The organism is Streptomyces mobaraensis NBRC 13819 = DSM 40847, from assembly GCF_017916255.1.
In the GTDB taxonomy this organism is placed as follows: domain Bacteria; phylum Actinomycetota; class Actinomycetes; order Streptomycetales; family Streptomycetaceae; genus Streptomyces; species Streptomyces mobaraensis.
Window position 1 is genome coordinate 1,880,165 of the sequence record NZ_CP072827.1, and the last position, 57,671, is coordinate 1,937,835.

General features: G+C 72.2%; 48 protein-coding genes and 1 tRNA gene (2 of these 49 running past the window's edge). 26 read left to right on the forward strand and 23 right to left on the reverse strand.

Annotated elements, in window-relative coordinates:
- On the reverse strand, positions 1-324 hold the beginning of the coding sequence (gene uvrB / locus J7W19_RS07615; protein ID WP_004948063.1) for an excinuclease ABC subunit UvrB. The gene continues 1,809 nt to the left of window position 1, outside the view; the window shows 324 of its 2,133 coding nt (coding positions 1-324); the start codon lies at positions 322-324; the stop codon falls past the left edge of the window.
- Between the two features lie 229 nt (positions 325-553).
- Between uvrB and J7W19_RS07620 the strand changes: the two genes are divergently transcribed.
- The 3 genes from J7W19_RS07620 (at position 554) to J7W19_RS07630 (ending at position 3,458) form a co-directional block, all read left to right on the forward strand.
- On the forward strand, positions 554-1,516 hold the full coding sequence (locus tag J7W19_RS07620) for a glycerophosphodiester phosphodiesterase (protein ID WP_004948066.1): 963 nt from the start codon (positions 554-556) through the stop codon (positions 1,514-1,516).
- 115 nt (positions 1,517-1,631) lie between these two features.
- Positions 1,632-3,086, forward strand: coding sequence for a WGR domain-containing protein (locus tag J7W19_RS07625; RefSeq protein ID WP_004948067.1), 1,455 nt, complete (start codon positions 1,632-1,634; stop codon positions 3,084-3,086).
- An 87-nt stretch (positions 3,087-3,173) separates the two neighbouring features.
- Positions 3,174-3,458, forward strand: a complete 285-nt coding sequence (locus J7W19_RS07630; RefSeq protein WP_004948069.1) for a DUF6343 family protein — start codon at positions 3,174-3,176, stop codon at positions 3,456-3,458.
- Positions 3,459-3,473: 15 nt separating this feature from the next.
- Here J7W19_RS07630 and J7W19_RS07635 read toward each other — a convergent pair whose 3' ends face one another.
- From J7W19_RS07635 to rpsA, 4 genes are all read right to left on the reverse strand, one after another.
- Positions 3,474-3,842: a tetratricopeptide repeat protein gene (locus J7W19_RS07635; protein ID WP_040890781.1), complete on the reverse strand. Its 369-nt coding sequence runs from the start codon at positions 3,840-3,842 to the stop codon at positions 3,474-3,476.
- Positions 3,843-3,939: 97 nt separating this feature from the next.
- Complete coding sequence (gene coaE, locus J7W19_RS07640; RefSeq protein ID WP_004948071.1) at positions 3,940-4,554, reverse strand: dephospho-CoA kinase; 615 nt, start codon at positions 4,552-4,554, stop codon at positions 3,940-3,942.
- 25 nt (positions 4,555-4,579) lie between these two features.
- Entirely contained in the window at positions 4,580-5,524 is a 945-nt protein-coding gene (locus J7W19_RS07645) for a proteasome assembly chaperone family protein (RefSeq protein ID WP_004948072.1), read from the reverse strand.
- A 160-nt stretch (positions 5,525-5,684) separates the two neighbouring features.
- Positions 5,685-7,190 (reverse strand): 30S ribosomal protein S1, encoded by a 1,506-nt coding sequence (gene rpsA, locus J7W19_RS07650; protein ID WP_004948073.1) that lies wholly within the window; start codon positions 7,188-7,190, stop codon positions 5,685-5,687.
- Between the two features lie 372 nt (positions 7,191-7,562).
- On the opposite strand from rpsA, the gene J7W19_RS07655 reads away from it, so the two are divergent.
- Positions 7,563-8,414: a class I SAM-dependent methyltransferase gene (locus J7W19_RS07655; protein ID WP_004948074.1), complete on the forward strand. Its 852-nt coding sequence runs from the start codon at positions 7,563-7,565 to the stop codon at positions 8,412-8,414.
- A 52-nt stretch (positions 8,415-8,466) separates the two neighbouring features.
- On the opposite strand, the gene J7W19_RS07660 is transcribed toward J7W19_RS07655, so the two are convergent.
- Positions 8,467-10,002 carry an L-lactate permease gene (locus tag J7W19_RS07660; RefSeq protein ID WP_210455307.1) on the reverse strand — a complete coding sequence of 512 codons (1,536 nt, stop codon included), beginning with the start codon at positions 10,000-10,002 and terminating at the stop codon, positions 8,467-8,469.
- 222 nt (positions 10,003-10,224) lie between these two features.
- On the opposite strand from J7W19_RS07660, the gene hrpB reads away from it, so the two are divergent.
- The gene (gene hrpB / locus J7W19_RS07665) at positions 10,225-12,753 is read left to right on the forward strand and encodes an ATP-dependent helicase HrpB (protein WP_040892196.1); all 2,529 of its coding nucleotides are present in this window, start codon (positions 10,225-10,227) and stop codon (positions 12,751-12,753) included.
- 19 nt (positions 12,754-12,772) lie between these two features.
- Here hrpB and J7W19_RS07670 read toward each other — a convergent pair whose 3' ends face one another.
- Positions 12,773-12,964, reverse strand: coding sequence for a hypothetical protein (locus tag J7W19_RS07670; RefSeq protein ID WP_004953055.1), 192 nt, complete (start codon positions 12,962-12,964; stop codon positions 12,773-12,775).
- 227 nt (positions 12,965-13,191) lie between these two features.
- A complete protein-coding gene (gene polA / locus J7W19_RS07675) occupies positions 13,192-15,930 on the reverse strand; it encodes a DNA polymerase I (RefSeq protein ID WP_004953058.1) in 2,739 nt (912 codons plus the stop codon).
- Between the two features lie 244 nt (positions 15,931-16,174).
- Here polA and J7W19_RS07680 point away from each other — a divergent pair, with 244 nt between their 5' ends.
- The 8 genes from J7W19_RS07680 (at position 16,175) to J7W19_RS07715 (ending at position 26,749) form a co-directional block, all read left to right on the forward strand.
- Positions 16,175-18,469 carry an FdhF/YdeP family oxidoreductase gene (locus tag J7W19_RS07680; protein WP_004953061.1) on the forward strand — a complete coding sequence of 765 codons (2,295 nt, stop codon included), beginning with the start codon at positions 16,175-16,177 and terminating at the stop codon, positions 18,467-18,469.
- A gap of 93 nt (positions 18,470-18,562) precedes the next feature.
- Positions 18,563-19,030 carry a PaaI family thioesterase gene (locus J7W19_RS07685; protein ID WP_004953064.1) on the forward strand — a complete coding sequence of 156 codons (468 nt, stop codon included), beginning with the start codon at positions 18,563-18,565 and terminating at the stop codon, positions 19,028-19,030.
- A gap of 299 nt (positions 19,031-19,329) precedes the next feature.
- A complete protein-coding gene (locus J7W19_RS07690; RefSeq protein WP_004953067.1) occupies positions 19,330-20,553 on the forward strand; it encodes a branched-chain amino acid ABC transporter substrate-binding protein in 1,224 nt (407 codons plus the stop codon).
- Positions 20,554-20,716: 163 nt separating this feature from the next.
- Positions 20,717-21,646, forward strand: a complete 930-nt coding sequence (locus J7W19_RS07695; RefSeq protein WP_004953070.1) for a branched-chain amino acid ABC transporter permease — start codon at positions 20,717-20,719, stop codon at positions 21,644-21,646.
- Entirely contained in the window at positions 21,646-23,691 is a 2,046-nt protein-coding gene (locus J7W19_RS07700) for a branched-chain amino acid ABC transporter permease (RefSeq protein ID WP_004953073.1), read from the forward strand. Before J7W19_RS07695 ends, J7W19_RS07700 begins: the two co-directional genes overlap by 1 nt.
- 14 nt (positions 23,692-23,705) lie before the next feature.
- Positions 23,706-24,710 (forward strand): ABC transporter ATP-binding protein, encoded by a 1,005-nt coding sequence (locus J7W19_RS07705; RefSeq protein WP_078588243.1) that lies wholly within the window; start codon positions 23,706-23,708, stop codon positions 24,708-24,710.
- Positions 24,707-25,423 (forward strand): ABC transporter ATP-binding protein, encoded by a 717-nt coding sequence (locus J7W19_RS07710; protein ID WP_004953079.1) that lies wholly within the window; start codon positions 24,707-24,709, stop codon positions 25,421-25,423. Before J7W19_RS07705 ends, J7W19_RS07710 begins: the two co-directional genes overlap by 4 nt.
- 234 nt (positions 25,424-25,657) lie before the next feature.
- Positions 25,658-26,749, forward strand: coding sequence for an IS110 family RNA-guided transposase (locus J7W19_RS07715; RefSeq protein ID WP_040892933.1), 1,092 nt, complete (start codon positions 25,658-25,660; stop codon positions 26,747-26,749).
- A 94-nt stretch (positions 26,750-26,843) separates the two neighbouring features.
- On the opposite strand, the gene J7W19_RS07720 is transcribed toward J7W19_RS07715, so the two are convergent.
- Positions 26,844-27,506 (reverse strand): ANTAR domain-containing response regulator, encoded by a 663-nt coding sequence (locus J7W19_RS07720; protein ID WP_004952893.1) that lies wholly within the window; start codon positions 27,504-27,506, stop codon positions 26,844-26,846.
- Between the two features lie 96 nt (positions 27,507-27,602).
- Between J7W19_RS07720 and J7W19_RS07725 the strand changes: the two genes are divergently transcribed.
- Both J7W19_RS07725 and J7W19_RS07730 read left to right on the forward strand, forming a co-directional pair.
- A tRNA-Leu gene (locus J7W19_RS07725) sits at positions 27,603-27,677 on the forward strand.
- A 118-nt stretch (positions 27,678-27,795) separates the two neighbouring features.
- Positions 27,796-28,569, forward strand: coding sequence for a helix-turn-helix domain-containing protein (locus tag J7W19_RS07730; protein WP_004952896.1), 774 nt, complete (start codon positions 27,796-27,798; stop codon positions 28,567-28,569).
- Between the two features lie 14 nt (positions 28,570-28,583).
- On the opposite strand, the gene pyk is transcribed toward J7W19_RS07730, so the two are convergent.
- A complete protein-coding gene (gene pyk, locus J7W19_RS07735; protein WP_004952899.1) occupies positions 28,584-30,020 on the reverse strand; it encodes a pyruvate kinase in 1,437 nt (478 codons plus the stop codon).
- 155 nt (positions 30,021-30,175) lie between these two features.
- A complete protein-coding gene (locus tag J7W19_RS07740; RefSeq protein WP_004952902.1) occupies positions 30,176-30,868 on the reverse strand; it encodes an SIMPL domain-containing protein in 693 nt (230 codons plus the stop codon).
- A gap of 223 nt (positions 30,869-31,091) precedes the next feature.
- On the opposite strand from J7W19_RS07740, the gene J7W19_RS07745 reads away from it, so the two are divergent.
- Positions 31,092-32,924, forward strand: a complete 1,833-nt coding sequence (locus J7W19_RS07745; protein ID WP_004952906.1) for a bifunctional metallophosphatase/5'-nucleotidase — start codon at positions 31,092-31,094, stop codon at positions 32,922-32,924.
- Here J7W19_RS07745 and J7W19_RS07750 read toward each other — a convergent pair.
- Positions 32,880-34,310 (reverse strand): lysine N(6)-hydroxylase/L-ornithine N(5)-oxygenase family protein, encoded by a 1,431-nt coding sequence (locus J7W19_RS07750; RefSeq protein ID WP_004952908.1) that lies wholly within the window; start codon positions 34,308-34,310, stop codon positions 32,880-32,882. The two genes, J7W19_RS07745 and J7W19_RS07750, sit on opposite strands and share 45 nt — an antisense overlap.
- Before the next feature lie 252 nt (positions 34,311-34,562).
- Between J7W19_RS07750 and J7W19_RS07755 the strand changes: the two genes are divergently transcribed.
- On the forward strand, positions 34,563-35,117 hold the full coding sequence (locus J7W19_RS07755; protein ID WP_004952911.1) for a F0F1 ATP synthase subunit B: 555 nt from the start codon (positions 34,563-34,565) through the stop codon (positions 35,115-35,117).
- Between the two features lie 107 nt (positions 35,118-35,224).
- Here the strand turns inward: J7W19_RS07755 and pepN are convergent, their stop codons facing one another.
- The 3 genes from pepN to J7W19_RS07770 form a co-directional block, all read right to left on the reverse strand.
- Positions 35,225-37,741: an aminopeptidase N gene (gene pepN / locus J7W19_RS07760; protein ID WP_004952914.1), complete on the reverse strand. Its 2,517-nt coding sequence runs from the start codon at positions 37,739-37,741 to the stop codon at positions 35,225-35,227.
- A 165-nt stretch (positions 37,742-37,906) separates the two neighbouring features.
- Positions 37,907-38,836: a fused MFS transporter/spermidine synthase family protein gene (locus J7W19_RS07765; RefSeq protein WP_004952917.1), complete on the reverse strand. Its 930-nt coding sequence runs from the start codon at positions 38,834-38,836 to the stop codon at positions 37,907-37,909.
- Between the two features lie 83 nt (positions 38,837-38,919).
- Positions 38,920-39,318, reverse strand: coding sequence for a chorismate mutase (locus tag J7W19_RS07770; RefSeq protein WP_004952920.1), 399 nt, complete (start codon positions 39,316-39,318; stop codon positions 38,920-38,922).
- A gap of 272 nt (positions 39,319-39,590) precedes the next feature.
- Here J7W19_RS07770 and J7W19_RS07775 point away from each other — a divergent pair, with 272 nt between their 5' ends.
- The gene (locus J7W19_RS07775; protein ID WP_004952923.1) at positions 39,591-41,345 is read left to right on the forward strand and encodes a glycoside hydrolase family 35 protein; all 1,755 of its coding nucleotides are present in this window, start codon (positions 39,591-39,593) and stop codon (positions 41,343-41,345) included.
- Positions 41,346-41,713: 368 nt separating this feature from the next.
- The gene (locus tag J7W19_RS07780) at positions 41,714-42,088 is read left to right on the forward strand and encodes a VOC family protein (protein ID WP_004952925.1); all 375 of its coding nucleotides are present in this window, start codon (positions 41,714-41,716) and stop codon (positions 42,086-42,088) included.
- A gap of 7 nt (positions 42,089-42,095) precedes the next feature.
- Here J7W19_RS07780 and J7W19_RS07785 read toward each other — a convergent pair whose 3' ends face one another.
- Positions 42,096-43,169 carry a LysR family transcriptional regulator gene (locus tag J7W19_RS07785; RefSeq protein WP_004952928.1) on the reverse strand — a complete coding sequence of 358 codons (1,074 nt, stop codon included), beginning with the start codon at positions 43,167-43,169 and terminating at the stop codon, positions 42,096-42,098.
- A gap of 89 nt (positions 43,170-43,258) precedes the next feature.
- Between J7W19_RS07785 and J7W19_RS07790 the strand changes: the two genes are divergently transcribed.
- The gene (locus J7W19_RS07790) at positions 43,259-44,005 is read left to right on the forward strand and encodes a ClpP family protease (protein ID WP_004952930.1); all 747 of its coding nucleotides are present in this window, start codon (positions 43,259-43,261) and stop codon (positions 44,003-44,005) included.
- Between the two features lie 212 nt (positions 44,006-44,217).
- On the opposite strand, the gene J7W19_RS07795 is transcribed toward J7W19_RS07790, so the two are convergent.
- The 4 genes from J7W19_RS07795 to J7W19_RS07810 form a co-directional block, all read right to left on the reverse strand.
- Positions 44,218-45,372, reverse strand: a complete 1,155-nt coding sequence (locus J7W19_RS07795) for a sensor histidine kinase (protein WP_004956050.1) — start codon at positions 45,370-45,372, stop codon at positions 44,218-44,220.
- A complete protein-coding gene (locus J7W19_RS07800) occupies positions 45,369-46,055 on the reverse strand; it encodes a response regulator (RefSeq protein ID WP_004956047.1) in 687 nt (228 codons plus the stop codon). Before J7W19_RS07800 ends, J7W19_RS07795 begins: the two co-directional genes overlap by 4 nt.
- 198 nt (positions 46,056-46,253) lie before the next feature.
- The gene (locus J7W19_RS07805) at positions 46,254-46,889 is read right to left on the reverse strand and encodes a hypothetical protein (RefSeq protein ID WP_004956045.1); all 636 of its coding nucleotides are present in this window, start codon (positions 46,887-46,889) and stop codon (positions 46,254-46,256) included.
- A gap of 286 nt (positions 46,890-47,175) precedes the next feature.
- Entirely contained in the window at positions 47,176-47,952 is a 777-nt protein-coding gene (locus J7W19_RS07810) for a serine protease (RefSeq protein ID WP_004956043.1), read from the reverse strand.
- 247 nt (positions 47,953-48,199) lie between these two features.
- On the opposite strand from J7W19_RS07810, the gene J7W19_RS07815 reads away from it, so the two are divergent.
- Complete coding sequence (locus tag J7W19_RS07815; protein ID WP_152264299.1) at positions 48,200-49,087, forward strand: hypothetical protein; 888 nt, start codon at positions 48,200-48,202, stop codon at positions 49,085-49,087.
- 40 nt (positions 49,088-49,127) lie between these two features.
- On the opposite strand, the gene J7W19_RS07820 is transcribed toward J7W19_RS07815, so the two are convergent.
- Both J7W19_RS07820 and J7W19_RS33425 read right to left on the reverse strand, forming a co-directional pair.
- Positions 49,128-50,210 (reverse strand): glycoside hydrolase family 113, encoded by a 1,083-nt coding sequence (locus J7W19_RS07820; RefSeq protein WP_004949750.1) that lies wholly within the window; start codon positions 50,208-50,210, stop codon positions 49,128-49,130.
- Positions 50,207-52,126 (reverse strand): DUF2334 domain-containing protein, encoded by a 1,920-nt coding sequence (locus tag J7W19_RS33425; RefSeq protein ID WP_004949749.1) that lies wholly within the window; start codon positions 52,124-52,126, stop codon positions 50,207-50,209. Before J7W19_RS33425 ends, J7W19_RS07820 begins: the two co-directional genes overlap by 4 nt.
- Before the next feature lie 479 nt (positions 52,127-52,605).
- On the opposite strand from J7W19_RS33425, the gene J7W19_RS07830 reads away from it, so the two are divergent.
- The 4 genes from J7W19_RS07830 (at position 52,606) to J7W19_RS07845 (ending at position 56,404) form a co-directional block, all read left to right on the forward strand.
- Positions 52,606-52,806, forward strand: a complete 201-nt coding sequence (locus J7W19_RS07830) for a hypothetical protein (RefSeq protein ID WP_158688807.1) — start codon at positions 52,606-52,608, stop codon at positions 52,804-52,806.
- The gene (locus tag J7W19_RS07835; protein WP_004949746.1) at positions 52,803-54,140 is read left to right on the forward strand and encodes a glycosyltransferase; all 1,338 of its coding nucleotides are present in this window, start codon (positions 52,803-52,805) and stop codon (positions 54,138-54,140) included. Before J7W19_RS07830 ends, J7W19_RS07835 begins: the two co-directional genes overlap by 4 nt.
- A gap of 372 nt (positions 54,141-54,512) precedes the next feature.
- Positions 54,513-55,739 carry a non-hydrolyzing UDP-N-acetylglucosamine 2-epimerase gene (wecB, locus tag J7W19_RS07840; RefSeq protein ID WP_004949744.1) on the forward strand — a complete coding sequence of 409 codons (1,227 nt, stop codon included), beginning with the start codon at positions 54,513-54,515 and terminating at the stop codon, positions 55,737-55,739.
- Positions 55,736-56,404, forward strand: coding sequence for a hypothetical protein (locus J7W19_RS07845; protein ID WP_004949742.1), 669 nt, complete (start codon positions 55,736-55,738; stop codon positions 56,402-56,404). Before wecB ends, J7W19_RS07845 begins: the two co-directional genes overlap by 4 nt.
- Before the next feature lie 21 nt (positions 56,405-56,425).
- On the opposite strand, the gene J7W19_RS07850 is transcribed toward J7W19_RS07845, so the two are convergent.
- Positions 56,426-56,947, reverse strand: a complete 522-nt coding sequence (locus tag J7W19_RS07850) for a hypothetical protein (protein WP_004949740.1) — start codon at positions 56,945-56,947, stop codon at positions 56,426-56,428.
- Positions 56,948-57,096: 149 nt separating this feature from the next.
- On the opposite strand from J7W19_RS07850, the gene J7W19_RS07855 reads away from it, so the two are divergent.
- A protein-coding gene (locus tag J7W19_RS07855; RefSeq protein WP_004949738.1) for a DUF7691 family protein crosses the window boundary here: on the forward strand, positions 57,097-57,671 show its 5' portion. 82 nt of this gene lie beyond the right edge of the window; 575 of the gene's 657 nt are visible here — the first part of the coding sequence; the start codon lies at positions 57,097-57,099; the stop codon falls past the right edge of the window.

The window sequence follows — 57,671 nt, forward strand, 5'->3', positions numbered from 1 at the left end:
CTCGGGCTGGTAGTAGTCGTAGTACGAGACGAAGTACTCGACCGCGTTGTTGGGCAGGAGCTCGCGGAACTCGTTGGCGAGCTGGGCCGCGAGCGTCTTGTTGGGCGCCATGACGAGCGTCGGCCGCTGAAGCTTCTCGATCATCCACGCCGTGGTCGCCGACTTGCCGGTACCGGTCGCGCCGAGCAGGACGACGTCCTTCTCACCCGCGCGGATGCGCTTCTCCAGCTCGGCGATGGCAGCCGGCTGGTCACCGCTGGGCTGGTAGGGGCTGACGACCTCGAAAGGCGCCACTTTGCGTTCGATCTGGGAAACGGGCCGCATGGAACCACCGTACGACCTGCCACTGACAACGGCCGGTGCGACGGCCCTCACCTGCGGTTTTCCCAGATGGACCGGAGGTGAGGATCCGGTGGACGATCCACTGCCCGGCCGCCCTTCCTGCTGCGCGGGGGCCGGGGTTTCCGGTACGACTGTCTTCGTACGCCCGTCTCCGTACGCCATGGACCGGTCGCCGGCGCGCCCGGCACCCCGGACGCCTCGAGGAGTCCCGATGCGCATCCGCCCCGCCTCCCCCGTGACCCGCACCCTCCTGGGCCTGGCCGTGACCGCCCCGGTCGCGCTGGGCCTCGTCGCACCGGCCGCCGAGGCCGCGCCGGACACCGCTGCCACGGCACGCGCCCGGGTTCCGCTCACGATCGGGCACCGCGGGGTGCCGGTCCAGGCCCCCGAGAACACCCTGGCCTCCATCGACAGAGCCGCCCGGCTGGGCGTCCGCTGGGTCGAGAACGACGTCCAGCGCACCAAGGACGGCAAGCTGGTCGTCATCCACGACACCACCCTCACCCGGACCACCGACGTCAAGAAGCGCTTCCCGGACCGGGCGCCCTGGAAGGTCGGCGACTTCACCCTGGCCGAGATCCGCAAGCTGGACGCGGGCAGCTGGTTCGACCGCCGCTTCGCCGGCGAGCGCGTCCCCACCCTGGACAGCTACCTCCGGCGCGTCGACCACAACCGCCAGAAGCTGCTCCTGGAGGTCAAGGCGCCCGAGCTGTACCCCGGCATCGAGCGCCAGCTCGTGGCGGAGCTCCGCAGGACCGGCTGGCTCGACCGGCGGCACGTCGGCGGCCGACTGGTCGTCCAGAGCTTCAACGCCGCCTCGCTCCGCGCCTTCCACGGCCTCCGCCCCGAAGTGAAGACCGGCTTCCTCGGCGCGCCGAAGCCCGCCGAACTCCGCGACTACGCCAAGTTCGCCGACCAGATCAACCCCGACCACACCAAGGTCGACGCGGCCTGGGTGCGGTCGGTGCACGGCGTCAAGGGTCCGCACGGCCGGCGGCTGGAGATCTCCGCCTGGACCGTGGACGACCCGGACCGCGCGGTCGCCCTGGCCCGCCTCGGCGTGGACGCGATCATCACCAACGCCCCGCACGTCATCGCGGACGCGCTGGAGGAGGCCGACGAGGACACGGCCGGCCGCCCGCTCACCCTCGCCGACCTTCCCGACGCGGCCTGACCGTTCGCTCCGCACCCCCGCCGACCTGCGGAAACGGCCCGTTGTCAGTGGCACCCCCTAACGTGCCGGGCAGTGAAGGGCGGCCTGCCGAGGCCGCCGGGGAAGGGGGCCTGCCATGTCCGTCACACCGTCCGCGTCCGCCGCGTCCGAGCGCACCTACCTGGAGCTGTCGCAAGAGGGCGCCGGCGCGCACAAGTTCTACGGGGTGACGGTGGACGGCACGACCGTCACCGTCCGCTACGGCCGGATCGGAGCGGCGGGCCAGGTGCAGACCTCGTCCTTCGCCACCGAGGACAAGGCCCGGGCCGCCGCCGCGAAGAAGGTCGGGGAGAAGGTCCGCAAGGGCTACGCGCCGGCCGTCCCGGGCGGCCGGGCCGCCCGCCCGGTGACGCGCCGCCAGGTGTCGTCGGCGCCCTCGACCGCCCGCGCGGTCGCCCCGGTGCTGTGGCGCTTCCGCACGGGCGCCGCGGCCTTCGGCATCCACGTCGACGAGGAGCGCTGCTGGGTCGGCAACCAGGCCGGCGACGTCTTCACCCTCGGTCACGGCGGCGAGGTCCTCGCCCGCTACAAGCTGCCGGACGGCGTCAAGTGCCTGGTGGCGGACGACTTCTGGATCTACGCCGGGTGCGACGACGGCACCGTCTACGACCTGTCGTCCAAGCTGCCCTTCGCGGCCTACGAGGTCACCCCCTCCGTCGACATCTTCTGGCTGGACATCCACGAGGGCGTGCTCAACGTGGCCGACCGGGACGGCGGTCTGACCGTCATCGACCACGAGGACGAGCACCAGTGGTCGCGCCGCAGCGACGGCACCTACGCGTGGATGGTCCGCCGGGACGCGCACGCCGTCTACCACGGCCACTCCGCGGGCGTGACCGCCTACGCCCCCGACGGCGGCGGCCGGCTCTGGCACAGCCCGACCGACGGCCCGGTCCTCTTCGGCTGGCAGGAGGACCGCTCCGTCTACGCGGGCACCGCCCGGCGCAGCGTGCAGCGGCTGTCGAAGGCGACGGGCCGCGTGGAGGCGACCTACCGGTGCGACGCGGTCGTCTACTCCTGCGCCACCGCCCCCGGCGGCCGCTACGTCTTCGCGGGCGACAACTCCTCGTCCGTCTACTGCTTCGACGCCGACGGCACCCGGCTGTGGAAGCTCGGCACCGGCAGCGGCTCGGCGCTGTCCATGCAGTACCTGGACGAGCGGCTGTACATGGTCACCACCGACGGCTCCCTGGTGTGCGTGGACGCCTCGGACACCGCGGTCGCCGCGGCCCGCTCCGGCACCGTCCCGGTGCCGCGCGACATCAAGTCGGCCGCCGCCCTGCCCACCTACACCCCGGCGACCACGGTGGCCACGGTCGACGCCGTCCCCGCGTCGGGCGTCGTGGTCGAGTGCGTCCAGGAGGGCGGACGGCTCCGCGTGCACGTGGTCTCCGAGGGCTACGAGCCGGCCTGGAACGTCCAGTTCCCGCGCCACATCCGCCGGGCGGGCGCCCGCTACGTCGTCGACGCGCTGGCACCGGCCTCCGGAGGCTTCTACCGCGTCCGCGGCGAGATACGGCAGCTCGTCTGACCCGGGAGCGGTCGCGCGACGCGGCCACCGGTCCGGGTTCTCCCCGTCCCGGTGGCGGGTGGATGCTGGGAGGAGGAGGTGGCGCCCATGCGTACGGGAAACGAGCCCCTCACGGCCCGCAGCCCGCTGCGGCTGCGCTGCGGGCTGGCCGTTCTCGGCCTGGTGTTCTCCGGCGCGGGAGCCGCGCTGTTCGCCCTCACCCGGCATCCCGGCTGGGCGGCTGCCTTCGCGGCCCTGGCGCTGGTGACCATCGCCGACCTGTCGGTGGTGATCCACCACATCCGCCAGGGCGCGCACTACCAGCCCGGCCGCGACGTGCCGCCCTACGAGCCGCTCGAGGACGACAGACCGCCGCCGGGTCCACGACCCTGACCGCGCCGGGCGGCCTCAGCCCTTCTCGTCGAAGCGGGCCGCCGCCACGAAGTCCGGCCGGGGGTCGAGCGCCGCGGCGAGCCGGAAGTGCCGTACGGCTTCCTCGGGCCGCCCCGAGCGTACGAGCGTCCGCCCGAGGGCGAAGTGGGCGAAGGCGTTGTCCGGTTCGCGCTCCAGCACGTGCTGGAACTCGCGCTCGGCCGGCCGGAGCCGGGCGGCGGCGAAGTAGGCGCGGGCCCGCAGCAGGCGGGCCGCGGTGTTCTCCGGATGGGAGGCGATGACCGAGTCCAGCAGCTTGACCGCGCCGCGCGGATCGCGGGCGTCCAGCAGCCGCTCGGCGGAGCGGAAGTCGATGACGTGGGTCTCGGGTGTCGGCTCGGCCACGGGCACGGTCCCTTCCCTCTCGATAACCCCGAAGGATGCGGCCCGCACAACACCGGGGCGTCAAGCCCTATTCCCGGCCGCGCCCCGCAGGGCGCCCTCAGGTCTCCCGCCGCCCCTCCGCCGCACGCGCGCACAGCCCCGCCCACACCTCGTCCACCCGGGCCTCCAGCTCGGCCACCGGACCGTCGTTGGGGATCACGATGTCGGCCGCCGCGAGCCGCTGTTCCCGGGTGGCCTGGGCGGCCATCCGGGCGCGCGCCTCCTCCGGCGCCATGCCCCGCAGCCGCACCAGCCGGTCCAGCCGTGTCTCCTCCCGGGCGTCGACCACGACGACCAGGTCGTACAGCGGGGCCAGGCCGTTCTCGACCAGGAGCGGCACATCGTGCACGACGACCGCGTCCGGCGCCGCCGCGGCCTCCAGCTCGGCCGACCGGGCCCGGACCAGCGGATGGACGATGGCGTTCAGCGCGGCCAGCCGCCCGGCGTCGGCGAAGACGACGGAGCCGAGGCGGGGGCGGTCCAGGGAGCCGTCCGGAGCCAGCACCTCCGGCCCGAACTCCGCGACGACCGCGGCCAGTCCGGCCGTCCCCGGCTCCACCACCTCCCGCGCGATCCGGTCCGAGTCGACGATCACCGCTCCGTGCGCGGCCAGCCGCCGCGACACCTCGCTCTTGCCCGCGCCGATACCGCCCGTGAGACCCACCTTCAGCATGGGCCCCACGCTATCGGCCGCCGGTTCACCGGCCGCCCTCGCCCTCCCGGTCGGCGAGGAACCGCTCGAACTCCGCCCCGAGTTCGTCCGCGGAGGGCAGTTCCAGCGGCTCGGCGACGAGGTTCCCGCGGGTCTCGGCACCCGCCATCGCGTCGTACTGGTGCTCCAGCCCGCGGACGAGCGCCACCAGCTCCTCGTCCCCCTCGGCCACCTGCCGCTCGATCTCCTCCTGGGTGCGCAGCGCCTGACTGCGCAGCGCGTGCGCGGCGTTGGGCAGCACCAGGCCGGTGGCCGAGGTGATCGCCTCCAGCGTGACCAGCGCGGCGTCCGGGTAGGGCGAGCGGGCGACGTAGTGCGGGACGTGCGCGGCGATGCCCAGGACGTCGTGGCCCGCCTCCGTCAGCCGGTACTCGATCAGCGCCTCGGCGCTGCCGGGCACCTGTGCCTCGTCGAAGTGGCCGCGGTGGCCCGGGACCAGCTCCGCGCGGTTGCCGTGCGGGGTGATGCCGACGGGGCGGGTGTGCGGCACGCCCATCGGGATGCCGTGGAAGTTGACCGAAAGGCGTACGTTCAGCCGCTCGACCAACTGCCGTACGGCGGCGGCGAACCGCTCCCACTCGACGTCCGGCTCCGGCCCGGACAGCAGGAGGAACGGCGCGCCGGTGGCGTCCTGGACCAGCCGCAGCTCGATCTTCGGCGTCTCGTAGGCGCTCCAGCGGTCCCGCTGGAAGGTCAGCAGTGGCCGGCGCGCCCGGTAGTCGACGAGCCTGTCGTGGTCGAAGCGGGCCACGACCTGGTTCGGCAGTTGGTCGAGCAGCCGCTCGACGATCTGCTCACCGGTCGCTCCGGCGTCGATGTAGCCCTCGAAGTGGTAGAGCATGACCAGGCCGGCGGTTTCCTGAGCCAGGGCCAGGTCGGCCACGGCGAGCCCCTTGGGCTCCCATTCGTACAAACCCTGCGGATCCAACACGGTGACCGTTCCTCCTCATGTTCCTTGGGAGGGAACGCCCTTGACCGCCGCCGCCATTCCCGGGGGCGGCGCGCACGCCCCGGAACGCGCGTGAGGCCCGCTCCCCCGAAGGGGGACGGGCCTCACGTCAGCCTGCGGTCACCCGCGGCCGGTCAGAGCCTCAGCTCTGGCCGCCGGCGAGCTTCTCGCGGAGGGCGGCCAGCGCCTCGTCCGACGCCAGGGCGCCGGAGCTGTCGGCCGACTCCGAGGAGTACGAACCGCCGGAGACGTTGCCGGCACCGGAGGCGGCGGCCGGAGCGGCAGCACCCTCGGCAGCGGCCTGCTCGTCGGCCTCGCGGGACTTGATGACCTGCGCCTGGTGCTGCTCGAAGCGCTGCTGCGCCTCGGCGTACTGGCGCTCCCACTCCTCGCGCTGCTTCTCGTAGCCCGGCAGCCAGTCGTTGGCCTCGGGGTCGAAGCCCTCGGGGTAGATGTAGTTGCCCTGGTCGTCGTAGGACGCGGCCATGCCGTACAGGGTCGGGTCGAACTCGACCACGGACGGGTCGGCACCGAAGGACTCGTTCGCCTGCTTCAGCGAGAGGCTGATGCGGCGGCGCTCGAGGTCGATGTCGATGACCTTGACGAAGATCTCGTCGTTGACCTGGACGACCTGCTCCGGGATCTCCACGTGGCGCTCGGCCAGCTCGGAGATGTGGACCAGGCCCTCGATGCCCTCGTCGACGCGGACGAACGCACCGAACGGAACGAGCTTGGTGACCTTACCCGGGACGACCTGACCGATCTGGTGGGTCCGGGCGAACTGCTGCCACGGGTCTTCCTGGGTGGCCTTGAGCGACAGGGAGACGCGCTCGCGGTCCATGTCGACGTCCAGGACCTCGACCGTGACCTCCTGGCCGACCTCGACGACCTCGGACGGGTGGTCGATGTGCTTCCAGGACAGCTCGGAGACGTGGACGAGACCGTCGACGCCGCCCAGGTCCACGAAGGCACCGAAGTTGACGATGGAGGAGACGACGCCGGAGCGCACCTGACCCTTCTGGAGGGTGGTGAGGAAGGTCTGGCGGACCTCGCTCTGGGTCTGCTCCAGCCAGGCGCGGCGGGACAGGACCACGTTGTTGCGGTTCTTGTCCAGCTCGATGATCTTCGCCTCGAGCTCCTTGCCCACGTAGGGCTGGAGGTCGCGGACGCGACGCATCTCGACCAGGGAGGCCGGGAGGAAGCCGCGGAGGCCGATGTCGAGGATGAGACCACCCTTGACGACCTCGATGACGGTACCGGTGACGATCCCGTCCTCTTCCTTGATCTTCTCGATGGTGCCCCAGGCACGCTCGTACTGGGCGCGCTTCTTCGAGAGGATCAGGCGGCCTTCCTTGTCCTCCTTCTGGAGAACGAGGGCCTCGACCTGGTCACCGACGCTGACGACCTCATTGGGGTCGACGTCGTGCTTGATCGAGAGCTCGCGGGAAGGGATGACGCCTTCGGTCTTGTAACCGATGTCGAGCAGGACCTCGTCCCGGTCGACCTTCACGATGACGCCGTCGACGATGTCGCCGTCGTTGAAGTACTTGATCGTCTCGTCGATCGCGGCGAGGAAGGCTTCCTCGTTACCGATGTCGTTGACCGCAACCTGCGGGGTGGTGGCGGTGGTCTCGGTGCTGCTCGTCATGTGGGAAAGGGCTCCGGTACGGACATTGAGTCGTAGGTACTGCTACGCCATGAGCCCGTGTATCGCACCGCCGAAGCCGGACAGCTTAGAAGCGCACTATCCGGATGACTCCGGAAGCGCCTCGACAACCGAGGGGACATACAACAAGTACGAAAGCGGCCTGCTCGGTCCGAGGCGCGCAGGCTCGCAGCGCAACTTGTAGCATACGGGGGCAGCCGGACACGGTCAATGCGCGAAGGCGCACACCAGGGACAAAATGCCCCGAATCCGGCACAACTCACCTTGCGGGAGCCGTTCGAGACCTCCCGGCGGCCGAATACCTTACCCGCAAGCTTCCCTCACCCCCATCACCCCGGGATCGCGACCACCCAGATGACGCCAGACACGTACGAGCCGCGGCAGGACCTCCAGGACGACCGGCAACCCGAGGCGGGCGAACCGGAGGCGACCAGGCGAAACGCCGGCGAGACCGAGAGCAGCCGGGCCAGCCGTGGCTGGTGGGACGGCAACGCGGACGAGTACCAGCGGGAGCACGGGGAATTCCTCGGCGACGACCGTTTCGTCTGGGGCCCGGAAGGGCTCGACGAGGCGGACGCCGGCCTGCTCGGCCCGGCCGCCGCTCTGGCCGGACGGGACGTCCTGGAGATCGGCGCCGGGGCCGCCCAGTGCTCGCGCTGGCTCGCCGCCCAGGGGGCCCGGCCGGTGGCGCTGGACCTCTCGCACCGGCAGCTCCAGCACGCGCTGCGGATCGGCGGAGGCGTCCCGCTGGTGGAGGCGGACGCCGGCGCGCTGCCGTTCGCGGACGGCTCCTTCGACCTGGCGTGCTCGGCCTACGGCGCGGTGCCGTTCGTGGCCGACCCGGTGCGGGTGATGCGTGAGGTGCGCCGGGTGCTGCGGCCCGGCGGCCGGTGGGTCTTCTCCGTCACCCACCCGATCCGCTGGGCCTTCCCGGACGAGCCGGGCCCCGAGGGCCTGTCCGTCGCCGCCTCCTACTTCGACCGCACCCCTTATGTGGAGCAGGACGAGACGGGACGTGCCGTCTACGTTGAGCACCACCGGACCCTCGGCGACCGGGTGCGGGACGTGGTGACGGCCGGGTTCCGGCTGGTCGACCTCGTCGAGCCGGAGTGGCCGGAATGGAACACCCAGGAGTGGGGCGGCTGGTCCCCGCTGCGCGGACATCTGATCCCTGGGACGGCGATCTTCGTCTGCGAACGGGACTGAGCCCGGGAACGCGCGCCGGGCCGCACCGCCGCACGCGGGTCCGTGCGGCGGCTCAGCCCCACAGGACGCCGATCACCCCGGTCGTCAGGAACACCAGCGCGTGCACGCCCAGGACCGTGCGCAGCACCCAGCGGGTGTCCACCGGTGTGTCGGCGGGCGCCTGCACGACCGCCGGGGCCGCGGTCAGCTCCCGTGTGGCGGTCCCGCCGGCCCCCGGCGCGCCCGCCGGAACGGGCTCGGCCCCGGGGCGTACGGAAGCGGGACCCGGCGCGTTCTCCGCCAGCTGCGCCGCCAGGGCGACGCGCGCCGCGGCGGCGCCGGAGGCCAGCGCGGCGCTGACGTTCTGCACCGCGACGAGGTGTGCCGCGGAGTGGCCGAGCGCCCGGGCGGTCTCGGCCTGGCCGGCGGCGAACATCGCGTTCGCCCCGGTGTTGGAGCCGGCCAGGAACCCGCCGACCGCGCCGATCCAGGGCGCGAGGAAGAGGTACGAGGAGCCGAGCGAGGCGCAGGCCCCGGCGATCTCCCGGCTCATGCCGGTCACGGTCAGCAGGGTGCCCAGGGCGAGGAAGACGACGGTCGTCAGGGCCACCTGCCACCAGCGGCCGAACGCGGCGCGGGCGGCCCCCGCCAGTACCGGCTCGCCGGCGCCCAGCAGGCGCGGGGCCAGGACGGCGGTCAGCGGCAGCCAGCCGGCGGGACCGGCGGCGACCGTCCACCAGCCCTCGGTGATCCCGGCCGCCGCCGGCGCCGCACGGCTCAGCAGCAGGCCGGCGACCAGGAACCCGTAGGGCGACAGGGCGCGGCCGACGGGCTCGCCGCCCCCGCCGCTCCGCTCCCGCAGCCGGGAGACGAGCAGCAGGACGGCCATCGTGACGAGCCCGCCCAGCACCCCGGCCGGCGGCACGCCGACGTAGGCGTCGACGGCCCAGACGGTGGCCCAGAGCGCGGTCACGGCGATGGCGAGGTCGCCCGCGGCGGCCAGGGCGCGGCGGACGCCGAGGCCGACGGCCAGGGCGGCGGCGCCGCAGATGAGGAAGACGGGCGCGGACAGCAGGGCGGAGTCGACGCCGAGCCGCCGGAAGCCGACGTCGCCCAGTTCGGCCGCGACCAGGCTGCCCGGCGCCAGCGAACCCCAGGGCACCGTCACCAGCCCGAGCAGGCCCGCCGCCGCGGCGCGCGCCGGGGGCAGGCCCAGCCGGCGCAGCAGCGGGATGGCGACGATCACGCCGATGCCGAAGCCGGTCAGCGACTCGGCGAACGGAGTGACTCCCAGCGTCACCAGGAGCACCGCGCGCCCCGGTGAGCTGCAAGCGCCGCCGAGCCACTCCCCCATGCGCGCCTGGGCGCCGGTGCGGGCCATCAGTTCGCTGAGCAGGATGCCGCCGAAGAGGATCGCCGCGAGTTCCACGACGGTGGGCAGCATGCGCAGGTGGGCGTCGCCGAGTTCCCCCAGCGGGGTGCGGAAGGCCGTGGCGGTGAGGACCGCGGCGGTCGTCAGGGCCGCCAGGGCGGCGTACAGCGCGCGCACGCCCAGGGCGAGGAGCACCAGGGTGACGAGGACGGGCAGGGTGGCGAGAGCGGCGTTCACACGTGACCTCTGCGGTCCGGTTGCCACCGGACCGGTACTGAGCTGCGGAGACGCGGTGGCGGCCGGCCGTCCTCGCTGTTCCGCGCGGGCAGGGGTGAGCAGCATGCGCCGCACCCGGCGGAACGCTCAACGGCGGTCCGGATAGTCGGTCACCTCGTGGCCGGAACGGCGCGGCCGGGGTGCGGAACCGTCCGTTTCCGCGGGTCGGCGACACTGGTGCGCGTGATCCGTACCGACGTCCTCGACCGGCTTCCCGTCCGCGGTGCGCTGCCCGCGCTCGTCTCCGCCCTCGACGGGCACGGCACCGCCGTGCTCTGCGCGCCGCCCGGCACGGGCAAGACGACGCTGGTGCCGCTGGTCCTGGCCGGTCTGGTGGGGGCGCCGGGTCCGGTCCGGCGGGTCCTGGTGGCCGAGCCGCGGCGGATCGCCGCCCGCGCGGCGGCGCGGCGCATGGCGTGGCTGCTGGGCGAGGAGACCGGGGGCCGGGTGGGTTTCACGGTGCGCGGCGAGCGCAGGGTGGGGCCCGGGACCGTCGTCGAGGTGGTGACGACGGGTGTGCTGCTGCAGCGGCTCCAGCGCGACCAGGAGCTCTCCGGGGTCGACGTGGTGGTGCTCGACGAGTGCCACGAGCGGCATCTGGACGCCGACACGGCGGCGGCGTTCCTGCTGGACGTGCGGGCCGCGCTGCGGCCGGAGCTGCGGCTGGTCGCCGCGTCGGCGACGACCGACGCCGAGGGGTGGGCGCGGCTGCTCGGCGACGCGCCGGTGGTCGCCGCCGAGGGCGTGTCGCACCCGGTGGAGACGGTGTGGGCGCCGCCGGAGCGGCCGGTGCGCCCGCCGCACGGGACGCGCGTGGACCCGGTGCTGCTGGAGCACGTGGCCGGCGTGGTGCGGCGGGCGCTGCGGGAGCGGGCGGGGGACGTGCTGTGCTTCCTGCCCGGTGTCGGCGAGATCGCCCGGGTCGCGGGGCTGCTGGGCGGCCCCGCCGAACTGGGGGCGGAGGTCCTCCAGGTGCACGGCCGGGCTCCGGCGGCCGTGCAGGAGGCGGTGCTGGCGGGCGGGTCGGGGACGCGGCGGGTGGTGCTGGCCACGGCGGTGGCCGAGTCGAGCCTGACCGTGCCGGGCGTCCGCGTGGTGGTGGATTCCGGGCTGGCCCGGGAGCCGCGTACGGACCACGCGCGCGGGCTGAGCGCGCTGGCCACCGTCCGGGCGTCGCGGGCCGCCGGCCGGCAGCGGGCGGGCCGCGCGGGGCGTGAGGCGCCGGGGACCGTCTACCGCTGCTGGGCGGAGGCCGACGAGGCGCGGCTGCCCGCCTTCCCCGCGCCGGAGATCCTGGTCGCCGATCTGGCGGGGTTCGCACTGCAAGCGGCCTGCTGGGGCGATCCGGACGCGAGCGGGCTGGCGCTGCTGGACCCGCCGCCGGCCGGCGCGCTGGCCGCCGCGCGCGCCGTGCTGACGGCCACGGGCGCCGTGGACGCGGACGGGCGCCCCACCGCGCGCGGCCACCGGATGGCCCGGCTGGGCGTGCATCCGCGGCTGGCCCGGGCCCTGCTCGACGGCGCCGCCGAGGTGGGGGCGCGGCGCACGGCGGAGATCGTGGCGCTGCTGAGCGAGGAACCGCCGCGCGAGTACGGCGACGATCTGGCCGCCGCCTGGCGGGCCGCGCGCCGGGGTGGTGACGCGTATGCCGCGCGCTGGCGGGCGGAGGCCCGGCGGCTGGAGTCGGCGCTGCGCGGCGTCTCCGAGAGAACGTCCGGGGACGCGCTCACCGATGACGCCGCCGCGGGCCTGGTCGCCGCGCTGGCGTTCCCCGAGCGGGTGGCGCGGGCGCGCGGTGAGGGCGCGTTCCTGATGGTGTCGGGGACGGGTGCCGTCCTGGGCGACGGTTCACGGCTGCGCAGCGCGCCGTGGCTGGCGGTGGCCGTGGCGGACCGTCCTGTCGCCTCGGCGTCGGCCCGGGTGCGGCTGGGCGCGGTGATCGACGAGGACACGGCCCGGGCGACCGCCGGGGCGCTGTTCGCCGAGGCGGAGGAGGTGTGCTGGTCGGCGGAGCGCGGTGACGTGGTGGCCCGGCGCGTGGCCCGCCTGGGCGCCGTCGAGCTGTCCTCGCGGCCGCTCGCCTCCCCCGACCGCGTCCTGCTCCGCGCGGCCCTGGTGGAGGGGTTGCGGGCCGAGGGGCCGGGGCTGCTGCGCTGGACTCCGGAGGCGACCGGGCTGCGGGAGCGGCTCGCGTTCCTGCACCGGGAGCTGGGCGCGCCCTGGCCGGACGTCTCCGACGAGGCACTGCTGGCGGACCCCGAGGCGTGGCTCGGTCCGGAACTGGACGCGGCGCGGCGCCGCGCCGATCTGGAGCGGGTGGACGCCCGGGCCGCCCTGGAGCGGCTGCTGCCGTGGGCGGGCGGGGAGGCGGCCCGGCTGGCCGAGCTGGCCCCGGAGCGGATCGAGGTGCCCAGCGGGTCGCGGATCCGGGTGGACTACGGGAGCGGACGGCCGGTACTGGCCGTCAAGTTGCAGGAGTTGTTCGGTCTGGAGCGGACCCCGACCGTGGCCGGCGGGCGGGTGCCCGTCCTCGTCCACCTGCTGTCACCGGCCGGGCGGCCGGCGGCGGTGACGGCGGACCTGGCCTCGTTCTGGCGCGACGGCTACCGGGCGGTCCGGGCCGAGCTGCGGGGCCGCTATCCGCGGCACCCCTGGCCGGAGGACCCGTCGACGGCGGAGCCCACGCGGCGGGCGAACGCCCGGCGCCGGTGAGGGCGCCGGGCGGGGCCGGTCAGGGCAGATAGCGTTCCAGCGCCGCCGCGCCCTTCTCCTCGATGTGCCGCCGGGCGGCCTCCACCCGTTCCGGAGTGACGTCGTGCCCCGAGGCCATGACCAGGTCCTCGGGGTCGAAGGGTCGCTCACTCCCGGTGTAGAGCCGCTGCGGCGCTGATGCCGTGGACGCGTCCTCGGGACTCTCCTTCACGGCGAGCCTCCTCTGCTCCGCGGTCCCCCTCCCCGGGGGACCGGCCGTTCGGGTTTCCCTCCATCGTGTGACACGGATCGGGCGTGCGCACACCGATCTCCCCGGAAAAACTTCCGTCTCCCCCGAAACACCGGCCCGGTGCGCCTCCGGAAACGCGCGCACCCGCCGACGGCCGGTACGTGGTCGGTACCGGGTCGGCGGGTGCGGCTCGGGCGGCCTCAGTGGGCTCAGTGAGCGGCGGACTCCCAGTCGCCGCCGACGCCGACCGACACGTCGAGCGGGGCCCGCAGGCTCACGGCCCCGGCCATCTCCCGGCGCACCAGCTCCTCGACCTTCTCCCGCTCGCCGGGGGCCACCTCCAGCACGATTTCGTCGTGCACCTGGAGCAGCATCCGGGTGGCCAGCTTCTCCTTCTCCAGCGCCTCGGCCACCCGCAGCATGGCGACCTTGACGATGTCGGCGGCGGTGCCCTGGATGGGCGCGTTGAGCGCCATGCGCTCCGCCATCTCCCGCCGCTGGCGGTTGTCGCTGTTGAGGTCGGGCAGGTAGCGGCGGCGGCCGAGCATCGTCTCGGTGTAGCCGGTGGCGCGGGCCTCCTCGACCACCCGGCGCAGGTAGTCGCGCACTCCGCCGAACCGCTCGAAGTAGGTGTCCATCAGGCCGCCCGCCTCGCCCGGGGAGATCCCGAGCTGCTGCGAGAGACCGAACGCGGACAGCCCGTAGGCGAGCCCGTACGACATGGCCTTGATCTTGCGCCGCATCTCCGGGTCGACCTCGGTCTTGGCCACGCCGAAGACCTGGGAGGCGACCGTGGTGTGCAGGTCCTCGCCGGAGGTGAACGCCTCGATGAGGCCCTCGTCCTCCGACAGGTGGGCCATGACGCGCAGTTCGATCTGGCTGTAGTCGGCCGTCATCAGCGACTCGAAGCCCTCGCCGACCACGAAGCAGCGGCGGATGCGGCTGCCGTCGCCGGTGCGCACCGGAATGTTCTGCAGGTTGGGGTCGGTGGAGGACAGCCGGCCGGTGGCGGCCACCATCTGGTTGAAGGTGGTGTGGATCCGGCCGTCCGCCGCCAGGTTGTTGATCAGGCCGTCGACGGTCGTCTTGAGCTTGGCGCGGTCGCGGTGGCGCAGCAGGACGACCGGCAGCTCGTTCTCCGTCTGGGCGGCGAGCCAGGCCAGCGCGTCGGCGTCGGTGGTGTAACCGGTCTTGATCTTCTTGGTCTTGGGCAGGCCGAGCTCCTCGAAGAGGATCTCCTGGAGCTGCTTGGGCGAGGAGAGGTTGAACTCGCGGCCGGCGGCGCGGTGCGCCTCGGCGACGGCCTGCTCGATCTCGCCCAGGTACTCCTCGGACAGCCGCTCCAGGCGGGCCCGGTCGACGGCGATGCCCTCGCGCTCCATGGCGACGAGCAGGTCGCCGACCGGGAGCTCCAGGTCGCGCATCAGCTCCAGCGCGCCCGTGCCGGCGAGCTTCCGCTCGTAGAAGACGCCCAGGTCGAGGACCGCGCGGGCCTCGATCATCAGCTTCTCGGCGGCTTCCTTGTCGGCCGTGCCGTCGAAGTCGAACGCCTGCTGGCCGGCCTCGGCCTTGTCGGGGTCGACGCGCGGGAGGGACCGGCCGAGCTTGTCCTCGACCAGCACCTCCAGCTCGGTGAGCTGGCGCTTGCCCTTGTTGATACGGACCTTGCCGGCCCGCTTCTGCCGGTGGCGGTTGAGCGGGTCCGTCTCGAACGGCCGGGAGCCCGGCTCGTCCAGGTAGGCGGCGACGGCGGTGTCCATGGTGACGCCCTCGACCCGCCAGCCGCGCTCGGCGAAGACGCGGACCACGCGCTTGCCCATGTGCAGCACCTTGGGGCGGTCCGCGTCGGCCAGCCAGGCGGCGAACGCCCGGTCGTCGTCCTCGGACAGCTCCTGCGGGACGAACCAGCAGGCCCGGTCGTCCGGCAGGGCCAGCGCCACCTCGTGGACGTCGCCCGAGCCGAGCTTCCAGTCGTAACCGGCGACCACGGCGGCCGGCACGTCCGCCGGGATGTCGGCCAGCCAGCCGGCCAGCTCGCCCTGGCCCAGCATCCGGCCGTCCAGTTCGATCTCCAGCTCCTCGGCCGCCTCCTCGACGACCGCGGCCGGGTCCGTGCCCCACAGCCGGTCGCGCAGGCTCCGGTTGCGGATCTCCAGGCGGTCCAGCAGCCCGCCGAGCGCGGTGAGGTCGTACGCCTCCCGGACCAGCCCCTCCGGGCCCGTCGACAGCTCGACGTCCCGCACCATCTCGGTGAGGCGGCGGTTGAGCTTGACCGCCTCCAAGTGCTCCCGCAGGTTCTGCCCGGCCTTGCCCTTGACCTCGTCGGCCCGCTCCACCAGCTCCGCGAACGAACCGAACTGGTTGATCCACTTCGCGGCGGTCTTCTCGCCGACGCCCGGGATGCCCGGCAGGTTGTCCGACGGGTCGCCGCGCAGCGCCGCGAAGTCCGGGTACTGGGCGGGCGAGAGGCCGTACTTCTCCTGGACCTTCTCCGGCGTGAAGCGGGTCAGCTCCGAGACGCCCTTCGTCGGGTAGAGCACCGTGACTGCGTCGCTGACGAGCTGGAACGAATCCCGGTCGCCGGTGACGATCGACACCTCGAAGCCCTGGGCCTCGGCCTGGACCGCCAGGGTGGCGATCACGTCGTCCGCCTCGTACCCGTCGACGGCGAAGCGCGGCACCCGCATGTGGTCCAGCAGCTCGCCGATCAGCTCCACCTGCCCCTTGAACTCGTCGGGGGTCTTGGACCGGGTCGCCTTGTACTCCGCGTACTCCTCGGAACGCCACGTCTTGCGCGACACGTCGAACGCCACCGCGAAGTGCGTGGGGCTCTCGTCACGCAGGGTGTTCGCGAGCATCGACGCGAAGCCGTACACCGCGTTCGTCGGCTGGCCGCCGGAGGTCGTGAAGTTCTCCGCGGGCAGCGCGAAGAAGGCCCGGTAGGCCATGGAATGCCCGTCCATCAGGAGCAGGCGGGGACGGCCTCCCGTACCTCCCCCCGCGGCCTCGGGGCCGGTCGGCTCGGTCGCGTCGGACGGTGATTTCGATGCCTTTGCTGCCACGCCCCCGATCCTGCCACGACCCACTGACAATCCCCGCCACACCGCCGCCGCCCCGACTGTCCGACCCCCGTGACAGGATCGTCACCGGCAGCACTTCCACGCGACCGCCTCACCGGCCAGGGGGAACGACATGGCAGGCAAACCACCGACCGGCGACCCCGTCCAGGACGCCCCCGAGGTCACCGCGCCGCAGCACGCCGCGGCGGGCCTCACCGCCATCGGGCACTCGTTGCGCGCCGCCCAGCGGCAGATGGGCGTCCGGCGCACCGCGCTCACCCTGCTCAGGGTCAACCAGAAGGACGGCTTCGACTGCCCGGGCTGCGCCTGGCCCGAGCCGGACAAGCGGCACACCGCGGAGTTCTGCGAGAACGGCGCCAAGGCCGTCGCCGAGGAGGCGACGCTCCGCCGGATCACCCCCGCCTTCTTCGCCGTCCACTCGGTCGCGGATCTCGCCGGCCGCAGCGGCTACTGGCTCGGCCAGCAGGGCCGCCTCACCCGCCCCATGTACCTCGCGGAGGGCGCGGACCACTACAAGCCGGTGAGCTGGGAGCGGGCCTTCGGCATCATCGCCGACGAGCTGCGCGCCCTGGAGTCGCCCGACGAGGCCGTCTTCTACACCTCGGGGCGCACCAGCAACGAGGCAGCGTTCCTGTACCAGTTGTTCGCCCGCGAGTTCGGCACCAACAACCTGCCCGACTGCTCGAACATGTGCCACGAGTCCTCGGGCTCGGCCCTCACCGACACCCTCGGCGTCGGCAAGGGCAGCGTCCTGCTGGAGGACCTCTACAAGGCCGACCTGATCATCGTCGCCGGGCAGAACCCGGGCACCAACCACCCCCGGATGCTCTCCGCCCTGGAGAAGGCCAAGCGCGGTGGCACGAGGATCATGACCGTCAACCCGCTGCCCGAGGCGGGCCTCGAACGGTTCAAGAACCCGCAGAACGCGCGCGGCCTCGCCGGCTCCGGCACCCCCCTCACCGACCTCTTCCTCAAGATCCGGCTCGGCGGCGACCAGGCCCTCTTCCGCCTCCTCAACCGGCTGGTCCTGGAGACCGAGGGCGCCGTCGACGAGGGATTCGTCCGCGAGCACACCCACGGCTACGAGGAGTTCGCCGCCCTCGCCCGCGGCGCCGACTGGGACGAGACCCTGCGCGCCACCGGCCTGGCCCGGGAGGAGATCCTGGCCGCCCTGCGCATGATCCTCGACTCCGAACGCACCGTCGTCTGCTGGGCCATGGGCCTCACCCAGCACAAGCACGCCGTCGTCACCATCAAGGAGATCGTCAACCTCCTGCTGCTGCGCGGCGCGATCGGCCGCCCCGGCGCCGGCGTCTGCCCCGTCCGCGGCCACAGCAACGTCCAGGGCGACCGCACCATGGGCATCTTCGAACGCCCCGCCCCCGCCTTCCTCGACGCCCTGGAGAAGGAGTTCGGCTTCGCCCCGCCCCGCGAGCACGGCCTCGACGTGGTCCGCGCCATCCGGGCGCTCCGCGACGGACAGGCCAAGGTCTTCCTCGCCATGGGCGGCAACTTCGTCTCCGCCACCCCCGACACCGACGTCACGGAAGCGGCCGTCCGGCGCGCACGTCTCACGGTCCACGTCTCCACCAAGCTCAACCGCTCGCACGTGATCACCGGAGCGCGGGCGCTCATCCTGCCCACCCTCGGCCGCACCGAACGCGACCGGCAGCGCGGCGGCGACCAGTTCGTCACCGTCGAGGACTCCATGGGCATGGTCCACGCCTCCCGCGGCCGGCTCGACCCCGCGAGCCCCCACCTGCTCTCCGAGCCCGCCATCGTCTGCCGTCTGGCCCGCGCCGTCCTCGGCACCGCCTCCACCACCCCCTGGGAGCGCTTCGAGGAGGACTACGGCACCATCCGCGACCGCATCGCCCGCGTGATCCCCGGCTTCGAGGACTTCAACGCCCGCGTCTCCCGCCCCGGCGGCTTCACCCTGCCCCACGCGCCCCGCGACAGCCGCACTTTCCCCACCACCACGGGGAAGGCCAACTTCACCGCGGCGCCCATGGAGTACCCGCACGTCCCGGAAGGCCGCCTGCTCCTCCAGACCATCCGCTCCCACGACCAGTACAACACCACCATCTACGGCCTCGACGACCGCTACCGCGGCATCAAGAACGGCCGCCGCGTCGTCCTCCTCCACCCCGACGACGCCCGCGACCACGGCCTCGCCGACGGCGCGTACGCCGACCTCGTCAGCGAGTGGACGGACGGCACCGAACGGCGCGCCCCCGGCTTCCGCGTCGTCCACTACCCGACGGCACGCGGCTGCGCCGCCGCGTACTACCCGGAGACCAACGTCCTGGTGCCGCTGGACCACACCGCGGATCAGAGCAACACCCCCGCGAGCAAGTCCGTCATCATCCGACTCGAACCCACCGAGCGTCCCGCGAGCACCACCTGATAACAAACGTCTACGCATTGACTTCGGATGCTTCGCGCACCTGAAGTAACGCGCACCTCACGTACGCCACGAGCACCAGGGGAGCCGAGAAGCATGGGCGAACAGAGCCGGACCGTCTTTCCGCAGGAGATCCTCGACGCCTGGGCCGGCAGCGGCCTGGACCTGCCCGCCCTCTTCTCCGCGGGCCACCTCGGCGAGCGCATGGGCGTCCGCGTCGTCGAGGCGTCCCCCGACCGCGTCGTCGGCACCATGCCGGTCGAGGGCAACACCCAGCCGTACGGGCTGCTCCACGGCGGCGCCTCCGCCGTGCTCGCCGAGACGCTCGGATCCGTCGGCGCCATGCTGCACGGCGGACCCACGCGGATCGCCGTCGGCGTCGACCTCAACTGCACCCACCACCGCGGGCTCCGCTCCGGCCTCGTCACCGGCGTCGCCACCCCCGTGCACCGCGGGCGCACCAGCGCCACGTACGAGATCGCCGTCACCGACGAGCAGGGCAAGCGCGTCTGCTCCGCCCGCCTCACCTGCGTCATCCGCGACAACCCGCAGGCATCCGCCTGACAACTCCCCGGCCGTGGAGGGCGGTTGCCACATCCACGGCCACCGGGTGAATCTCCCGGCGGCGGGGCGGGATCCACCGATGCGGAATGTGATCTGCGTCATAACAAGACAGTCACATCCTGGACGGCACCTCTGCCCCGCGCCGTCACCCTGCCCTTACAGTCACGGCCATCCGCCACCCCGCCGGGCGGCCCCGCACCCGTTCCCTCCTCCGTCCTTGCCCCCGGCGAGCGACACGGCACCCGCACCACAGCGAAGCCGCCGCGCCAGGGAAAGGACTCACCGTGCGACACCGTCCCTTGCTCCTGCTCACCACCGCACTCACCGCCGGGGCCCTCACCCTGAGCGCCTGCGGCTCCCGCGACGACGACAAAGGGGGCGACAACGGCGACAAGGGTGGCAGGAAGACCACCGTGGTGATCGGCCTCGACGCCCCCTTGACCGGCGACCTCTCCGCCCTGGGCCAGGGCATCAAGAACTCCGCCCACCTCGCCGTCACCAACGCCAACAAGAGCAACGAAGTCCCCGGCGTCACCTTCGAACTGTCCGCGCTGGACGACCAGGCCCAGCCCACCTCCGGACAGCAGAACGCCACCAAACTCGCCGGCGACAAGAAGGTCGTCGGCATCGTCGGCCCGCTGAACTCCAGCGTCGCCCAGTCCATGCAACAGGTGGCCCAGTCCAACACGGTCGCCCTCATCTCCCCGGCCAACACCACCCCCGACCTCACCCAGGGCAAGGACTGGAAACAGGACCGGCGGAAGCGGCAGTTCAGCACCTATTTCCGTACCGCCACCACCGACGAGGTCCAGGGCGCCTTCGGCGGAAAATACGCCCACGATCAGATCAAGGCCAAGACCGCCTACGTCATCGACGATCAGAAGACCTACGGCGTCGGCCTCGCGGCCGCCTTCTCCACCCAGTTCACCGCACTCGGCGGAAAGATCGCCGGTACCGAGCACGTCAACCCCGAGGACCGCGACTTCAAGGCCATCGTCTCCAAGGCCAAGAGCTCCGGAGCCGACCTCGTCTTCTACGGCGGCGAATACCCGGCCGCCGCACCCCTGAGCCAGCAGCTCAAGGAGAGCGGCGTCAAGGCTCCCCTCATGGGCGGCGACGGCATGTACAGCGCCGACTACATCAAACTCAACAAGAAATCCGCCGGCGACTACGCCACCTCCGTCGGCAAACCCGTCGAACAACTCGACTCCGCCAAGAAGTTCATCGAGGACTACAAGGCCGCGGGCTACAAGGACCGCTACGAGGCGTACGGCGGCTCCACCTACGACGCCACCTGGGCCATCATCCAGGCCGTCAAAGCCGTCGTCGCCGACAACGGCGGCAAACTGCCCGACGGCGCCCGCGCCAAGGTCGTCGAGGCCCTCAACAAGGTCAAGTTCGACGGGGTCACCGGAACCGTCTCCTTCGACAAGTACGGCGACACCACCAACACCATGATCACCGCTTACCAGGTCGAGGGGGACACCTGGAAGGCCCGCCACAGCGCCGAGTTCAAACGCTGACCCGGCCCGGCCGGCCGAACGGACAGCGGCGGCCCCGGGCACGCCGAAACGATTCCTCCCACTCCACTCCCGCCGTGCGCCAACCACCCGGCGCGGACCCGCCCGGCCCGCGCCGACCGCCGCGGCCTTGTCCCACGACGTCTCATCCCACGGAGGCCCGGCGGTGCACGAACTGCCGCAACAGCTGGCCAACGGACTCATCCTCGGCGCGATGTACGGCCTCATCGCGATCGGCTACACGATGGTCTACGGCATCGTCCAGCTCATCAACTTCGCCCACGGCGAGATCTTCATGGTCGGCGGCTTCGGCGCCCTCACCGTCCACCTCGCCCTCCCCGACGGCACCGCGCTGCTCCTAGCCCTCCCCCTCATGATCCTCGGCGGCATCGCCGCCGCCGTCGCCATCGCCGTAGCCGCCGAACGCTTCGCCTACCGGCCGCTGCGCAACGCCCCACGACTCGCGCCGCTCATCACCGCCATCGGCCTCTCCATCGCCCTCCAGCAGGCCGTCTGGAAGTGGTACCCCGACGCCAAGAAGGCGCGGGTCTTCCCTCAGTTCAAAGGCGAGTCGTTCCACGTCCTCGGCGCCACGGTCCAGCGCGGCGAGGTCTTCCTGCTGATCGCCGCACCGCTGTGCATGCTCGCCCTCGGCCTCTTCGTCGCCAGGACCCGCACCGGCCGCGGCATGCAGGCCACCGCCCAGGACCCCGACACCGCCAAGCTCATGGGCATCAACACCGACCGCATCATCGTCATCGCCTTCGCCATCGGCGCCACCTTCGCCGCCGTCGCCGCCGTCGCCCACGGCCTCAAATACGGACAGGTGGACTTCCGCATGGGCTTCATCACCGGCCTCAAAGCCTTCACCGCGGCCGTCCTCGGCGGCATCGGCAACATCTACGGCGCCATGCTGGGCGGCGTCGTCCTCGGCGTCGCCGAAGCCCTCGCCACCGGCTACATCGAGGAGATCCCCGGCATGTCCCAGTTCGGCGGCGGCTCCTGGAAGGACGTCTGGGCCTTCGTCCTCCTCATCCTCGTCCTGCTGCTCAGGCCGCAGGGCCTGCTCGGCGAACGCGTCGCGGATCGGGCGTGATGACCATGCCCGCAGAACGCCACCCCGCCGGAGGACGACCGTCCGCCGCCCCTTCGGCCGTCACGACGCCGGTACCCGCCACGATCCCGCTGCGCCCGGCGGCCGCCCGCCTGCTCACGGGCGCGGGAGCGCTCCTCGCGATCGTCTCCACCTTCCTCGCCTGGACCTGGACCACCTCGTTCCCCGGCAACCTCACCGTCACCGGCTATCCCGGCGGGCTCCAGAACATCACCCTCGCCGGCGCCGCCCTCACCCTGCTGTACGTCCTGTCCGGCCACGGCGTCCGCGGACTCCGCTGGCTCGCTCCCGCGGGCGCCACGGCCCCCACCCTGCTGCTGGCCCTCGGCACCTTCGCCGCCACCTGGTACACGCTCGGCGCGATCACGACCGACCTCGGCGGCCTCGTCAACCTCGAACCCGGCGGCTTCCTCGCCGGCGGCGCGACCCTCGCCACCGTCCTCGGAGCTCTGGCCTTGCCGCCGGCGCTGCCTTATCCGAACGATGCGGGGGACCAGGGGGACGCAGAAGGTACAGCAGGCGCGGCAGGCGCGGCAGGCGCGGCAGGCGCGGCAGGCGCGGACGGTACTGGAGGCACGGACGGTACGAGGGGCACGGACGGTAGGGAGGTCGCAGACGGCGCGAGGGTCGCAGGCGGTACGGGGGCCACGGCCAGCACTGGGGTCACAGTTGCCAAGGACAACGCGGACAACAAAGCCGCCACGCACCACCGAAAGCCCCCTGCCCCCGCCAACCCCTGGCGCCGCTTCCGCCACACCCTCACCCCCGGCCGCACCCCAGCCCCCACCCCGCTCCCCGCCTGGGCGGAAATCCTCCTCATCGCCGCCGCGTTCGCCCTCGGCCTCGCCCTCTTCACCTACGGCATCGAAGCCGAGTACGGCGAACTCTTCGTCGGCTACCTCCTGCTCGCCGGCGCCGGGCTCGCCGCCCTCGGCCGCTCCGGCCTCACCACCCGCCTCAGCACCCTCACCGCCCGGCACCGCACCATCACCCTCACCGCCGCCTTCGTCGCCGCCGCGGCGTTCCCCCTCACTCTCACCAGCGACACCTACACCAACCTGGCCACCAGCATCCTCATCTTCGCCACCGTCGCCCTGGGCCTCAACGTCGTCGTCGGCCTCGCCGGCCTCCTCGACCTCGGATACGTCGCCTTCCTCGGCGTCGGCGCCTACACCGCGGCCCTCGTCTCCGGTTCCCCGGAATCCGCCGCCGGCGTCCACTTCCCGTTCTGGGCGGCCGTCCTCACCGGCATCGGCACCTCCCTCGTCTTCGGCGTCCTCATCGGCGCCCCCACCCTCCGCCTCCGCGGCGACTACCTCGCCATCGTCACCCTCGGCTTCGGCGAAATCTTCCGCATCACCATGCTCAACCTCAACGGAAAGACCGGCCCCGACGTCACCAACGGCGCCATGGGCATCCCCAACATCCCCGATCTCGCCATCGGCGGCTTCGACTTCGGCGACACGCACGACCTCCTGGGCACCCCCATCGGCCGCTTCGGCAACTACTACCTCCTGATGCTCCTCGCCACCATCGCCGTAGTCCTCGTCTTCCGCCGCGCCGCCGCCTCACGCATCGGCCGCGCCTGGATCGCCATCCGCGAGGACGAGACCGCCGCCACCGCCATGGGCATCAACGCCTTCCGCCTCAAGCTCCTCGCCTTCGCCCTCGGCGCCGCGCTCGCCGGTCTCGCCGGCACCGTCCAGGCCCACGTCATCACCACCGCCACGCCGGACCAGTACCAGTTCGCCGGCACCGTCCCGCCCAACTCCGCGTTCCTCCTCGCCGCCGTCATCCTCGGCGGCATGGGCACCATCACCGGCCCCCTCGTCGGCGCCGCCCTGCTCTACCTCATCCCGAACAAAATGGACTTCATGCAGGACTACCAACTCCTGCTCTTCGGCGTAGCCCTCATCCTCCTGATGCGCTTCCGCCCCGAGGGCCTCGTCGCCGACCGCCGGAAGCAGCTCGAATTCCACGACGACGCCGCTCCCGACACCGCGACCCTCACCCGAGCGGAGGCGTGACCACCGTGACCGCCATGGCCCCCGACGCCACCGCTGCCGCCGGCACCACCCCCGTCCTCACCGCCACCGGTGTCACCATGCGCTTCGGCGGCCTCACCGCCGTACGCTCCGTCGACCTCACCGTGCACGACCGGCAGATCGTCGGACTCATCGGCCCCAACGGCGCGGGAAAAACCACCTTTTTCAACTGCCTCACGGGTCTCTACACCCCAACCGAAGGCACCGTCATCTACCGCGACATTCTCCTCCCCGCCAAACCCCACCTCGTCACCCAGGCGGGCATCGCCCGCACCTTCCAGAACATCCGCCTCTTTCCCAGCATGACCGTCCTGGAGAACGTCCTCGTCGGCCGCCACACCCGCACCCACGAGGGCCTCCTCTCCGCACTCCTCCGCAGCCCCGGCTTCCACCGCGCCGAACGGGCCTCCCATCAACGCGCCCGCGAACTCCTCGAATTCACCGGCCTCGCCGACAAAGCGGACCACCTCGCCCGCAACCTCCCCTACGGCGAACAACGCAGGCTCGAAATCGCCCGCGCCCTCGCCAGCGACCCCGGTCTGCTCCTCCTCGACGAACCCACCGCCGGCATGAACCCCCAGGAGACCCGCGCCGCCGAACACCTCGTCCTCGCCATCCGCGACCAGGGCATCGCCGTCCTCGTCATCGAGCACGACATGCGCTTCATCTTCAACCTCTGCGACCACGTCGCCGTCCTCGTCCAGGGCCGGAAACTCGTCGAGGGCACCCCGCGCACGGTCCAGGGCGACGAACGCGTCATCGCCGCCTACCTCGGCACCCCCTTCGAAGGCGCACCCGGACAGGACGAGGCCGCCGAGGTCGAGGCGGCGGAAGCGGCCCGAGCGGCGGAAGCGGCGACCACCTCGGCGGCCCTGGCGGCACGCGCTCAGGCGGAGGCGGCCACCCGGGCGGAAGCGGTCACCAGGGCGGAAGCGGACCCACCGACAGCCACGGACGGCACCCCACCCCGCCCCCACCACGAGGAGAACGACCCCCGATGACGGCCCTCCTCGAAGTCCGCGACCTCCGCGTCGCCTACGGCAAGATCGAAGCCGTCAAGGGCATCTCCTTCACCGTCCACGCCGGAGAGATCGTCACCCTCATCGGCACCAACGGCGCGGGAAAGACCACCACACTCCGGACCCTCTCCGGCCTCCTCCGCCCCACGGGCGGCGGCATCCGCTTCGACGGGAAACCCCTCACCCGAGTCCCCGCCCACCGCATCGTCGCCCTCGGCCTCGCCCACTCCCCCGAAGGCCGCCACATCTTCCCCCGCCTCACCATCGCCGAGAACCTCCAGCTCGGCGCCTTCCTCCGCAAGGACACCGCCGCCATCGCCCAGGACGTCGACCGTGCCTACAGCCTCTTCCCCATCCTCGGCGAACGCGCCCGCCAGCCCGCCGGCACCCTCTCCGGCGGCGAACAGCAGATGCTCGCCATGGCCCGCGCCCTGATGTCCCGCCCCAAACTCCTCATGCTCGACGAACCCTCCATGGGCCTCTCGCCGATCATGATGCAGAAGATCATGACCACCATCGCCGAGCTCAAGGCCGACGGCACGACGATCCTGCTCGTCGAACAGAACGCCCAGGCGGCCCTCACCCTCGCCGACCACGGCCACGTCATGGAAACCGGCCGCATCGTCCTCTCCGGCACCGGCGCGGACCTCCTCGTCGACACGTCCGTACGCAAGGCCTACCTCGGCGAGGACTGACAGTGAGGATGTGACGTGGCTTCTCCGACGGGTCTGACTCACGGACTGACCGACGTCTCGACTGTCTTGTTTGGGATTTGTCGATCCGCTCGGAGGAGCCGCCTCGCACGCGACCGGACGGGCGACCGTGACCTTATAGGAGCTTGGTCAAGAAGCCCCGCCACTGTCTTGTCCGCCCGCCCGGCCGGCGCGTGCCGCCCTACCGGGATCAGCGAGAGGACGGCAGTGACCAGCATGACGGACCAGGCCCTGGAAGTCACAGGCGGCATCGACACCCACGGCGAGACCCACCACGCCGCCGTGGTCGACCGCCTCGGCCGCCACCTGGCCGACCAGGAGTTCGAGGCCACCGGCCCCGGATATCGCAAGCTCCTGGCCTGGCTGCTCGCCCAGGGCACCGTGACGGCCGTCGGCGTGGAAGGCACCGGCGCCTACGGCGCCGAACTCGCCCGCGTTCTGCGCGAAGCGGGACTGAAGGTCGTCGAGGTCGACCGGCCGGACCGCAAAACCCGCAGGCTGAAGGGCAAGTCCGACCCGATCGACGCCTACGCCGCCGCCGTGGCGGTGGCCTCCGGCAGGGCGAGCGGGACCCCCAAGACCCGCACCGGTGTCGTGGAAGCCGTGCGGGCTCTGCGGGTGCCGCGCCGTTCGGCGGTCAAGTCCCGTACCCAGGCAGTCAACCAGGCACGGCAACTGCTGGTCACCGCGCCCGAGAGCCTGCGCGCCCCGCTGCGCGGGCTGACCGCCGCCCGGCTGGCGAAGGCGTGCGCGCGGCTGCGGCCGGGTGACGATCTCGCCGACCCGCTGCACGCGGCCAAGGCGGCCCTGCGCCGGCTGGGCCGGCGGATCCTGGCCCTGACCGAGGAGATCGACGAGCTGGAGGCGGAGCTGAAGACGCTCACCGCCCAGGCCGCCCCCGAGCTCCTGGCCCTGCAAGGAGTCGGCGCGGACGTGGCCGGGCAGCTGCTGGCCACCGCCGGTGACAACCCCGACCGGCTGCACTCCGAAGCAGCCTTCGCCCACCTGTGCGGCGTCGCTCCCATACCGGCCTCCTCGGGCCGCCGGGACCGCCACCGGCTCAACCGCGGCGGAGACCGGGCCGCCAACCACGCCCTGCACACCATCGTGCTCTGCCGCCTGCGCTGGGACGAACGCACCCGCATCTACATGGAACGGCGCACCCAGCAGGGCCTGTCGAAGAAGGACATCATGCGCTGCCTCAAACGCCACGTCGCACGCGAGGTCTACCGCGTCCTCATGCGATCCCTCGACCACCGATCCACCAGCCGACAAACGACTCAAGGCGACCTCACTGAAGCCGCTTGACATCCATAGGAGCATCCGGAAGCCCGAGCCCCCGAGCAGCACGAAGGGCCCGCACCCACCCCGGACACGGGCCCCACGACCGACTCGCCGGCCACTACTGCGACTGCTGCTGCTCCTTCGCCGCCTTCTTCTCCCGGGCGTCCTCGATCACGGCCTCCGCCACCTGCTGCATCGACATCCGGCGGTCCATCGACGTCTTCTGGATCCACCGGAACGCCGCCGGCTCCGTCAGCCCGTACTGCGTCTGCAGCACGCTCTTCGCGCGGTCCACCAGCTTGCGCGTCTCCAGCCGCTGGGCGAGGTCCGCGACCTCCTTCTCCAGCGCCTTCAGCTCCGTGAACCGCGACACGGCCATCTCGATCGCCGGCACGACGTCGCTCTTGCTGAACGGCTTCACCAGGTACGCCATGGCCCCGGCGTCCCGGGCCCGCTCCACGAGCTCGCGCTGCGAGAACGCGGTGAGCATCAGGACGGGCGCGATCGACTCGGCCGCGATCCGCTCGGCCGCGGAGATCCCGTCGAGCACCGGCATCTTCACGTCCAGGATCACCAGATCCGGCCGATGCTCCCGCGCCAGCGCGACCGCCGTCTCCCCGTCACCCGCCTCACCCACGACGGAGTAGCCCTCTTCCTCGAGCATCTCCTTGAGATCGAGGCGGATGAGGGCCTCGTCCTCGGCGATCACGACACGGGTGATGTGCGGAGGGGTGTGCTGCGGCTCGTCGTCGACGGGCGGCTGGGGCTCGGCGGCGCTCACGGGTCTCCTCAGTCCAGGACAGGCGGTGCTCCACGAGCGTACCGAGTGCTGTAGTTTTGAGTACCGGAGGGGTATACACTCTCCTTGCATTACAAGGCCCCGGTAGCCCAACTGGCAGCAGGCAATGGATTCAAAACCCATACAGTGTCGGTTCGAATCCGACCCGGGGCACTTTACCTTCATTTCGAAGGTCGCACTTTGAGTGCCGACGTTGGGGATCTTCACTCCTCACGGTGAACGTCACCGCAAATCCCGGCACAGCGACGCTTCTCACGTCACGCTCGCTCTCGTGTACGACCTCGCCACCCGCCGCCGGACCGTCGCCCTCGTCGATCAAGGTCTCAGCCTCAACACGGTCAGCAAGCGGACCGGAATATCCCGGCACGCGATCCGTCAATGGCTCACTCGGCTCGAACCCGGCCATTCCAGCCGCTCACAGTGCTCCCTGTGCCGCGCTGACCCCGAGCCACCCTCCGACTCCCGCGCCTACGCCTACCTCCTCGGGCTCTACCTCGGCGACGGCTGCGTCAGCGGCCATCCGAGCGGCGGTTACACCCTCCGCATCGCCTGTGCGGACGCGTGGCCGGGCCTCATCGACGCCTGCCGGTCCGCGATGGAACGGGTGCGCCCCGAGAACAAGGTCTGCGTCGTCCAGCGGCAGGGCTGCGTCGCGGTGACCAGTTGCAGCAAGCACTGGCCATGCCTCTTCCCCCAGCACGGCCCCGGCAAGAAGCACGAGCGGACCATCGCGTTGACGCCATGGCAGCAGCGGATCGTCGATACGCACCCTTGGGGCTTCCTCCGCGGCCTCGTCCACTCCGACGGTTGCCGGATGACGAACTGGACCACGCGCCTCATCGGCGGTGAACGCAAGCGGTACGAATACCCCCGCTACTTCTTCACCAACGGGTCCGATGACATCCGGCGGCTGTACTGCGACACCCTCGGCAAGGTCGGCGTCGAGTGGACGATCACCCACCGCGACGGCACGCCGTACAACGTCTCGGTCGCCCGCCGCGCCTCCGTCGCCCTCATGGACGCCCACATCGGCCCGAAGTGCTGACCCCCGGGCCCCGCCTACCGCCTCGGCCCGTCGTCCTCCCCGATGTGGTGCACCCGTACGAGGTTGGTCGTGCCGGGAGTGCCGGGCGGGGAGCCGGCCGTGATGATGACCATGTCGCCCTTGCGGCAGCGGCCGATGCGGAGCAGGTATTCGTCGACCTGGCTGACCATTTCGTCGGTGGTCTGCACCATCGGCCCGAGGAAGGTCTCGACGCCCCAGGTGAGGTTGAGTTGGGAGCGGGTGGCGGGTTCGGGGGTGAAGGCGAGGAGGGGGATGGGTGAGCGGTAGCGGGAGAGGCGGCGGACGGTGTCGCCGGACTGGGTGAAGGCGACGAGGAACTTGGCGCCGAGGAAGTCGCCCATCTCGGCGGCGGCGCGGGCGACGGCGCCGCCCTGGGTGCGGGGCTTGCTGCGTTCGGTGAGCGGGGGGAGGCCCTGGGCGAGGATGTCCTCTTCGGCCGCCTGAAGGATGCGGCTCATGGTGCGGACGGTTTCGATGGGGTATTTGCCGACGCTGGTCTCGCCGGAGAGCATCACGGCGTCGGTGCCGTCGATGACGGCGTTGGCGACATCGGACGCCTCGGCGCGGGTGGGGCGGGACGCGTCGATCATGGAGTCGAGCATCTGGGTGGCGACGATGACGGGTTTGGCATTGCGCTTGGCCAGTTTGATGGCGCGCTTCTGAACGATCGGGACCGTTTCGAGCGGCATTTCGACGCCGAGGTCGCCGCGCGCGACCATGATGCCGTCGAAGGCGGCCACGATGCCGTCGAGGTTCTCGACCGCCTGCGGCTTCTCGATCTTGGCGAGGACGGGGAGGCGGCGGCCCTCCTCGTCCATGACGCGGTGGACGTCGTCGATGTCCCGCGCGCTGCGGACGAAGGAGAGGGCGACGATGTCGGCGCCGGTGGTGATGGCCCAGCGGAGGTCTTCGACGTCCTTCTCGGAGAGGGCGGGGACGGAGACGGCGACGCCGGGGAGGTTGAGGCCCTTGTGGTCGGAGACCATGCCGCCCTCAAGGACGACGGTGTGGACGCGCGGCCCGTTGACTTCGGTGACCTCAAGGGTGACGCGGCCGTCGTCGACGAGGATGCGTTCACCGCGGGTGACGTCGGCGGCGAGGCCGTCGTAGGTGGTGCCGCAGCGGTGGCGGTCGCCGGGGACGTCCTCGACGGTGATGGTGAAGGTGTCGCCGCGTTCAAGGAGTACGGGGCCTTCGAGGAACCGGCCGAGGCGGATCTTCGGGCCTTGAAGGTCGGCGAGGACGCCGACATTGCGGCCGGTCTCCTCGGCGGCCTTGCGCACCCGTTCGTACCGCGCCTCGTGGTCGGCGTGGGTGCCATGGCTCAGGTTGAAGCGGGCGACGTCCATGCCGGCTTCGACGAGGGCCTTGATCTGCTCGTACGAGTCGGTGGCGGGCCCCAGGGTGCAGACGATTTTCGCTCGGCGCATGGCACGACCTTATGACCTACCGGCGGGTAGAGAATCCGCCGGACACGACCGCCCAACGTCCGTTGGGTAAAGGTCTGTTGACAACTTGTGAAACGTGCGCGGGGGTGCTCCGATGAGCGGCGAGAGACCTTGTCGGCACCCCCACGCGCACGGGTTCACAGGATCGGCGGGGTCATGGTCAACCGTGCGTTGACATGGGCGTAGACGCTCTGGCGCTGGGGTTCGAGGTCGAGGGCGGGCGGGGCGGAGCCCGCGTAGCCGGCGCTGCGGAGTATGGCGGGGCGGGCGGGCGGTGTGGCGGGAGCGGGGTGTTCGGTTCCGGTGTCGGCGAGTTCGACGAGGGCGACGAGGTGGGAGCCGAGTGCTTCGGCGTATTCGCGGGCGCGTTGGACGGCGTCGTGGACGGCTTGGCGGCGGGCTTCGCGGTGGGCGGGCGAGTTGGCGCGGAGGGCCCACCAGGGGCCGTCGATGCGGGTGAGTTCGAGGTCGGAGAGGCGGGTGGTGAGTTCACCGAGGATGGTGAAGTCACTGAGGGTGGCGGTGAGGTGAATGTGGCCACGGTAGGCGCGGATGCGTTCGTGGCGGCCTTTGTCGTTGAGTTGGGGGGTGATGGTGACGGCGCCGGTTTCGATTTTCTCCACGGCGTCGCCGTGGGTTTTGAGGAGTTCGATGATGTGGTTGTTGCGGCGGGTGAGGTCGTCGAGGGCTTTGTGACGGTCGGTACCGCGGGCGCTGATGGTGATTCCGAGACGGGCGATTTCGGGATCGACCTCAAGGTGGGCCTCGCCGCGGACGGCGACGCGCGGGGTGTCGGGGGTTCCGTAGGGCAACGGCTCGGTTGCGGTCATGGGGCTAGCGTCCCAGTCCGTGTTCGTCGGCGGGACTGTCCGGAGTCATCGGATCGCAACCTTGCAAGGGTGTTGCCACGGTGGCTGTGGGGGCCAGAATCTACGCGCGTTGTACCGGGGGGTTCGTGGTGTTGCGGCCGCCCGGTGCCGCTGTCGGACGCGGCCGGCTCTCGGCCGGCCGCGGTGAGATCGTCAGGTGACGGGTAAAGGGATGGGGAATTCGATGCCGCTCAACCGCAGGCGCTTCCTGGGGCGTACGGCCGCTACGGGGGCGGGGGTGGCCCTGACCGGGGCGGTGGGCGCCGCGTCGGCGACGGCCGCCGAGCAGCCGCTCGTGGGGCAGGGGGCGCACGGGGACCACGGGCACGGCAGGACGAAGCGGTACGCGTTCACCGTCATGGGCACCACGGACCTGCACGGGAACGTCTTCAACTGGGACTATTTCACCGATGCCGAGTTCGACGACAAGGCGCACAACGATGTGGGCCTGGCGAAGATCTCGACGCTGGTTAAGCAGGTCCGCAAGGAGAAGGGGCGGCGGAACACGCTGCTCATCGACGCGGGTGACACGATCCAGGGGACGCAGCTCGCGTACTACTACGCGCGGGTGGAGCCGATCACCGGGGCGCGCGGGCCGGTGCATCCGATGGCGCTGGCGATGAACTCCATGGGGTACGACGCGGCGGCGCTGGGGAACCACGAGTTCAATTACGGCATTCCGGTGCTGCGGAAGTTCGAGCAGCAGTGCCATTTCCCCCTGTTGGGCGCGAACGCGTTGGACGCGAAGACGATGCGGCCGGCGTTCCGGCCGTATGTCATCAAGCGGATGCGGACGCCGCACGGGCGCGATGTGCGGGTGGCGATCCTGGGTCTGACGAATCCGGGGATCGCGATCTGGGACAAGGCGAATGTGCAGGGGAAGATGGTGTTCCCCGGTCTGGAGGAGCAGGCGGCGAAGTGGGTGCCGCGGCTGCGGTCGATGGGTGCGGACGTGGTGATCGTGTCGGCGCATTCGGGGATGAGCGGTACGTCGTCCTACGGTGACGCGTTGCCTTATGTGGAGAACGCGGCGGCGCTGGTGGCGGAGCGGGTGCCGGGGATCGACGCGATTCTGGTGGGGCACGCGCATGTGGAGGTGCCGGAGTACCGGGTGGTGAACAAGGAGACGGGTCGGTCGGTGGTGCTGTCCGAGCCGTTGAAGTGGGGGCAGCGGTTGACGCTGTTCGACTTCGAGCTGGCGTGGGAGCGGGGCCGCTGGCAGGTCGCGTCGGTGTCGTCGAAGGTGCTGAACTCGAACACGGCCGAGGAGGACGCCACGATCACCGGTCTGGTGCGGGGGCAGCACCGGAAGGTGGTGGCCTATGTGAACCAGCGGATCGGCACGTCGACGGCGGCGATGGACGCGGCGGAGGCGCCGTACCGGGACACGCCGATCATCGATTTCATCAATCATGTGCAGGCGGAGACGGTGCGTGCGGCGTTGCGGGGCACGGCGTACTCGCCGTTGCCGGTGCTGTCGCAGGCGTCGTGTTTCTCGCGGACGGCGGCGGTTCCGGCGGGGCCGGTGTCGGTCCGCCAGGTGGCGGGACTGTATCCGTTCGAGAACACGCTGGAGGCGCGGGTGCTGACCGGCGCGCAGCTGCGGGAGTACCTGGAGTTCTCGGCGCGGTATTACGTGCGGACGCCTGCGGGGGCGCCGGTGGATCCGGCGAAGCTCACGAACGCCGAGAGCATTCCGGACTACAACTACGACGTGGTGAGTGGCCTCTCCTACGAGATCGACATCGCGAAGGCGCCGGGTGCGCGGATCGGGAAGCTGCTGTTCGACGGGAAGCCGCTGGACGATTCCGCGCAGTTCGTGCTGGCGGTGAACAACTACCGGGCGAGTGGTGGCGGGAATTTCCCGCATGTGGCGCGGGCGAAGCAGGTGTGGGCGAATTCGGAGGAGATCCGTAACACGATCATCGGTTGGGTGAAGGCCCGGCAGGTGATCGATGTGGCGAAGTTCGCGTCAGTGGACTGGAAGCTGACGCGGGATGGTGTGCCGCTTTTCTGAGGTGGACGCGGTGTGGGGCCGTGGCGTGGGTCGCGGCTCCAGGCCGAAGGTGGTGAAGGCGGTGCGGTGGGGCAGCGGGTAGTGGGTGGTACCGGTGATGGCGTTGAGGATGGTGGCGCTGCGCCAGGCGGCGAGTCCGAGGTCGGAGCTGCCGATGCCGTGGGTGTGGGTCTCGGCGTTCTGGACGTGGACGGCGCCCTTGACCAGGGGGTCGAGGACGAGGCGGTGCTGGGCGTCGATGCGGGGCCGGCCGCCGGAGTCGCGGCGGATGTAGGGGTCGAGGGCGGCGAGGAGGCGGTCGACGCGGCGTTCGCGGTAGCCGGTGGCGAGGACGACGGCGTCGGTGGTGAGGCGTGAGCGGGTGCCTTGCTGGTGGTGCTCGAGGTGGAGTTCGACGCGGGTGGTGCCGACGCGTCCGGCGGTGCGGACGAAGACGCCCGGGGTGAGGGTGGTGTCGGGCCAGCCGCCGTGGAGGCTGCGGCGGTAGAGCTCGTCGTGGATGGCCGTGATGGTGGCGGGGTCGATGCCCTGCTGGAGCTGCCACTGCTGGGGCAGGGCCTGGTCGCGGACGGGTTCGGGCAGGGCGTGGAAGTACTGGCCGTAGTCGGGGGTGAAGTGTTCGCGGCCGAGCCGGCTGGTCTCGGTGGGGGCGAAGGCGGGGGTGCGGGCGAGCCAGTGGAGCTTCTCGCGGCCGACGGGGCGGTGGCGGAGCAGGTCGAGGAAGATCTCGGCGCCCGACTGCCCGGAGCCGATGACGGTGACGTGGTCGGCGGCGAGGAGGTCGGCGCGGTGGTCGAGGTAGTCGGCGGAGTGGTGGACGGGGACGCCGTGGGCCTCGACGAGGGGGCGGAGGGGTTCGGGGATGTCGGGGGTGGTGCCGATGCCGAGGACGACGTTGCGGGCGTAGGTGCGGCCGAGGGCCTCGGCCTCGCCGTCGCGGTCGAGCTGGGTGTAGTCGATCTCGAAGAGGACGCGTTCGGGGTTCCAGCGGACGGCGTCGATGTGGTGGCCGAAGTGGAGGCCGGTGAGGTTCTCGCTGACCCAGCGGCAGTAGGCGTCGTATTCGGCGCGCGTGATGTGGAAGCGCTCGGCGAAGTAGAAGGGGTAGAGGCGTTCGCGCGTCTTGAGGTAGTTGAGGAACGTCCAGGGGCTGGCGGGGTCGGCGAGCGTCACGAGGTCGGCGAGGAAGGGGACCTGGATGCGGGTGCCGTCGATGAGCAGCCCGGGGTGCCAGCGGAAGGTGTGATTCTCGTCATAGAAGGCCGCGTGGAGGTCGGAGAGCGGGTGGGCGAGGGCGGCCAGGGAGAGGTTGAAGGGGCCGATGCCGATGCCCGCGAAGTCGAGAGGTGTGTCGGGAGTGTGGTCGGAGTTCGGGGGGTTGCTCATGCGCGGGTGCGGCCTTCCCGTGGGCAGCGGCGAACACAGCCGGACAAGTCGTTTATGCCCTTTTTGTTCGATACATCAGGACCGCTTCAAGCTACCGGCTGTACCTGCGGCGTGACGCCCTTGTGGGGGATGTTTCCCCCGATGGTGGTACCGGCCGCGCGCGAGCGGGGAGTTGGGGGTCGCGCGCGACAAAGGGGCGCGGGACGGGGTGCGGGGCGCGCCCCGGGGGCGGCTTCGACTACCCTGCACCTCATGGCCATGATGAACCTCGCTCTCGACATCGGACCGCTGAAGCCGGACGTTGCCCCGCTCGTCCTCGGTCTGGTGCTGTTTTTCCTCGTCTTCGCGGTGATCGCGAAGGGGATCCTGCCCCGGATCAACAAGGTCCTCACCGAGCGTGAGAAGGCCACGGAGGGGCGTTTCGGCGAGGCGGAGGAGACGCGCGCCGAGGCGGAGCGGGTCCACGCCGAGTACCAGGCGCTGCTGGCCGAGGCCCGGCACGAGGCCGCGCGGCTGCGCCAGGAGTCGGTCGAGCAGGGCAACGCGATCATCGCCGAGCTGCGGGCCGAGGGCCAGCGTCAGCGCGACGAGATCATCTCCGCCGGTCACGCGATGATCGACGCGGAGCGCACGATGGCCGAGGCGCAGCTGCGCGAGCAGGTCGGCGCGCTGGCCACCGAGCTGGCGGGCCGCATCGTCGGCGAGTCGGTCGAGACGTACGCGCGGGAGAGCGGCATCGTGGACCGCTTCCTGGAGGAGCTCCGCACGGCCGAGCCGGCGGACGCGATCGAGGACAAGCGCGGCTGACGTAGGCAGCGTTTTTCGGGCCTGGCGCCCGCACCCCCGACCGGGGTGCGGGCGCCTTTGTCATGCGGTGACGGGTCCGGCGAGGGTCATTGTCAGTGGGGTGGTGTTCACTGTGTGTAGCGAACGGCGAGGGCTCGGCGGAGGTCGTCGAGCCGGTCGCGGAGCTGCCGCCTGAACGCGGGGGTCGGTTCCGTGCCGCTCAGGCATTCCTCGCCGAGGCGCAGCGTGTCGTGGTCGATGTGGGGACGGGGGAATCCATGGTTGCCGGCGGCTTTGGCGAGGGCGGTGCCGCGGCGGGCGGCGAGCGCCGTCGCGTCGGGGTGGTAGCGGTCGCGGTAGGGGCGGGTGAGGTCGAGCTGTTCGGCCTGCCAGAAGCCCTGGGCGGTGGCGGTCCACAGGTAGGCGGAGAGGCTGTCGTCCGCGTAGAGGGAGTGCCAGGCCGCTTGTTTGGCGGCGGGGTCGGGGAGGGCGGCTCGGCAGCGGGCGGCGCCTTCCCGGCCGGTGGCGCTGGGGTCGGCGGCGAGTTCGGCGGCGATGGCGTCGGGGGTGACGGCGCCGAGGACGGCGAGTCGGGTGAGGACGCGCCAGCGGAGCTCGGGGTCGAGGGCGGGCCCGCCGGGGACGGTGCCGGCGCGGAGCCAGTCGTGGAGCGCGGCGTCCGTGGTGGCGCTGTCGATGAGGGTGCGGACGGCGGCGAGGCGGGGGCCGGGGGCGGTGCCCTGCCCGGTGCGGCGCAGGAGGTCGTGGCAGGTGTCGCGGAGGATGGCGAGGGCGTCGTCGCGGTGGTCGGCGGGGAGGTAGACGTCGGCGATCTGGTCGCGGGCGAAGGTGAGGACGCCCTCGACGACGGCGTTGTCGGTCTCGTGCGGCAGGTGGTCGCGGGTGGCCCGCAGGTAGGCGTCAGAGGGCAGCAGGCCGTCGCGGACCTGGTCGCGGAGGGAGTTCCAGAGGACCGCGCGGGTGAGGGGGTCGGGCAGGCCGGAGAGGGCGCCGAGGGCGGTGTCGTGGGAGTCGGGGTCGAGGCGGATCTTGGCGTAGGCGAGGTCGCCGTCGTTGAGGAGGACGAGGGCGGGCCGGGGGCCGGTGCCGGTGAGGGCGGGGCCGGTGGGACCGGGCAGGTCGATCTCCTCGCGGGTGCGGGCGGTGAGGCGCCCGGGGTCGTCGGGGTCGTGGTCGTAGAGGCCGACGGCGATGCGGTGGGGGCGGGTGCCCTCGTGGTCGACGGTGAGTTCCCAGCCGCTGTCGGTGGTGGTGATCCGGGGCGTGAGGGTGTCGACGCCGGTGGTGCGGAGCCAGCGGTCGGCCCAGGCGTGGACGTCGCGTTCGGTGGCGCCGGCGAGGGAGTCGAGGAAGTCGGCGAGGGTGGCGTTGCCGAAGCGGTGCCGGGCGAAGTGGGTGTTGATGCCGGCGAGAAAGTCCTTCTCGCCGAGCCAGGCGACGAGTTGGCGGAGCGCGGAGGCGCCCTTGGCGTAGGAGATGCCGTCGAAGTTGAGGAGGGCGGCGGCGGTGTCGTGGACGGCGCCGGGTTCGGGGGCGACGGGATGGGTGGTCTCGCGCTGGTCGGCGGCGTAGCCCCATGCCTTGCGGCTGACGCCGAACTCGGTCCAGGGGCCCGTGACGTGGGTGGCGTCGGTGAGCACCTGGTAGCCCATGTACTCGGCGAAGGACTCGTTGAGCCAGATGTCGTCCCACCACCGCAGGGTGACGAGGTCGCCGAACCACATGTGGGCCATCTCGTGGGCGATGGTGACGGCGCGGGTCTGCCGCTCGGTGTCGGTGGCGGCGGAGCGGAAGACGTATTCGTCGCGGAGGACGACGAGACCGGGGTTCTCCATGGCGCCGAAGTTGTACTCGGGGACGAACGCCTGGTCGTAGGAGTCGAAGGGGTAGGGCTCGTCGAAGATCTGGTGGAAGCGGTCGAAGCAGCGGCGGGTGAGGCCGAGGAGTTCGTCGGCGTCGGCGTCCAGGTGCGGGGCGAGGGACCGGCGGCAGTGCAGGGCGAAGGGGAGCCCGGCGTGTTCGGTGCGGACGGTGTGCCAGGGGCCGGCGGCGAAGGCGACGAAGTACGTGCTGAGGGGGCGGCCGGGGGGCAGCTTCCAGCGGCCTTCGGCGGGCGGTCCGACGCGGGTGGCGACGGTGTTGCCGAGGACCGTCCAGGCCGGTGGCGCGGTGACGGTGGCGGAGAAGACGGCCTTGAGGTCGGGCTGGTCGAAGGCGGCGAAGACGCGCTGGACGTCGTCGAGGAACAGCTGGGTGTAGAGGTAGGTCTCGCCGTCGACGGGGTCGGTGAAGCGGTGCATGCCCTCGCCGGTGCGGGAGTAGCGCATGTCCGCCTCGACGCGGAGTTCGTGGTCGCCGGGGGTGAGCGCGGCGAGGGGGAGCCGGTTGTCGTCGAGGCTGGTGATGTCGAGGGGGCGGCCGTCGAGGGTGGCACTCAGCAGGGCGGCGGGGCGGACTTCGACGAAGGTGTCACCTGGGGTGCGGGCGTGGAAGCGGATGACCGTGGTGGAGCGGAACTGCTCTTCGCCGCGGGTGAGATCGAGGTCGATGTCATAGCTGTGGACGTCCAGGAGCCGGGCCCTGGCCTGCGCTTCGTCGCGTGTCAGTACGGTCATGGGGGCCATGCTGCCGCAGCGCCCCGGCGGCGGACGAGGCGGTTTCGCCCGCGGTCTTCCGCCGCTCGGTGGAGGGGGGCGTGCGGCTGCCCGTCGGCTGCGTGGTCCCGCTCGGCCCGCCGTCCGAGGCGTTCGCGCCGCTGTGCTCGCGGGACGGGCGCGGCTGGGCTCGGCTCAGTTTCTGTGGTCGATCCTCTTCTCCCGCATCAGGTCCTCCAACTCCGTGTCCGACAGGGGGTGCAGCGTGTCCAGGAGGCGGCGCAGCCCGGGTTCGTCGAGAGTCTGGCTGGTGACGACGGCCTCCGCGCTCCGGTGGCGGCGGGTCAGGGTGATGGCGTGAGTGCCGCCGGGGAATGCGCGGACCGTGCGCACCAGCCCGTGCGCGTCCACGGTGCAGGTCTCGCCCGTCCCCAGGAGCTCGGGGCAGCGGAGCGTCGGGGTGAGCGCCGGGCGCATCGTGAGGGACACGTACCCGGACCAGTCCTGGTCCTGCCGGATGGGGTGGTAGTCCACGCCGAAGTAGGCGGGGCCGACCTCGGCGTGGGACACCCGCATGCCCGGCGGCGCGGCACTCAGGTACAGCAGTTCCGGATGCTCGCGGTACCGCGCGACCTTCGCCTCGTGCTCGCGCTCCCGCGCCTGCGCCGGGCCGACGAAGCCTCCATAGGCCACTCCGGTCCCCAGGACGGCGAGCGCCCCCAGCCGCACCCACCGGTTCGGCACGAAGAACGCGGCAACCACGGCGTACGGCGCCCCCGTCAGCGCGATCCGGGTACCGGCGCTCCCCAGGTCGACGTGCCCGCCGTAGGCGGCCAGACCGGCCAGGACACCGAGTGTGCCGAGGGCGAAGACCAGGACCGCCCAGCCCAGGCGTCGCGGCACGGAGCCGCACAGCGGCACTACGGTCCGCACCGGTGTACCCGCCATGGCCAGGAGGCCCACCATCAGCACCGCGCCCAGTGCGAAGACCGGCACCGCCGCACCGACCCCGCCGCTCCAGGCCGTTGCCACCAGCCCGAAGCCGAGTGTCGGCAGCAGGGCCGCCGCCGTCGCCCAGACCAGGAGGAGGTGCAGGGCTGTGAGCGCCCCTCTGCCTTTTTGCATACCGCGGAGCCTGTCAGCCGGCGGTCCCCGCGCACATGAGTACGCGTACTCAGCGCGGAACCCCGGCGCGGCCGCGGGCGTGCCTACGTGCGGGCGATGGTCTCGTGGTGCCGGATGACCTCCGCGACGATGAAGTTGAGGAACTTCTCGGCGAAGGCCGGATCGAGCTTCGCGTTCTCGGCGAGGAGGCGGAGCCGGGCGATCTGGCGGGCCTCGCGGGCCGGGTCGGCGGGCGGCATCTTGTGCGCGGCCTTGAGGTGGCCGACCTGCTGGGTGCACTTGAAGCGCTCGGCGAGCATATGGATCACCGCGGCGTCGATGTTGTCGATGCTGTCCCGCAGCCGGGACAGCTCGGCCCGCACGGCGTCGTCGGGCGCGCCCGCTCCGGCCGCGGCGGCGGGGGCGGCCGGGCCCGCATCACCGGACGGGACGGGGCCGGGGCGGTCGGCGCCGGGGCGGTCGGAATTGGTGCTGTCGTTCATATCGACCGACCTTATGCGGAACGGGCGGGCCGTGCCGAGTCAATGATCCGGCCGGGGCCGGTTCGACGGCCGCGGGAGCGGAGGGGGCGGTGGTGGCCGGCGGGGCGGGCGGTGGGTGGCACGAAGGGCGGCCGGTGTCGCGGCCCGTGCTCCGGCGGGCCGGCGGTACGCCCCCGGCGCGCCCCTCGCCCCGGTGACGGCGGCCCCCGACGTGGGCCAGGATGGGCGCGGCCCGGGCCGCTCGGGCGGGCCGACAGGGCTGGGGGGCTGCTGTGCCGGACTTCACCGTGGCGGAGGACGGGTTCCGGATCGACGGGCGCGAGGTGCGGCTGCTGTCGGGGGCGCTGCACTACTTCCGGGTGCACGAGGGGCACTGGCCGCACCGGCTGGCGATGCTGCGGGCGATGGGCCTCAACTGCGTGGAGACCTACGTCCCGTGGAACCGGCACGAGCCCGTCGAGGGGCGGCTCCACGACGTGGGCGAGCTGGGCCGGTTCCTGGACGCGGCGGGTGCGGCGGGCCTGTACGCGATCGTGCGCCCCGGGCCGTATGTCTGTGCGGAGTGGGAGAACGGGGGGTTGCCGCACTGGCTCACGGGGAGGCTGGGGCGCCGGGTGCGGACGAGCGATCCGGAGTTCCTGCGCGCGGTGGACGGCTGGCTGGAGGCGGTGGGCGCCGAGCTCACCGGGCGGCAGTTCGGCCGGGGCGGGCCGGTCGTGCTGGTGCAGGTGGAGAACGAGTACGGCTCGTACGGCAGCGATCAGCCCTACCTCGAACACCTCGTGGGCCGACTGCGGGACTCGGGTGTGGTGGTGCCGCTGGTGACGTCGGACGGGCCGGAGGACCACATGCTCACCGGCGGGACGGTCCCCGGCGCCACGGCGACGGTGAACTTCGGCTCGGGAGCGCGGGAGGCGTTCCGCGTACTGCGCCGGCACCGGCCGGCCGGGCCGTTGATGTGCATGGAGTTCTGGTGCGGCTGGTTCGCCCACTGGGGCGGCGCGCCGGCCGCCCGGGACGCCGGGGAGGCGGCGGAGGCACTGCGGGAGGTCCTGGAGTGCGGGGCGTCCGTGAACGTCTACATGGCGCACGGCGGCACGAACTTCGGCGGCTGGGCGGGGGCGAACCGGGCCGGGGCGGAGCACCGGGGCGCGCTCCGCCCGACGACGACGTCGTACGACTACGACGCGCCCGTCGACGAGTACGGCCGGCCGACGGCCAAGTTCCACGCCTTCCGCGAGGTGCTGGCCGCCTACGGGGACGGCCCGCCGCCGGAGCCGCCGCCCGCTCCCCCGGCGCTGCGGGAGCCGGTGCGCGCGGAGCTCACACGGTGGGCGCCGCCCGCCGAGGTGATGGACGCGCTCGGCGGGGCCGCGCGGGAGGCCGTCCTGCCGCCGTCGTTCGAGGAGCTGGGGGTGGATCGGGGGATCGTCCGCTACCGGTTCACCGTCCCGGGGCCGCGCCGGGCGCTGCCCCTCCGGGTGGCCGGGCTCCGGGACCTGGCGGTCGTGTCGGTGGACGGCGTGCGGACGGCTGTGCTGCGCGACGAGGACGGGCTGATCGGGGACGTGCCGGGGCCGGCCTCGGTCGAGTTGTGGGTGGAGTCGCTGGGGAGGGTCAACTACGGTCCGCGGCTGGGCGAACGGAAGGGGCTGACGGGTGGGCTGCTGCACGGGGGACAGTACGTCCACGGGGTGCGGGCGCGGGGGCTCCGGCTCGCGGCGTTCGAGGAGGAGGGTGCGCTCGCGGTGGTGCGGTGGCGGTCGGCCGGCGGGCGGGAGCCGGGGCTCTACCGAGGAGCCTTCCGGGTGCCGGAGGCCGGTGACGCGGTCCTCCGACTTCCGGGCTGGGAACGGGGGTTCGTCTGGGTGAACGGATTCTGCCTGGGCCGGTACTGGTCCGCCGGACCACAGCAGGCTCTCTGGGTGCCAGGACCCGTGTTACGGGCGGGACGGAATGAGCTGCTGGTGCTGGAGATGGAGCGCGCGGGCACGATGCGGCCGTTGCTGGGGCCGGTTCCGGGGTAGGCGGGACGCCGCCGGGTGGTCGCCGACCTGGCCGCCGGGCCGACCGCCGCGTCGGCCGGCCGGGCGGGCGGGCGGGCGGGCGACCAAGTGGGCGGCCGGCCGTGCGGGCTTGCGGCCGCGCGCCCGGTGGGTCGGATCCGTACATACCTCCGTCCCGCTGATCACCGGCCGATGACGGTGACCAGCGGGACGGGCCCTGTGGAGGTGTTGTTCCCAGATGGTGCGGCGTGAAGCCGTCCGGACCGAACCAACTGGTCGGATGTTCGCCTCAACATTTCCCTCACGCCACAGGAGTAACCCCCACCCCACAGCACACGGTCTGTTCTTGCCCGGTGGACAACCCACTGGAGGTGAAGGAGCATCGCAACATGATCGCGAAACTGGACTGCACCGTCATCGACTGTCCGGACCCCGCGGCACTCGCGGCCTTCTACGGGGCGATCCTGGGCTGGAAGGTCGACGCGAGCGACCCGTCCTGGGTGTGGCTGAACGACCCCGAGAGCAGCACCCGGATCGCCTTCCAGAAGGCGGAGGACCACCGTCCGCCGCGCTGGCCGGATCCGCGGCACCCGCAGCAGTTCCACCTGGACTTCTCCGTCGGCACCCGGGACGACCTGGAGCGCGCCCAGCGGGAGGTGACCGGCCTCGGCGCCCGGTTCCTGCACGACAGCGGCGGGACGACGTCGGGGTTCCGGGTCTTCGCGGACCCGGCGGGGCACCCGTTCTGCCTCTGCTACGGATAACCCGCCGTCACGGCCGACCGCCCCCGGGGACCGCCTCCCCGGAGGCCGCGCTCCCGGGCACCGCGCCCTCAGCGGCCGTACCCCCGTACGCCGCCAACCCGGCCCGGTCCGGTTCCGGCAACCAGACCGTGTCCGAACGGACCTCGCCGCCGGCCGCCGCCGTCGAACCGGACCACCCCCCGCCGGGCCCCTCCGGGTGCGGCAGAGCGCGCAGCAAGGCGGCCAGCTGGGCGTCGTGGTTGGAGCGGTGCCAGGTGACGGACCACAGGTGCAGGGGCACCGGGTCCACGATCGGGACGCGGCGCAGACGCCCGTCGTACGGCAGGTCCATCCCCGCCTCCCCCACCGTCACCGCACGCCCCTCGCGCAGCATGTGCTCGCTGTAGTCGCGGGCGCCCACCGCCGGGGCGGTGAAGCGCAGCGGAATGCCGAACTCCGTGCAGAACCGCGTCAGATAGCCGCGCCACTCCTCCGCCCCGCCGGGGTCGGGCATGGCGATCCCGGCCTCCCGCAGGTCGGCCGGGCGGAGGACCGTCCGGTCGGCGAGGGGGTGCCCGGCGAACACGTAGGCGTGCAGCGGTTCGAGGTGGACGGGCCGGTGGCGGAGGTCGGCGGGCCAGGGCCGGCCGAGGTCGTGGACGCGGCCGAACGCGGCGTCCAGCTCCCGGCCCAGCACGGCCGGCAGGGCGAGCGCCAACCCCTGCCGCATGCTGGGATCGACCCGGACCCCGGGCGTCCGGGCGACCGTCTCGCGCAGCACCCGCACCGGCGTGAACCGCTCGGCGAACACCTCGACGCGCAGCGCCCGCACCGTGCCGCGGGCGGCGTGGACGGCCTGGACCGCCGTGTCGAAGGCGGCGATGGCGTCCACGGCGAGCGGCAGCAACCGCCGTCCGGCGGCGGTGAGTTCCACGCTGCGGGTGGTGCGTTCGAGGAGCGGCGCGCCGAGGGCGTCCTCCAGGCGGCGTACGCGCTTGGACAGCGCCTGCTGGGTGAGGAAGAGGCGGGCGGCGGCCCGGCCGAAGTGCAGTTCCTCGGCGACGGCGACGAAGGCGCGCATGCCCGGGAGATCGGGTTCCATGGCGTCAGCCTCAACTGACAACCCGAGGTTGTCAAAGCGCCCGCAGAAGTTGTTGGACACCATCCCTGAGCTGCGGTTTTCCTGACATCATGAGCGCATATCCGCCGTCAGCCGGCCTCTCCCCCGTCACGTCCCTCACCTCCCTCACCTCCCCCGGCTCCGCCGCCTCCCTCGGGTCCGTCACCTCCCTCGCCTCCCCCGTCTCCGCCACCTCCCTCGGGTCCATCACCTCCCTCACCTCGCCTTCCCCCACCCCGGCCACCACCCCCGCCGCGGAGCCCGTCTTCCAGCGGCTGCTCCGGAACCGGATCATCGTCCTCGGGCAGCAGGTCGACGACGAGATCGCCAACCGGATCTGCGCCGAGATGCTGCTCCTCTCCGCCGAGGACCGGCACCGCGACATCCACCTCTACATCAACTCCCCCGGCGGCTCGATCACGGCCGGACTCGCCATCTACGACATCATGCAGTTCATCCCGAACGACGTCGCCACCCTCTCCCTGGGCTTCACGGCGTCCATGGGGCAGTTCCTCCTCTGCGCGGGGGCGCCCGGGAAGCGGTACGCGCTGCCGCACGCGAGCATCCTCATGCACCAGCCGTCGGCGGGACTCGCGGGTTCCGCGTCCGACATAAAGATCCAGATCGACCAGATGCGGGCGGTCAAGCGGCTGGTGCAGGAACGGATCGCCCACCACACGGGCCGGCCGGTGGAGCGGATCGAGCGGGACTCCGACCGGGACCACTACTTCACGGCCCAGGAGGCGCTGGAGTACGGCTTCGTCGACCGCGTGATCGCTTCGGCGGACGAACTCACCGGTTTCCGAGCCGCCGCCTGACCGGCCGCCCGACCAGCCGCCACCGGACCAGCCACCGCCCGACCAGCCGCCACCGGACCAGCCACCGCCCGACCAGCCGCCACCGGACCAGCCACCGCCGGACCGGCCACCCACCCAACCGCCCAGCCGCCGACCGTCCAGCCACCCAACCGTCCAACCGTCCAACCGTCCACCCATCCGCCCAACCACCCCCACACACACAAGCCAGCCCCTCACCTCCGCCGCTCCACCGGGAACACCGCCGTGATCAGCCACCCGCCCTCCGGCGCCGGCCCCGCGGTGAGCCGCCCGCCCATCGCCTTGGCGCGTTCCGCCAGCCCGACGAGACCGAAGCCGCCCCCGCGCGCCGCGTCGGTGAGCTGGGCGGGGCGGCGGCCGTCGTCGGCGATGCGGAGTTCGACGCCCTCGGGCACGCCTCGGACGCCGATGCGGACGGCGGTGGCGTCGGCGGCGTGCTTGCGGACGTTGGTCAGGGCCTCGCGGACGACGCGGTGGACGGCGGCGGCGACGTCGCCCGGGAGCCAGTCCTCCATGCCCTGTTCGATGTAGAGGGCGACGGGCGGGCCGGTGCGGGTGAACCGCTCCGTGAGCGTCCGCACCTCGGGGAGGCCCGCGACGGGCTCGGTCTCGGGCTCGGCGCCCTCGCGCAGGATGCCCACGAGGCGGCGCATGGCGCCGAGCGCCTCCCCGGCCGAGCCCTCGATGCGCTCGAACGCGCGGGCCGCGGCCTCCCCCTCGACGGAGGTGAAGCGGGCCGCCTGGGCCTGGACGGCGATGCCGGTGACGTGGTGGGCGACGAGGTCGTGGAGTTCGCGGGCGAGTTCCAGGCGTTCGGCGGTGCGGACCGCCGCCATGTCGCGGACACGCTGGGCCGACTGGGCGCGCAGCAGCAGCGAGTACGCGCCGACGACCATCGTCAGGAGGGTGAACACGGCCGTGAACCGGCCCGGGTCGAGGTCGCGCACCGGCGCGGCGAGCGCGGCCAGGGCGAGCGCCGGGCCGAGAACGACCGCGCGCCGGGCCGGGGAACGCTGGACGACGTTGGTGAGCAGCACCAGCAGGGCCACGTCCTCACCCATCCCCCAGACCGCGCCGGGGTGCGGCCCGGCCATCAGCACGGCCGAGGTCGTCCACGACACGCCGACCGCGACGGCCGCGCGCAGGTCGAGGGGGATCCACGCGTACGGCACGGCGCACAGGCAGACGGCGACGCCCGACGCCAGGACCACGGCGTGCGGCGGACTGGGCTGCCGGGCGAGCACGAACCCCTCGAAGCCGACCAGGCCGAGCAGGAAGAGGGCGAGCACGGCCTTGCCGACGGTGGCCCGGTGCGGGTGCCGGGCGGCGAACCCGGCGCGCCCGGTCACGTACCGCCCGTGGCCAGCCCGCTCTCCCAGGCCCAGGCGGCGATCTCGACGCGGTTCCGGGCGTCGAGCTTGAGCTGCACGTTGGCCAGGTGGGTCTTGACCGTGGACAGGGAGATGAACAGCTCGGCGGCGATCTCGGCGTTGGTGGCGCCCCGCGCGAGGCAGCGGACGACGTCCTCCTCGCGCTCGGTCAGCGGCTCGGAGGGGGTCTTCATGAGGCGTTCCGCACCACCGGTCCCGGCCGGGGCGAGGTCGCGGAGCAGCCGGACGGTGATGGCGGGCGAGATGAGGGAGTCGCCGACGGCGGCGGCGTGCACCGCCTCGACGAGCATGGCCGGGCTGGCGTCCTTCAGCAGGAATCCGGAGGCACCGTCGCGGAGCGCGGAGTGGACGTACTCGTCGAGGTCGAAGGTGGTGACGATGACGATGCGGGGCCGCCCGCCGCGCTCCGGCTCGGCGGCGGTGAGCGCGGAGAGCCGGCGGGTGACCTCCAGCCCGTCCAGCTTGGGCATGCGGATGTCGAGGAGCAGCACGTCGGGCCGGTGCTCCTCGACGGCGGCCAGCGCGGCCTCGCCGTCCACGACGTCGGCGACGACGTCGATGTCCGGCTGGCTCTCCAGGATCATCCGGAAGCCGGTGCGGACCATCTCCTGGTCGTCCGCGATGACGACGGTGATCGCCATGTCGTCCCCTAGGTGCTCGTCCCGCCCGGGCGGTCGCCGGGTCGTCCTCGGGCCGTCGTCAGGCCGTCCGTCCCCGGCCGGTCGCCCTGGCCGGTTCCGGCCGTCCGCCGCGCGTCCCTCCATGTCACCGGGGGCGGCGTGGAGCCGCAACAGCAGGCGGGCGGCGGACGAACAGGGGAAACGAGTGGAACAGGTGATCTACGCGTCGGCGCGCGCCGCGCGGCGGCGGCTCGCGAGGCGCAGCCCGTACGCGCCCCCGCCGACAGCCAGGAGGGCAGCGCCGCCCACGGCGAGCGGCTTGCCGACGTCACGCCGGCCCCCGACCGTCTGGCCGGCCTGCACCATGCGGCGGACGGGGTTGCTGGCGGCCTCGTGGCGCTTCACCGGCTTGCCGGGCTTGGCCCCCGCCGGTTTGCCCTTCGCCGCGTGCCGGACCTGCCGGTCCTGCCGGATCCGCATGGTCCGCTCGGTCTGCAGGGACGGCTGGTCCACCTGCCCAGCCTGCCGCACCCCGTGCAGCCGCCCGACCGGCCGGAGCCCCGCCGCGGGACGCGGCACGCCGGAGTGCTCCCGGTGGGTGACGCGGGGGTCGCGCTGACGGAGGTTCACCCCGTGCCCGTCGGTTCCCGCGGCCGGGTGAACGGCGGTCCCCTCCCGGGGCGCGGCGGTGGCGGCCGACGGCTCGCGGGGCCCGTCGTCGCGGACGACCGCCCGGTCCGCGCCGGTGCGGTCGCGCTGCCCGGCATCCGCAGCCCGCGCGCCGGTCACCGGCAGGAGCGCCGCGCTCGCGGCGGCGAGGAGGGCGACGGCGGCGATACGGGTCCTGGCGGGCACGGAGGTGCTCTTTCTGTCGTGGTCCTGCGGGGCGGCTCGGGCGCCGCGGATCCACGGTACGGGCCTTCTCGCCCGGTACACCTCAGCCGGCGGGCCATTCCGGGGGTGTTCCGGCTCGGCCGAAAGGATGACGGTGCGGGGCCGGGCGTCATACCGGGGTCTGGTGGCGAGGGTGCCCCGGTCCCGCCCCTTCCCGTTTCTCGCGGGGGCGAGCCCCCATGCCCCGCAGCGCCCCGTCCTCACCCGCCGGACGGGCTGGACCGGCCCGTCCGGCGTTTCCCCCCGTTCAGCCGCCCAATCCGGCCGCCCCCTCCGCGATGTCCTTCGCGAACGTGCTCACCTGCGTGTAGACGCCGGGGTACCCCGGCCGCGCGCACCCCGTCCCCCAGCTCACGATCCCCACCTGCACCCAGGCCCCCGTGTCGTCCTTGCGGAACATGGGACCGCCGGAGTCCCCCTGGCAGGTGTCCACGCCGCCCTGTTCGACATATCCGGCGCAGATCTCCTCGCCCGGTATCAGGCTGCTGCCGTACGCCTTGCCGCAGGTGGCGTCGTCGACGTACGGCACCTGCGCCTTGCGCAGCTTCGTCTGCTGACCGCCGCCCTCGCGGGTGGCGCCCCAGCCGGCGACGGTGAAGGTGCCGGAGTCGTACGCGGTGGTGTCGGCGGTCTTCAGGGTGGGGAGGTCGAGCGGGCGGGCGAGTTTGATCAGGGCCCAGTCCTTGCCGCTGCCGTTGTAGCCGGGGGCCTGGAGGACCTGGGTGGACTTGACCTTGATCGCCTGCGAGGAGTTGAGGTCGACGGCGCCCGCGGTGACGGTGATCGACGTGTCGGCGCCGCTGCCGTCGACGCAGTGCGCTGCGGTGAGGACGATCTGCCGGGTGTAGAGGGCGCCGCCGCAGCCCATGGAGAGGCGGACCATCCAGGGGAACTCGCCCTGCTGCGCGAGGACGCCGCCGACGACGGGCCGGGGCGCGGGGTCGTCGGCCTGTGCCCAGCCGGCCGGGAGGCCGAGCGCGGCGACGGCCGCCGCGCCGACGGCGAGGGTTCTCTTCAGGGCCATGAGGTGAGTGCTCAAGGGGGTTCCCTTCGTGGGGGGTTGGGGCGCCCACCGAGACCGCTCGGAGGATCATGCTCATGACAAGCTGCCGATGCTTGCGCCGAAGCGGAACCTGGTGAACGCGGTGTGCCGAGTATCGGAGCGCGCGCCAGTGGCGGCAAGGACGCTTCAGGCCAGTCGGGGCCTGCGTGCACGGGTGTGCGCGTAAAGTGGGAGGACGGGGGCCGGCGGAGCCACGGGGGTGGTGCGGGTGGGCACGGGCGTCGAGATCGTCCACGGGTTCCCGCACCTGGACACGGTGCACTCCGCGATCACCGCCCTCTACCGGCGGCTCTCCCCCGACACCCTGCGCACCTTCGCGCTCAGCGTCCCCCCGTTCGACGTCGCGTTCTCCGACGACGAGGACCCCTACCTCGGCGTCCAGCGGATCGCCGGCGTCATGGTGCGGCACCTGCGGCTCCCGGACGCCCGGATGATCGTCTCCTTCCGCGACATGCGGCACGCCGGGAACGTCGAACTCGCCGCCGGACCCGAGTACTTCATCGAGCTGAACGCCCGCTTCAAGAAGCACCGCAAGGACATCGGCGCCGCCCTCGCCCACGAGGTGACCCACGTCTACCTCCACCGGCTGGGCCTCGCCTTCCCCGGCACCCGGGACAACGAGATCCTCACCGACACCGCCGCCGCCTACCTCGGCGCCGGCTGGCTGCTGCTCGACGCGTACCGCGAGGACGCGGTCAGCACGCAGAAGCTCGGCTACCTCACCCCGGAGGAGTTCGGCTACGTCCTCGCCCAGCGCGCCGAGGTCTTCGCCGAGGACCCGCGGACGTGGTTCACCAGCCCGCGCGCCCACGACGCGTACGTCCGGGGCGCGGCGCGGGCCCGACAGGAGGCGCGGCGCCCGCCGCTGGCCGCGGCGGGCCGGCTCGGGCGGCACCGCTACGCGCGCGACCGCCGGGCGGCCGAGCGCGGCACGGGCCAGGCGCCGCCCGCCGCCGGCTACGCGTTCGAGGGCCGCGGCCCGCAGCGCGTCAGCTTCCCCTGCCCCACCTGCCACCAGCGCATCCGCGTCCCGGTCCAGGGGCGGCTACGGGCCCGGTGCGGCCTGTGCGGAAGCGTGCACGACTGCGAGACGTGAGGCGCGGCCCCGAACGGAGCGGGACCACCCGTCCCCGGGACTACCCGTTCCCCCACCACTTCCGCAGCACCTTCTCCGCCGGCTTGCCGTGCGGCGTGTACGCGAGCTTCTTCGGCGTCTCCCCCGTGTCCGGCCAGTCGTCCCACATCCACCAGCACACCCCGGCCCACCACTTCTGCCCCTCGAAGGAGGCCAGCAACGCCTCGTATCCGGCGGCCTGTTCGGCGTCGCCCGCGGACTTGCTGACGGTCCAGGAGTACGGGGCGGTGGTGCTGCCCTTCTGGCTGACGTAGCCGGCCTCGGTGAAGAGGATCTTCCGCCCCTGGGCGGCGGAGAAGGCGGCCAGTTCCTTCACCACCGGCTGCCACGCCTCGCGCAGCCGTCCCACGTCGGCGGTGGGCTTGTCGCCGAGCGGCCAGTAGGCGTCGATACCGATCAGGTCGAGGCTCTTCCAGAACGCGACGTCGCGGTACTCGTCGTAGTTGGCCGCGTAGGTGAGCGGGCCCTTGTAGTGGGCGCGGACGGCGGCGACGGTCTTCGTCCAGTGGTCGCCGTCCCGCGAGACGCCGGTGAGTTCGGTGCCGACGGAGAACTGCTCGGCGCCGGTCTCGCGGGCGAGGTCCGCGTAGTGGGTGATGAAGCGTTCGTACGCCGCGAACCAGGCGTCCGGGTCGGCGGGCCGGATGCCGGAGCGGTCCTCGCCGCCCTTCAGGTCCACATGCGGCTTGATCATGGTCTTGAGGCCGGCGTCGTGGGCGAGGCGGACGATGTGGCGCAGGCTGTCGTCGTCGGCGGTCTCGTCGGTGGGGCGCATACCGGAGTCGGTGAGCTTGTCCTGGTACCAGGTGGGAGTGAAGGTCACCCAGCGGGCGCCGGTGGCGGCGATCTGCCGCAGATACGTTTTGGCCTCGGGTTTCTCGTAGTCCTTGCGGTTCCAGGCGGGGAGCGTGATCCCTTTCAGCGGGGCCTCCTTGCGGCCGTCGGGGCGCTTGCTCGTCCCGCCGCTCGCGGTGCCGGCGGGCGGGGTCGCGGGCGCGTCCGAGGAGTCGTCGGAGGAGCAGCCCGCGAGGAAGAGGGCGGCCGCGGCCGCCAGCGCGACGACCGCCCTCTTCTTCGCGCTCACTGGTTCAGGTCCGTGGGGCCGACGAAGGTGTACCCGAGGGCGCGGATGCCGTCCACCGTCTGCTGGAGCGGCGCCGTCCCGTAGTACGGGTGGTAGAAGAAGCTGGCCACGCCGTCGCGGACGGCCAGGTTGGCCTTGGCGGAGGCGACCAGGTCGGCGGGGAGCCGGGCCGGGTGGTTGTTGTACGGCTGGGGCTCGTAGTTGCCGAGGTTCTCCGGCAGGACCGTGGTGCCGTAGACGTCCTTCACGGCGTACGGGAAGAACTGGCCGATGTACCGGCCGGCGTTCACGGTGGTGCCGGGCAGGGTTCCTGCGAAGTACAAAGTTCTCTCCAGACGCGCGGAGAAGTTCTGACCGAGGACACGGTAGTCGGTCGCGGAGGCCGCGTAGTGTGGCGTTGTCCACAGCGTCGGCTTCGGCAGCCCGGCCGCCGCGAAGCCCGCCAGAGCGGACGTAACTCGCGTTTGCGCCCAGAGGGTTGAGTCCTCGGCGGGCGGCCCGTCGTAGACCACGTTGTCGGACGCGTCGACGTGCGCGCGGAAGAACTCGAAGTCGTCGCCGGTGACTCCGCTGTACGGGTTGTTCACGTTGCTGTACTGGTGGGTGTAGCCGTGGTCCATCAGCACCGCGCCGTGCGACAGCATGTACTTGAGGGCGGAGACGACCTGGGGGCTCTGGGCGAGCGTGACGGTCTCGGCCTTCCCGCCGTTGTAGACGCCCTTGGGGTCCGTGTAGACGGGGATGACGTTGATCCCGTAGGGGATCTTCTGGCCGTAGAGGTAGTCCGCCGCCTGGCGCAGCTCGTTGGGGTCGGACTTCGGACTGATGTCCTCCAGCCGGACGAACGCCCGGTGCCGTTCGGCGGTGGCGGGGGCCAGCCCGTCGAAGAGCAGGTCCTCGAAGACGATCACCCGGTCGCTCTCGGAGACGTAGGTGAACGGGATCTCGCCGACGTAGGTGAGGTTGCCCGAACGGATCGCCCAGGGGCTGGTGTCACCGGAGTTGGTGTCGGTGGCCTGGGCCAGCTGGGTGACCTGGGGGTAGCCCGGCCCGGTCAGCAGCGCCGGGTGCAGCACTCCGCCGTCGTACCCGGCGGGGATCTTCCGGGTGAGCTGCTGGCCCTTGTAGGTGACCTGGGTGATGTTTCCGACCGTGCCGCCGCTCTCGTAGAACGAGTTGGTGGGGTCCCAGCCGTAGTGCTGCTTGAAGGCGTCGACGCCGACGGCGTTCGCCATGCCCCAGATGTTGTCCCCGACCCAGGTGACCGGGCGGGTGGTGGCCAGCGCGTCCTGGTAGAACGCGGCGGGGACGGCGTCCGGGACGGTCCCGCCGTAGTACGTCGAGCCCATGTACACCGTGGCCGTGTACTGGTTGACCATGCCCGCGGTGTACGCCGAGACGGGCTTGGCGGTGACGGTGCCGAAGTGGCCGGCGAGGTTGGCGGCGGCCATGGCGTAGAGCTCGCCCAGGTAACCGTAGGGGCCGGTGGTGTCGTAGAGGACCAGCGCCGAGGTCCCGGCCGCGGCGGCCGGCCGAACGACGGTGGGGCCCTGGACCGATGCGGTGGCCGGGGCGACGGCGGGGACGGCCGTCGTGGGCGCGGTGGCGCTTTGCGGGGCGGTGGCGGTTAGGGGCGTGGTGGGGCTTTGCTGCACTATGGCGCTTTGCGGCGTGGTGGGGACGACGGCCTGCCGGGCGCTCGCCCCGCCCGTCCCGCTCGCCCCGCCCGAACCGCCGGTACCCGTGGTGCCGCCCGCCGCCTCCGCCCGCCGTACGACGAGCTTGCCCGACCGCCGCAGCCGGTCGTTGGAAAGCCGTGCGGCCTCCCAGGGCTTGAGGTCCTTGACGCCGAGCCCCGAGAGCGCGGCCGGCCCGGTGCCCTGCAACGCGTGGGACGCCCGGGACCGACCGTCCACCGGCGCGCCGGCGGCTCCGGAGCCTTCCGATATCGCGAATCCGCCCACGAGGGCGGCGACTATCGAAAGCGTTAGCGAAATTCTGGTCTTTCCCGGGCTTCTGCGGGAAATTCTCATCCTCATTCCCCCCTGACTGCCGTGGATGGCACGGCCGGCATCACGCCGACAGTTGGCAGATTCTGGTGGGGCCCCCGATGCCTGTCAACGCGCTTCCGGATATCAGTGACGCCCTTATTACACTTCCGGAAACACGGACCCTCCCCTTCCGATCCCATCCGGCTCTTTCCCTCTCGAGTGGATGGTTCAGACCGCAGGTCACACCAGCACCACTCCCGGCGCGAGCTGCCAGAACTACCGACCGGTCACAAGAATTTACACCCTTGAATTCCACGACTTCCTTGATGTAGGACCGGTCCGACCGAAGGTCTGGTACGTTCCCAGCGCACGCCTCGCAAGGGGCGGAAAATGGGGGGGAACCCATGTACGGAAAACCTGCACTGGGCACCGTCGTGCCCTTGGCCGGTCTGACGGCGGCACCGAAAGTGATGCCGGGCCTGCCCTACGCGAAAGGGCTCCAGGAGGCGGCGGGGGCCGGCTTCCTGCTCTACTGTTCGATAGCCGCCGTCCTGCTTTCGCTGAAATTCTGGTACGCGATACGGAATTCCGGTGGCCGCTCATGACCGACGCGCCCACGACCACCGCACGCGCGGCCGACACGCTGACCACCGACGACACCCTGATCGGCGGCCTCCCGCTCGACGAGCTCCTGCTCTGGTCGAGCATCGCCATCATCGTGATGGCCGGCATCTACAACACGTCGCTGTTCCTCATCTCCCGGCGCCGCTTCCGCCGTTCGCGCGGCCCCCGGGAACAGCGCTGCTACGTCTTCCTCCTCGCCTGCCTCAACGAGGAGAAGGTGCTGGCCGAGAGCCTGGCGCGGATCACCGCGCTGCCGGCCCGCAACACCCTGGCCCTGGTCATCGACGACGCCTCCGACGACCGCACGGCCGACATCGCCCGCGCGGCCTGCGCGGCCCACCCGGGCACGGTGCACCTCCTGCGGAGACAGCTGCCGAACGCCCGCAAGGGCAAGGGCGCCGCCCTCAACGCCGGTATCGCGCACCTGCGTTCGTCCGGCCTGCTGGACGGCCGCGATCCCCGCGACGTGATCGTCTGCGTCGTGGACGCCGACGGCCGGCTCGACCCGCACGTGGTCCAGGCGGTCGACCCGTACTTCGACAACCCGCGCACCGGCGGCACCCAGATCGGTGTGCGGATGTACAACCGACACAAGGGCCTGCTCGCCCGGCTCCAGGACATGGAGTTCGTCATCTACGGCGACATCTTCCAGAGCGCCCGCCGGTACATCGGCAGCGTCGGGATGGGCGGGAACGGGCAGTTCATGCGGCTGGCCGCGCTGGACACCCTGCTGGGCCCGGACGGCTCGGGACCGTGGAGCGACTCCCTCACCGAGGATCTCGACCTCGGCGTCCGGCTGATCGCCCGCGGCTGGACCAACCAGCACTGCACCTCCGCCGCCGTCTCCCAGCAGGCCGTCCTCGACGTCCGGCGGCTGGTGCGGCAGCGGTCGCGCTGGTTCCAGGGGCACCTCCAGTCGGCCGGGCTCGTCCCGCTGATCGTCAAGGAGGTGCCCACCCGGGCCGCCGTGGACCTGCTCTACCACCTCTCCAGCCCGGTGCTGATCCTGCTGACCTCGCTGCTGCCGGTGTCCTTCCTGGTCGCCGTCGCCGGCACGGCCGTCGGATCGATCGAGGCCGGCCGGCCGCTGATCTCCCCGATGTGGGTGATCGGGCCCTACGTCCTCTCCTTCACCGCGGCCTATGTGTACGGCTGGGTCTACTCGCGGCGGGAGCAGGGCCTCGGCCTCGTCCGGGCGGTCCTGCTGTCCCACGTGTTCATCTTCTACGGCTACATCTGGTTCGCCGCCGGGTGGTGGGGCCTGTGGCGGATGATCACGGGCAAACGCACCTGGCTGAAGACGGCGCGCACGTGAGGGCGGCGCGCGCCTGAGGGCGATGTGCGCCGAGGGCGATGTGCGACTGAGGTGACGTGCGGCGAGGCCGACGCACGCCTGGAGGCGACGCCGCGGCCGACGGTGCGGGTCCGATGGCGCGGGCGTGAAGGCGCGAGCGCGGGGCGCGCACGCCTGCCACGCCCCGCGCCACCCGACCCGCCCGTCCGCCCAACGCGCCCGTCCCACAAGCCCGTTCGCAACGCACCCCCGGCGCGTACACCCACCACGCACGCCCGGCGCGCACACCCACCAAGCCCGACACCCGACGCCGTACCCGCCCCACGCAACCCGACCCGTACGGCCGGCTCGTCCACCCCACCCACCAAGCACCACCCACACCAAGGGAGACCCATGTCCCCGAACATGATCAACGCCCCGGTGCGCGCCATGCTCGTCCTCGGCACCCGCCCGGAAGCCATCAAACTCGCCCCCGTGGCCCGCGCCATGGCGGCCTCCCCGCTGTTCGAACCGCTCGTCGTGACCACCGGGCAGCACCGCGAGATGCTCCACCAGATGCTGGACCTGCTCCAGGTCCCCGGCCGCACCGAACTCGACGTCATGCGGGACCGGCAGGAGCTGTCCACCCTCACCGCCCGCCTCGTGGACGGCCTCGGCGAGGTGGTCCGCGACCTGCGGCCGGACGTCGTCCTCGTCCAGGGGGACACCACCACCGCCCTCACCGGCGCGCTCGCCGCCTTCTACGAGCACGTGCCGGTCGCCCACGTCGAGGCGGGGCTACGCACCGGCGTCCTCGACAACCCGTTCCCCGAGGAGCTGAACCGGCGGCTCATCGGCCGCGTGGCGCGCTGGCACTTCGCCCCGACGCCACGCGCCGCCGGGCACCTCAGGGCCGAGGGAGTACCCGACTCGGAGGTCTTCACCACCGGCAACACGGTCATCGACAACCTCCTCTGGGTACTCGAACGGGGCACGGGGCAGAGCCAGTTCACCGACGGAACCGCCACGGCCGGCCTCCGTCGCGTCCTCCTCACCCTCCATCGCCGGGAGAACCAGGGCGACACCATGCGCGGCATGGGCCGGGCGATACGGCGTCTCGCCGACCGCGGTGACGTCGAGATCCTGCTCCCGCTGCACAAGAGCCCGGCCGTGCGCGACGCGCTGCTGCCCGAGCTGACCGGTCACCCGCGCGTCCGCGTCGTCGAACCCCTCGGCTACCTCGACTTCTCGGCCACCCTGGCCGCCTGCGACCTCGTCCTCACCGACTCCGGCGGCATCCAGGAGGAGGCGCCCTCCCTCGGCAAGCCGGCCCTCGTCCTGCGGACCACCACCGAACGCCCGGAGGCCGTCGAGACGGGGGCGGCGCGGCTCGTCGGCACCGTGCCCGACGCGATCCTGGCGGCGACCGAACGGCTCCTGGACGACCCCGCCGAGTACGCCCGCATGGCGGAAGCCGGAAATCCGTTCGGCGACGGCCACGCGACCGAACGCATCATCGCCCAGCTCGCGGAGGACTTCGGCGCGGACGCGGACGTTCCGTCCACGGACGCGGGCGTTCTGTCCACCGATCAGGTGATCGCCCGCCTTCCCGAGGGCCCGGGGTCATACTCGACGGCATGAGCAGAGTTCACCGGCAGCTCGCCCTCGCCGCCCTCGCCGTCGCCGTGCTCGTCGGCCTCGGCTTCGCGGCGGACGCCTTGTGGGGCGGCGGGGGCACGCCGGAACGGCCGTGGGCCGAGGGCACGGTCCACGGCCCGTGGCGTGCGGTCTTCGACGGGCACGGCACCACCGTCGGCCGCCACGACGGCCTGGCCCTCTCCCCCAAGCCGGCCCGGCGCGCCGACGAGACCCACGCCGGCCTCGTCGTCTCCACGGCGACGTACGAGAACGTGGACTACGAGGCCCGCATGCGCACCGTCGCCCAACTCCGCACCCCGAAGCCGAACCCCTGGGAAGTGCCCTGGCTGGTCTGGGCCTACACCGACCCCGAGCACTTCTACTACATCACCCTCAAGCCCAACGGCTGGGAGCTCGGCAAACGCGACCCCGCCTACCCCGGCGGCCAGCGCTTCCTCGCCACCGGCGGGGAATCCTTCCCCATCGGCCGCACCTCCGACGTCCGCGTCGCCCAGCGCGGCGCCCGCATGGAGGTCAGCGTCGACGGCCGCGGCCTCGTCGCGTACGAGGACCGCGAACGCCCTTATCTGAAAGGGAGCGTGGGGGTGTACACGGAGGACGCGCGGGTGGTGTTCAGCGAGGTGGTGGCGCGGTCGGCGGGGACGTGAGGCCGTGGCCGGGGACGCGGCTCACTCCGCGGGCCCGCCGAGGTCCCGGACGACCTCCGCCACCGCCGCCCGCGCCGCGGACAGCTTGCGCACCCGCAGCGGCGCCAGCCGTCCGACCGCCTCCGCCATCCACCGGGGATCACCGAGCCGCCGGGCCGGTCCCGCCTCGAAGGCCAGCGAGACGAGGAACTGCGCGAGGACGAGTTCGCTGGTGCCGTAGCGCCGCGCGTGGTGGCCGTAGGGGGCGACCCACGGCTCGTAGGGATGCCGCAGCGTCCCGTGCAGGGAGCAGGTGCGCCGGCCCAGGTATTTCCCGCCGGACAGCACGGCCAGCGTCGTCGAGGACTCCAGCCTGGTGTACGTGGCCGCCAGGTGCAGGTCCATGAACCTGCCCCACGGGACCGGCTCGGGCCCGTCCTTCCCCGGCTCGTGCCGCAGGACCCCACCCGCCCCGAACTCCAGGTGGGGCCGCTTCTCCCACTCCGTGTCCCCGACGACCCACCGGCCGTCGACCCGCTCGATCGGCCCCAGGCGCTCGCTCACGTCTCTCCCCCGTCGTTCCAGGTCTTTCCCCGCCGGCTCTCCCCCGTCCGGATGGCGAGAACGATAACCGCGCGGTCCGTCGGCCGCTCAGCGGCCACCCGCGCCCGCCCGGTCCGGCGATGTCAGTGGCGGGTGACAGGATGACGACCATGAGCCGGATCATCTCGTACAGCACCGCGGACCAAGCCCACGTCGTGGCCTTCCTCGGCGCCGGGGACAGCCTCTCCGCCGACCAGCGCGACCACCTCGCCGCCATGCGCGAAAGCGCGCAGGCCCACCAACTCCGGCTCGAACGCCAGGACATCGACTGGGGCCTGACCGTCCCCGACGCCCTCGACCACCTCATAGCCGGCCACGCCGACTCGACGGCCGAGTACGCGGCCAACGCCTACTACACCGCGCTCCAGCACATCATCGACGCCAACGCCTCCGACCCCGCCGACCTGGGCTCGTACTCCAAGCCCTCCACCTTCTTCGGCCTGCTGGACGACGAGCTCCGCCGTCTGGGCGTGGACGCCGACCTGCTGCCCCACGGGTACCTCTTCGCCGGACCGCCCGACGGCATCCCCTTCCGCCTCCCCTACCCCATGGACGGCTCCCCGGACTTCGGCCGACTCCCGCTGGCCAAGGCCAAGCCCGCCGCCGACGCCTACCGCCGCGTCCTGGACCGGATCGACCCCGATCTCACCTATGACGTCCGGGTTCTGATCGACATGCTGGACGA

Excerpts from the sequence above, each read along its gene's own strand:
- J7W19_RS07620 (WP_004948066.1), top strand. The coding sequence starts at position 554 with ATGCGCATCCGCCCCGCCTCCCCCGTGACCCGCACCCTCCTGGGCCTG.
- J7W19_RS07625 (WP_004948067.1), top strand. The coding sequence starts at position 1,632 with ATGTCCGTCACACCGTCCGCGTCCGCCGCGTCCGAGCGCACCTACCTG.
- J7W19_RS07630 (WP_004948069.1), top strand. The coding sequence starts at position 3,174 with ATGCGTACGGGAAACGAGCCCCTCACGGCCCGCAGCCCGCTGCGGCTG.
- coaE (WP_004948071.1), bottom strand. The coding sequence starts at position 4,554 with ATGCTGAAGGTGGGTCTCACGGGCGGTATCGGCGCGGGCAAGAGCGAG.
- rpsA (WP_004948073.1), bottom strand. The coding sequence starts at position 7,190 with ATGACGAGCAGCACCGAGACCACCGCCACCACCCCGCAGGTTGCGGTC.
- J7W19_RS07655 (WP_004948074.1), top strand. The coding sequence starts at position 7,563 with ATGACGCCAGACACGTACGAGCCGCGGCAGGACCTCCAGGACGACCGG.
- polA (WP_004953058.1), bottom strand. The coding sequence starts at position 15,930 with ATGGCCTACCGGGCCTTCTTCGCGCTGCCCGCGGAGAACTTCACGACC.
- J7W19_RS07680 (WP_004953061.1), top strand. The coding sequence starts at position 16,175 with ATGGCAGGCAAACCACCGACCGGCGACCCCGTCCAGGACGCCCCCGAG.
- J7W19_RS07685 (WP_004953064.1), top strand. The coding sequence starts at position 18,563 with ATGGGCGAACAGAGCCGGACCGTCTTTCCGCAGGAGATCCTCGACGCC.
- J7W19_RS07700 (WP_004953073.1), top strand. The coding sequence starts at position 21,646 with ATGACCATGCCCGCAGAACGCCACCCCGCCGGAGGACGACCGTCCGCC.
- J7W19_RS07705 (WP_078588243.1), top strand. The coding sequence starts at position 23,706 with ATGGCCCCCGACGCCACCGCTGCCGCCGGCACCACCCCCGTCCTCACC.
- J7W19_RS07710 (WP_004953079.1), top strand. The coding sequence starts at position 24,707 with ATGACGGCCCTCCTCGAAGTCCGCGACCTCCGCGTCGCCTACGGCAAG.
- J7W19_RS07715 (WP_040892933.1), top strand. The coding sequence starts at position 25,658 with ATGACGGACCAGGCCCTGGAAGTCACAGGCGGCATCGACACCCACGGC.
- pyk (WP_004952899.1), bottom strand. The coding sequence starts at position 30,020 with ATGCGCCGAGCGAAAATCGTCTGCACCCTGGGGCCCGCCACCGACTCG.
- J7W19_RS07740 (WP_004952902.1), bottom strand. The coding sequence starts at position 30,868 with ATGACCGCAACCGAGCCGTTGCCCTACGGAACCCCCGACACCCCGCGC.
- J7W19_RS07745 (WP_004952906.1), top strand. The coding sequence starts at position 31,092 with ATGCCGCTCAACCGCAGGCGCTTCCTGGGGCGTACGGCCGCTACGGGG.
- J7W19_RS07750 (WP_004952908.1), bottom strand. The coding sequence starts at position 34,310 with ATGAGCAACCCCCCGAACTCCGACCACACTCCCGACACACCTCTCGAC.
- J7W19_RS07755 (WP_004952911.1), top strand. The coding sequence starts at position 34,563 with ATGGCCATGATGAACCTCGCTCTCGACATCGGACCGCTGAAGCCGGAC.
- pepN (WP_004952914.1), bottom strand. The coding sequence starts at position 37,741 with ATGGCCCCCATGACCGTACTGACACGCGACGAAGCGCAGGCCAGGGCC.
- J7W19_RS07765 (WP_004952917.1), bottom strand. The coding sequence starts at position 38,836 with ATGCAAAAAGGCAGAGGGGCGCTCACAGCCCTGCACCTCCTCCTGGTC.
- J7W19_RS07770 (WP_004952920.1), bottom strand. The coding sequence starts at position 39,318 with ATGAACGACAGCACCAATTCCGACCGCCCCGGCGCCGACCGCCCCGGC.
- J7W19_RS07780 (WP_004952925.1), top strand. The coding sequence starts at position 41,714 with ATGATCGCGAAACTGGACTGCACCGTCATCGACTGTCCGGACCCCGCG.
- J7W19_RS07785 (WP_004952928.1), bottom strand. The coding sequence starts at position 43,169 with ATGGAACCCGATCTCCCGGGCATGCGCGCCTTCGTCGCCGTCGCCGAG.
- J7W19_RS07790 (WP_004952930.1), top strand. The coding sequence starts at position 43,259 with ATGAGCGCATATCCGCCGTCAGCCGGCCTCTCCCCCGTCACGTCCCTC.
- J7W19_RS07800 (WP_004956047.1), bottom strand. The coding sequence starts at position 46,055 with ATGGCGATCACCGTCGTCATCGCGGACGACCAGGAGATGGTCCGCACC.
- J7W19_RS07810 (WP_004956043.1), bottom strand. The coding sequence starts at position 47,952 with ATGGCCCTGAAGAGAACCCTCGCCGTCGGCGCGGCGGCCGTCGCCGCG.
- J7W19_RS07830 (WP_158688807.1), top strand. The coding sequence starts at position 52,606 with ATGTACGGAAAACCTGCACTGGGCACCGTCGTGCCCTTGGCCGGTCTG.
- J7W19_RS07835 (WP_004949746.1), top strand. The coding sequence starts at position 52,803 with ATGACCGACGCGCCCACGACCACCGCACGCGCGGCCGACACGCTGACC.
- wecB (WP_004949744.1), top strand. The coding sequence starts at position 54,513 with ATGTCCCCGAACATGATCAACGCCCCGGTGCGCGCCATGCTCGTCCTC.
- J7W19_RS07845 (WP_004949742.1), top strand. The coding sequence starts at position 55,736 with ATGAGCAGAGTTCACCGGCAGCTCGCCCTCGCCGCCCTCGCCGTCGCC.